This window comes from Tidjanibacter massiliensis (assembly GCF_900104605.1).
Lineage (GTDB): Bacteria > Bacteroidota > Bacteroidia > Bacteroidales > Rikenellaceae > Tidjanibacter > Tidjanibacter inops.
Genome location: NZ_LT629960.1, coordinates 346,029 through 403,699, shown reverse-complemented (window position 1 = coordinate 403,699; position 57,671 = coordinate 346,029). Strand labels below are relative to the sequence as shown.

At 57.7% G+C, this 57,671-nt stretch carries 47 protein-coding genes, 3 tRNA genes and 1 other RNA gene (2 of these 51 cut by a window edge); 20 read left to right on the top strand and 31 right to left on the bottom strand.

Annotated elements, in window-relative coordinates; genetic code table 11:
* Positions 1-81, top strand: the end of a protein-coding gene (locus tag BQ5361_RS02685; RefSeq protein WP_035471781.1) for a TlpA disulfide reductase family protein. Its footprint begins 948 nt before the window's first position; only the last 81 of its 1,029 coding nucleotides appear in the window; its start codon lies off the left edge, out of view; it ends in the stop codon at positions 79-81.
* 205 nt (positions 82-286) lie between these two features.
* A tRNA-Arg gene (locus tag BQ5361_RS02680) sits at positions 287-360 on the top strand.
* Positions 361-658: 298 nt separating this feature from the next.
* On the opposite strand, the gene BQ5361_RS02675 is transcribed toward BQ5361_RS02680, so the two are convergent.
* Positions 659-994 carry a hypothetical protein gene (locus tag BQ5361_RS02675; protein WP_143047479.1) on the bottom strand — a complete coding sequence of 112 codons (336 nt, stop codon included), beginning with the start codon at positions 992-994 and terminating at the stop codon, positions 659-661.
* A 210-nt stretch (positions 995-1,204) separates the two neighbouring features.
* Between BQ5361_RS02675 and BQ5361_RS02670 the strand changes: the two genes are divergently transcribed.
* Positions 1,205-2,482 carry a hypothetical protein gene (locus tag BQ5361_RS02670; protein WP_035471776.1) on the top strand — a complete coding sequence of 426 codons (1,278 nt, stop codon included), beginning with the start codon at positions 1,205-1,207 and terminating at the stop codon, positions 2,480-2,482.
* A 35-nt stretch (positions 2,483-2,517) separates the two neighbouring features.
* On the opposite strand, the gene BQ5361_RS02665 is transcribed toward BQ5361_RS02670, so the two are convergent.
* Positions 2,518-4,506, bottom strand: a complete 1,989-nt coding sequence (locus BQ5361_RS02665; RefSeq protein WP_161940417.1) for a DUF3857 domain-containing protein — start codon at positions 4,504-4,506, stop codon at positions 2,518-2,520.
* A 226-nt stretch (positions 4,507-4,732) separates the two neighbouring features.
* Here BQ5361_RS02665 and BQ5361_RS02660 point away from each other — a divergent pair, with 226 nt between their 5' ends.
* Both BQ5361_RS02660 and BQ5361_RS02655 read left to right on the top strand, forming a co-directional pair.
* The gene (locus BQ5361_RS02660) at positions 4,733-5,101 is read left to right on the top strand and encodes a Bor family protein (RefSeq protein ID WP_022064093.1); all 369 of its coding nucleotides are present in this window, start codon (positions 4,733-4,735) and stop codon (positions 5,099-5,101) included.
* A gap of 269 nt (positions 5,102-5,370) precedes the next feature.
* A complete protein-coding gene (locus BQ5361_RS02655; RefSeq protein ID WP_035471772.1) occupies positions 5,371-6,879 on the top strand; it encodes a glutamine synthetase family protein in 1,509 nt (502 codons plus the stop codon).
* Between the two features lie 78 nt (positions 6,880-6,957).
* Here the strand turns inward: BQ5361_RS02655 and BQ5361_RS02650 are convergent, their stop codons facing one another.
* Positions 6,958-7,836 carry a helix-turn-helix domain-containing protein gene (locus BQ5361_RS02650; RefSeq protein WP_022064095.1) on the bottom strand — a complete coding sequence of 293 codons (879 nt, stop codon included), beginning with the start codon at positions 7,834-7,836 and terminating at the stop codon, positions 6,958-6,960.
* Positions 7,837-8,156: 320 nt separating this feature from the next.
* Here BQ5361_RS02650 and BQ5361_RS02645 point away from each other — a divergent pair, with 320 nt between their 5' ends.
* Entirely contained in the window at positions 8,157-9,152 is a 996-nt protein-coding gene (locus tag BQ5361_RS02645) for a L,D-transpeptidase (RefSeq protein WP_081976770.1), read from the top strand.
* A gap of 23 nt (positions 9,153-9,175) precedes the next feature.
* Here the strand turns inward: BQ5361_RS02645 and BQ5361_RS02640 are convergent, their stop codons facing one another.
* Positions 9,176-9,787 carry a HutD/Ves family protein gene (locus BQ5361_RS02640; protein ID WP_052130962.1) on the bottom strand — a complete coding sequence of 204 codons (612 nt, stop codon included), beginning with the start codon at positions 9,785-9,787 and terminating at the stop codon, positions 9,176-9,178.
* 24 nt (positions 9,788-9,811) lie between these two features.
* Positions 9,812-10,231 (bottom strand): EamA family transporter, encoded by a 420-nt coding sequence (locus tag BQ5361_RS02635; RefSeq protein WP_022064098.1) that lies wholly within the window; start codon positions 10,229-10,231, stop codon positions 9,812-9,814.
* A gap of 355 nt (positions 10,232-10,586) precedes the next feature.
* Between BQ5361_RS02635 and BQ5361_RS02630 the strand changes: the two genes are divergently transcribed.
* The gene (locus BQ5361_RS02630) at positions 10,587-11,123 is read left to right on the top strand and encodes a flavodoxin family protein (protein ID WP_035471769.1); all 537 of its coding nucleotides are present in this window, start codon (positions 10,587-10,589) and stop codon (positions 11,121-11,123) included.
* 146 nt (positions 11,124-11,269) lie between these two features.
* On the opposite strand, the gene BQ5361_RS02625 is transcribed toward BQ5361_RS02630, so the two are convergent.
* From BQ5361_RS02625 to BQ5361_RS02605, 5 genes are all read right to left on the bottom strand, one after another.
* Entirely contained in the window at positions 11,270-12,664 is a 1,395-nt protein-coding gene (locus tag BQ5361_RS02625) for a DUF4932 domain-containing protein (RefSeq protein ID WP_143047478.1), read from the bottom strand.
* A gap of 176 nt (positions 12,665-12,840) precedes the next feature.
* Positions 12,841-13,248, bottom strand: a transfer-messenger RNA (tmRNA) gene (gene ssrA / locus BQ5361_RS02620).
* A gap of 193 nt (positions 13,249-13,441) precedes the next feature.
* On the bottom strand, positions 13,442-14,848 hold the full coding sequence (locus BQ5361_RS02615) for a BACON domain-containing protein (RefSeq protein WP_035471765.1): 1,407 nt from the start codon (positions 14,846-14,848) through the stop codon (positions 13,442-13,444).
* Positions 14,849-14,963: 115 nt separating this feature from the next.
* On the bottom strand, positions 14,964-16,076 hold the full coding sequence (locus tag BQ5361_RS02610) for a dihydrofolate reductase family protein (RefSeq protein ID WP_035471763.1): 1,113 nt from the start codon (positions 16,074-16,076) through the stop codon (positions 14,964-14,966).
* Positions 16,042-17,268 carry a metallophosphoesterase gene (locus BQ5361_RS02605; protein ID WP_052130961.1) on the bottom strand — a complete coding sequence of 409 codons (1,227 nt, stop codon included), beginning with the start codon at positions 17,266-17,268 and terminating at the stop codon, positions 16,042-16,044. The genes BQ5361_RS02610 and BQ5361_RS02605 overlap by 35 nt, the downstream gene beginning before the upstream one ends.
* Before the next feature lie 250 nt (positions 17,269-17,518).
* On the opposite strand from BQ5361_RS02605, the gene BQ5361_RS02600 reads away from it, so the two are divergent.
* Together BQ5361_RS02600 and gyrB are read left to right on the top strand one after the other, a co-directional pair.
* The gene (locus BQ5361_RS02600) at positions 17,519-18,247 is read left to right on the top strand and encodes a cell division ATP-binding protein FtsE (RefSeq protein ID WP_022064104.1); all 729 of its coding nucleotides are present in this window, start codon (positions 17,519-17,521) and stop codon (positions 18,245-18,247) included.
* Positions 18,248-18,281: 34 nt separating this feature from the next.
* On the top strand, positions 18,282-20,240 hold the full coding sequence (gene gyrB, locus BQ5361_RS02595; RefSeq protein WP_022064105.1) for a DNA topoisomerase (ATP-hydrolyzing) subunit B: 1,959 nt from the start codon (positions 18,282-18,284) through the stop codon (positions 20,238-20,240).
* Positions 20,241-20,659: 419 nt separating this feature from the next.
* Here the strand turns inward: gyrB and BQ5361_RS02590 are convergent, their stop codons facing one another.
* On the bottom strand, positions 20,660-21,592 hold the full coding sequence (locus BQ5361_RS02590) for an alpha/beta hydrolase (RefSeq protein ID WP_022064106.1): 933 nt from the start codon (positions 21,590-21,592) through the stop codon (positions 20,660-20,662).
* 12 nt (positions 21,593-21,604) lie between these two features.
* Positions 21,605-22,027 (bottom strand): DoxX family protein, encoded by a 423-nt coding sequence (locus BQ5361_RS02585; protein ID WP_022064107.1) that lies wholly within the window; start codon positions 22,025-22,027, stop codon positions 21,605-21,607.
* A 543-nt stretch (positions 22,028-22,570) separates the two neighbouring features.
* On the opposite strand from BQ5361_RS02585, the gene BQ5361_RS02580 reads away from it, so the two are divergent.
* A complete protein-coding gene (locus BQ5361_RS02580; RefSeq protein ID WP_071424906.1) occupies positions 22,571-23,542 on the top strand; it encodes a helix-turn-helix transcriptional regulator in 972 nt (323 codons plus the stop codon).
* A 37-nt stretch (positions 23,543-23,579) separates the two neighbouring features.
* Here BQ5361_RS02580 and BQ5361_RS02575 read toward each other — a convergent pair whose 3' ends face one another.
* From BQ5361_RS02575 to BQ5361_RS02560, 4 genes are all read right to left on the bottom strand, one after another.
* The gene (locus BQ5361_RS02575; RefSeq protein ID WP_035471758.1) at positions 23,580-24,896 is read right to left on the bottom strand and encodes an acyltransferase; all 1,317 of its coding nucleotides are present in this window, start codon (positions 24,894-24,896) and stop codon (positions 23,580-23,582) included.
* Positions 24,897-25,312: 416 nt separating this feature from the next.
* On the bottom strand, positions 25,313-25,756 hold the full coding sequence (locus BQ5361_RS02570; protein ID WP_035471756.1) for a DUF5606 family protein: 444 nt from the start codon (positions 25,754-25,756) through the stop codon (positions 25,313-25,315).
* Positions 25,757-25,830: 74 nt separating this feature from the next.
* Complete coding sequence (locus BQ5361_RS02565) at positions 25,831-27,294, bottom strand: hypothetical protein (RefSeq protein WP_022064111.1); 1,464 nt, start codon at positions 27,292-27,294, stop codon at positions 25,831-25,833.
* A 114-nt stretch (positions 27,295-27,408) separates the two neighbouring features.
* Complete coding sequence (locus tag BQ5361_RS02560; RefSeq protein ID WP_081976768.1) at positions 27,409-28,365, bottom strand: mechanosensitive ion channel family protein; 957 nt, start codon at positions 28,363-28,365, stop codon at positions 27,409-27,411.
* A gap of 305 nt (positions 28,366-28,670) precedes the next feature.
* On the opposite strand from BQ5361_RS02560, the gene BQ5361_RS02555 reads away from it, so the two are divergent.
* The 3 genes from BQ5361_RS02555 (at position 28,671) to BQ5361_RS10665 (ending at position 30,487) form a co-directional block, all read left to right on the top strand.
* Positions 28,671-28,756, top strand: a tRNA-Leu gene (locus BQ5361_RS02555).
* 277 nt (positions 28,757-29,033) lie between these two features.
* Positions 29,034-29,960, top strand: coding sequence for a phosphatase PAP2 family protein (locus BQ5361_RS02550; RefSeq protein ID WP_052130960.1), 927 nt, complete (start codon positions 29,034-29,036; stop codon positions 29,958-29,960).
* 356 nt (positions 29,961-30,316) lie between these two features.
* Positions 30,317-30,487, top strand: a complete 171-nt coding sequence (locus tag BQ5361_RS10665) for a hypothetical protein (protein ID WP_154818435.1) — start codon at positions 30,317-30,319, stop codon at positions 30,485-30,487.
* A gap of 147 nt (positions 30,488-30,634) precedes the next feature.
* Here the strand turns inward: BQ5361_RS10665 and BQ5361_RS02540 are convergent, their stop codons facing one another.
* From BQ5361_RS02540 to BQ5361_RS02530, 3 genes are all read right to left on the bottom strand, one after another.
* Entirely contained in the window at positions 30,635-31,834 is a 1,200-nt protein-coding gene (locus BQ5361_RS02540) for a C1 family peptidase (protein WP_022064115.1), read from the bottom strand.
* A gap of 78 nt (positions 31,835-31,912) precedes the next feature.
* The gene (gene pepT / locus BQ5361_RS02535) at positions 31,913-33,130 is read right to left on the bottom strand and encodes a peptidase T (protein WP_022064116.1); all 1,218 of its coding nucleotides are present in this window, start codon (positions 33,128-33,130) and stop codon (positions 31,913-31,915) included.
* A 99-nt stretch (positions 33,131-33,229) separates the two neighbouring features.
* The gene (locus BQ5361_RS02530; RefSeq protein ID WP_022064117.1) at positions 33,230-35,209 is read right to left on the bottom strand and encodes an OPT family oligopeptide transporter; all 1,980 of its coding nucleotides are present in this window, start codon (positions 35,207-35,209) and stop codon (positions 33,230-33,232) included.
* Between the two features lie 218 nt (positions 35,210-35,427).
* Between BQ5361_RS02530 and BQ5361_RS02525 the strand changes: the two genes are divergently transcribed.
* Entirely contained in the window at positions 35,428-36,582 is a 1,155-nt protein-coding gene (locus tag BQ5361_RS02525) for a glycerate kinase family protein (protein WP_035471749.1), read from the top strand.
* Between the two features lie 41 nt (positions 36,583-36,623).
* Here BQ5361_RS02525 and BQ5361_RS02520 read toward each other — a convergent pair whose 3' ends face one another.
* Positions 36,624-37,112, bottom strand: a complete 489-nt coding sequence (locus BQ5361_RS02520) for a hypothetical protein (protein ID WP_143047477.1) — start codon at positions 37,110-37,112, stop codon at positions 36,624-36,626.
* A gap of 523 nt (positions 37,113-37,635) precedes the next feature.
* Here BQ5361_RS02520 and ftcD point away from each other — a divergent pair.
* The 5 genes from ftcD to BQ5361_RS02495 all read left to right on the top strand — a co-directional run bounded on the left by ftcD (position 37,636) and on the right by BQ5361_RS02495 (position 45,279).
* Complete coding sequence (gene ftcD, locus BQ5361_RS02515; RefSeq protein ID WP_035471745.1) at positions 37,636-39,336, top strand: glutamate formimidoyltransferase; 1,701 nt, start codon at positions 37,636-37,638, stop codon at positions 39,334-39,336.
* 61 nt (positions 39,337-39,397) lie between these two features.
* A complete protein-coding gene (locus tag BQ5361_RS02510) occupies positions 39,398-41,422 on the top strand; it encodes a urocanate hydratase (protein ID WP_035471743.1) in 2,025 nt (674 codons plus the stop codon).
* 103 nt (positions 41,423-41,525) lie between these two features.
* Entirely contained in the window at positions 41,526-43,010 is a 1,485-nt protein-coding gene (gene hutH / locus BQ5361_RS02505; RefSeq protein ID WP_035471740.1) for a histidine ammonia-lyase, read from the top strand.
* A gap of 98 nt (positions 43,011-43,108) precedes the next feature.
* Positions 43,109-44,347, top strand: coding sequence for an imidazolonepropionase (gene hutI / locus BQ5361_RS02500; RefSeq protein WP_035471737.1), 1,239 nt, complete (start codon positions 43,109-43,111; stop codon positions 44,345-44,347).
* Positions 44,348-44,805: 458 nt separating this feature from the next.
* Positions 44,806-45,279: a hypothetical protein gene (locus BQ5361_RS02495; RefSeq protein WP_035471735.1), complete on the top strand. Its 474-nt coding sequence runs from the start codon at positions 44,806-44,808 to the stop codon at positions 45,277-45,279.
* A 118-nt stretch (positions 45,280-45,397) separates the two neighbouring features.
* Here BQ5361_RS02495 and BQ5361_RS02490 read toward each other — a convergent pair whose 3' ends face one another.
* The 3 genes from BQ5361_RS02490 to purB form a co-directional block, all read right to left on the bottom strand.
* The gene (locus BQ5361_RS02490) at positions 45,398-45,853 is read right to left on the bottom strand and encodes a hypothetical protein (RefSeq protein ID WP_143047476.1); all 456 of its coding nucleotides are present in this window, start codon (positions 45,851-45,853) and stop codon (positions 45,398-45,400) included.
* A gap of 515 nt (positions 45,854-46,368) precedes the next feature.
* Complete coding sequence (locus BQ5361_RS02485; RefSeq protein WP_022063366.1) at positions 46,369-47,652, bottom strand: adenylosuccinate synthase; 1,284 nt, start codon at positions 47,650-47,652, stop codon at positions 46,369-46,371.
* A 2-nt stretch (positions 47,653-47,654) separates the two neighbouring features.
* Entirely contained in the window at positions 47,655-48,971 is a 1,317-nt protein-coding gene (gene purB / locus BQ5361_RS02480) for an adenylosuccinate lyase (protein ID WP_022063367.1), read from the bottom strand.
* 394 nt (positions 48,972-49,365) lie between these two features.
* Between purB and BQ5361_RS02475 the strand changes: the two genes are divergently transcribed.
* Positions 49,366-49,453 (top strand) — tRNA-Ser (locus BQ5361_RS02475).
* Positions 49,454-49,816: 363 nt separating this feature from the next.
* Here the strand turns inward: BQ5361_RS02475 and BQ5361_RS02465 are convergent.
* The 8 genes from BQ5361_RS02465 to nuoH form a co-directional block, all read right to left on the bottom strand.
* Positions 49,817-50,836 (bottom strand): threonine aldolase family protein, encoded by a 1,020-nt coding sequence (locus BQ5361_RS02465; RefSeq protein ID WP_022063368.1) that lies wholly within the window; start codon positions 50,834-50,836, stop codon positions 49,817-49,819.
* 181 nt (positions 50,837-51,017) lie between these two features.
* Positions 51,018-52,442, bottom strand: coding sequence for an NADH-quinone oxidoreductase subunit N (locus BQ5361_RS02460; RefSeq protein ID WP_022063369.1), 1,425 nt, complete (start codon positions 52,440-52,442; stop codon positions 51,018-51,020).
* A 3-nt stretch (positions 52,443-52,445) separates the two neighbouring features.
* The gene (locus BQ5361_RS02455) at positions 52,446-53,918 is read right to left on the bottom strand and encodes a complex I subunit 4 family protein (protein WP_035471728.1); all 1,473 of its coding nucleotides are present in this window, start codon (positions 53,916-53,918) and stop codon (positions 52,446-52,448) included.
* A 7-nt stretch (positions 53,919-53,925) separates the two neighbouring features.
* A complete protein-coding gene (gene nuoL, locus BQ5361_RS02450) occupies positions 53,926-55,833 on the bottom strand; it encodes an NADH-quinone oxidoreductase subunit L (protein WP_071424904.1) in 1,908 nt (635 codons plus the stop codon).
* A gap of 4 nt (positions 55,834-55,837) precedes the next feature.
* Complete coding sequence (gene nuoK, locus BQ5361_RS02445; protein WP_035471914.1) at positions 55,838-56,146, bottom strand: NADH-quinone oxidoreductase subunit NuoK; 309 nt, start codon at positions 56,144-56,146, stop codon at positions 55,838-55,840.
* Positions 56,147-56,171: 25 nt separating this feature from the next.
* The gene (locus BQ5361_RS02440) at positions 56,172-56,693 is read right to left on the bottom strand and encodes an NADH-quinone oxidoreductase subunit J family protein (protein ID WP_035471725.1); all 522 of its coding nucleotides are present in this window, start codon (positions 56,691-56,693) and stop codon (positions 56,172-56,174) included.
* A 3-nt stretch (positions 56,694-56,696) separates the two neighbouring features.
* Positions 56,697-57,248 (bottom strand): NADH-quinone oxidoreductase subunit I, encoded by a 552-nt coding sequence (locus BQ5361_RS02435; RefSeq protein ID WP_052130959.1) that lies wholly within the window; start codon positions 57,246-57,248, stop codon positions 56,697-56,699.
* 4 nt (positions 57,249-57,252) lie between these two features.
* Positions 57,253-57,671 carry the final stretch of an NADH-quinone oxidoreductase subunit NuoH gene (nuoH, locus tag BQ5361_RS02430; RefSeq protein WP_022063375.1) on the bottom strand. It continues 646 nt past the right edge of the window, so 419 of the gene's 1,065 nt are visible here — the last part of the coding sequence; the start codon falls outside the window, past its right edge; its stop codon occupies positions 57,253-57,255.

Sequence of the window (57,671 nt, the reverse complement as noted above, 5' to 3'; positions counted from 1 at the left end):
GGCCCCGACGGAACCATCGTAGCCAAGAACCTGCGCGGCGACGACGTAAAGGCCAAACTCGCCGAGCTCATCAACAAATAGAACACGGAAAAGAGGCCAAACATCGAGCAATCCGGGAACAGACAGTTCCCGGATTGCTTATTCAATATCAATTCCTTCCACTCTTCATCTCTCCCCGCCGACCGACGGAAGACATAAAGTACCGAAAGGAAACCTGTAAAGTACACGAAAAAAATTTGCATTGTTTTCAAAAATCACTATCTTTGCACTCGCAATCAGGAAATATGGCTCCGTAGCTCAACTGAATAGAGTACCTGACTACGGATCAGGCGGTTACAGGTTTGAATCCTGTCGGAGTCACTGAGGGTAAGAGGCTTGCAGCAATGTAAGTCTCTTTTTTGTGTCGTTTGCGATGGATTTTCCGGTTGTGTCGAAGCCGCAAAACGTTCAATACGCTGTCGGTTGAACCAATACCTTTCATAGCGAACTCAAACAGGCGGCAAGACTCCGCCGATACCCCGGCTCCTGCAAGACCGGTTCACTTCTCTCCGCCGGCTTCCCGGATACCACGGCAGCGACCTGTTATCGGAAATACAGGCTTCTGCTACGACCGAATGCAATCCGATCCGTGGATTTCATCCGAAACGGTTCATGCCGTTCATTTACGAACAATCAGCCACTGGACGAAAGCTCCGATAATCATCGGGACGAATCGGTTCAGTATCACAGCCATCCCGATGCCGGGCAGTACGGCGAGCAACACCGTCGCCGCAACGCCGCAGGTGACGGCGAAAACGCTACGCTCCGGATTACCGGTATTCATGCCCAGGCTGACCGCCAGACAAAACCCCACCGGAACGAGCAGTCCGTAGTGTATCCATACCACATAGGGATAGTCGTCCGGCAGCCACCCGCCCCATACATGGTCGAAGACCACGACCGCTCCCATGAGCAGCGTGGCGAAGATATATTTCAAACGCGTAGAAAACTTCATCGTATCCGTCAACTGCCGTTCCTCACTCGGACAGCAGAAAATCCACTGCAAAAATATTCATTCCTGCTCACGGTTCAAAACTTTCCGGTTCCCTTTTCCCCGACCGGCAGTCCCATGCGGTCCGGCCTCGTCCCGTGCACGGAAACGGCAGGCAGGCCGTTGTCTTTCCCGGCGGAAAACCGTATCTTCGCAGAAAAAGAGGGATTTGCCATGAACTGGACGGAAATCGTCGTCGGGGCCATCGTTTCGGGCCTCATCGCAACAGGAATTACATTCGCCGTCAGCCGCATCGCCAAAAAGAGACACGCGTTGCGTGTCCGGTACGAAACCATGATGCGACGGTTCTTTCACAGCGAAAAGACTGTCAGCGAACTCATCTTCTCCTTCGACGATACGAAAATCCGCAACGACGAATTCATCCGTTACCGGGATGTAATTGACGGCAACCTCTATCCCGGCACCGATATCCGCATGACCGTACACCGGAACAGAGAGCAACGGACCTTTACGCTGCCCTACGAAGAGGTGGTCGATTTTACTCTCCGGCCGCATACCGGTATCCGCACCGACGGAGATATCCCGGTACGCTATCCGGACGACGGCATCACGGAATGTACCCGCCCCGGCCTCGACGCCTACCTGAAAAGGAATCCCGCCACCTACAATGACCGTATCCTGTGCATGAGGTATCTGGAGAGGACGGAGGAGGACGGTTACCGCTGCGGGCTCACCCAATCCGACTTTCTGGATGTGGTACGCACGAATCTGACACTCGATTATCCGCTGAAGGGAAGTTTCCGGGAGACGCTGCGCCAGACGGACAGTGCGCAGAGACCGGGAACGCTGCCGTCCCTGGCCGCCTCCCGCATGATGAATTTCATCGGTGTATCGGCCGTCTGGTGCATGGACTGCGGCAGCGGCTCTTTCGAAACCCGCTACCGTTATTACCTGAAATGCCGGCAGACGGGCATGAGCGTCTATTCCGATATGCTCGGCACGACGAGCGGTTACGCCAACCCACCGAAATCCGCCTCCGCCGCAACCGCTCCCACATGCAAAGAAACCGACAGCTCTGCCGGCATCCCGAATGCCGACACGCGTCAGGGACTCGCCTCCGGCGACCTGTTGGCATACCTGTGCGAAGAGATGAAAAGGGAATTTTTCGAAGAGACCGGCTACGACCGATACGCCGCCCACAAGGGCCTCTCCCTCTCCAACGAACGCATTCTGAAGGTTATTCCGCTGGCCTTCACACGGGAACTCGCCCGGGGAGGTACCCCGCAGTTCTTTTTCCTCATTCTCACACCGTACATCACCGACAAGGAGTTCGTCAAATATTTCCGACAGTCCGTGGACGGCCGCAACGAGTTCCGTGACAATACGCTTTCCAACCTCCGGAACCATCCCCTGTCACCGGAGACCCTCGCCAACCTGCTCTACGCTTATAAATACATACGGAAGATGCCATCCGACCGCATCCTTCTCTGACCGCATCCGTACCGACACCGCGGAGCCACCGTCCGTTACGGCAGCAGCTCTTCCGGCTCAAAAACTACCGGACGCGAAAGTGCGTCAAGCATCCCGTCGTACCGTTTCCGCAGCAGAGCGTATGCCGAAGCCGGATAGCGGCTCTCCGAAAGGCTGAATTCGGCCTCGATAACCACCTCATTCTCTCCTGCGACGGCCTCATACGTGAACCGGGAGATTCCGTCTTCGACTTTCATGCCGGACGGCAGGCTTTTCACCCGGTACCCCTGTGGAATTGCGATACGCACCCGATAGACATCCACGGGTCTGAAAACGATATCGACCGGAAAGTGCCGGACGGTCGTCTGTCCGAACGGATTGTCCCCGGGGAAGACCGCCCCGAAGGGGGCAAGGCGCAGTGTCCCGTCCTCTTCCCGCTCCACCTCCTCCGTACAAACATACCGTACCACGAGCGGCTTCCCGGGTTCGTCGCACGCCTCCGTCCGGGCGGCGGATGCCCCCTCCTCCCCTGCCACCATCCGGGCAAGCGCATCGGCAGACCCGCCGCAGCCGCTCCTCAGATTCATCGCGGCCGCCCCGTCGAAAGTGCGCACTACCGAAACATCCGCGATACCGGCGGTATCGACAACGATACCGACCTCACGACCATCGAAGGCGACCTGCTCCTGCGACAGCATTACCCACTCCTCCGTATCGGGTTCAGCGACCAATCCCTCCATGTCAGCACACCGCGCCGGCAGCTCGCCGAAGCCGGCAAAACGTTCCGACGCATCGAGAAAATGTACGCCCTCCTCATCCGTAACACGAATGACAACATCATTGAAGGCATCTTTCGAAGGGGCCTCCCGCTCCACGCTGCCGCTGCCGCGCACCCGCAGCAATACGGGTACGGCATCCGTCCCCGCAGCACGCAGCAGCCCCGCCAGGAACAGGTTGAGGTCGGCACTGCTGCCCTCCCTGCTCCGAACGAGGTCTGCGACACGGCCCGAAGCACACGCCGCCTGCACGCCGTTCCAGGCATAATTGTCCCGCACGTAAGCATACAACTGCCGGGCGACGCTCCCGCCGGCCTCTCCCGAAACGGCTTCCCTCACCTTTCTGTACTCTTTGGCGGCCGCCTGTACGTACCTGCCGAAATCGCGTTCTTTCGACAGTTCCGTATTCACCTGCCGCCAAGTGCGCATATAGGAGGTTCGTGCGCCGGTACGCGGCGACAGCGAAAACTCCGGACGGAATACGAGTCTGACCACGGCATCGACGGCGTTGCCGGCATACTCCTCCTGTGGAAATGCGGGCAGATTCTTCATTCCATACCGGAGAACCAGATAATCCGGTTCATACTCATAAGCAGCCCGCTGCCGTCCCTTCACCACCCTCTTCTCCGTATAATCGTAACGCCGGGCCCCCTTCAGTACGGGCGAATACCCGAGATAGGGACAGGTGGTATAGACGAGTTCGCTGACCAATACGGGAATTCCGCGCTGGAAGCGCCATTCGGGCATCCGCGTATGCCTGGAGCGCTGTACGCACCGCAGTTCCACGACGGAACCGTCACGCACATCGGGAAAAACGATACGCCTCACCCGTTCTCCGGCACCGGCATCCGCATCCGACATATCGGAAAGCTTCAACGGCACGGAGACGATTCGACCGGAGTCGTCCATATTATGCGTAAAACCCTCTATATCGAAGATACCGTCGGGCCAGCTGAACTCCTCGTACGGGAACTCGAACATACCGTAACGCACCCCTTCGGGAGAGAGTATCTTAATACGCGTTTCAAGCCCCGCACTGAAGACCGGAAAAGGCTCCTTCCCCTCCATGAACCAATCATCGTGCAGGAATGCATAATCTCCGAGACTGTACAGCACCACAGCCTCGGCGCCCGTTTCCCGAAGCCGTTCGCTCTCCATGAACTCCCGTACCGTCATGCGGCCGAATTCATGCGTTCGCGGCTCCTGCGCCCAGACACTCCCGCAGACCCACACAAGACATGTTGCGTACAGATACAAAAATCTTCCCATCGTCCCGTAACTTTTATGGACCGGCCAACGTCGGCCGGTGGTGAAAGATAATACCAAAATCGGGAAAACGCACCGTCTCGCAACCGGAAAATGCGCTCCCGGAGGAAAATGCCGTTTACCAGACATTATACTTTTACATTATTGCAGATAAACGTATATTTGTCGAACGTAATACAATGTATTCACCGGGCCGTCCGTCCGGCGGCACCTAACCAAACGAAACGACATGAAAAGAATCCTGCTTGCAGCAATCTGCGCAACGGTCCTGACCTCCTGCTACAATACACGGGTGATAGTGGGCAACGTAGAAAAGAGCGAACCGCTCATCGAGGTCAGCCGGGAGTGGAACCACCAACTGATTTACGGTCTCGTACCGCTCAACAACGCGACCATGAAGGCAACGGAGTATGTGGGTGACCGGGAAAACTACGTGGTCAGAACCTATTCGAGTTTTCTGAACGGTCTGGTAGGCTCGCTGACCTTCGGCATCTATACGCCGACCTCCACGGTCTATTACGTCCCTCTGAAAGACATCGCGCCGACCCACTCCGTCGATGTGCGAAACAACGAGATAATCGACCTGATAGAGGAGTAGGCAGATGCCCTGTCCCTGTTTCCGCCACCGTCCCTCCGTATGATGATACGGAGGGACGGTTCGCATCAGGCAACCGCAAGACAAGGAGAAAACGCACCCGGATGTCGGTCGCCATTGTTACAATTCCGCACTATTCCGGGTTTTATCATGATAATTTTTACGCAAAATCATTGCGAGAGCAAAATATTGATATATCTTTGCCGTTACAGCTCGGCCGCGGATGCGGCCGGGCTGTAATAACGACAGATACAACCATAAAATATCACATCATGGAAATGGACATACGTTCTAACACCATGCAGGCCCTCATCGGAAAACCGGCTGCGGAATTTACGCTCGCCGACATCACCGCGTTCGTCAAGGACAACGGCATCGGCATGGTCAACTTCATGTATCCGGCCGCAGACGGCAGGCTGAAAACGCTGAACTTCGTCATCACGAACGAAGAGTACCTCCACTCCATCCTCACCTCCGGAGAGCGTGTGGACGGCTCCAGTCTCTTCCCCTTCATCGAGGCGGGCAGCAGCGACCTGTACGTCATACCGCGCCTGCGCACGGCCTTCATCGACCCGTTCGCCGAACTGCCCACGCTGTGTTTCCTCTGCTCTTTCTTTGACAAAGACGGCCAGCGCCTCGAAAGTTCGCCGGAATATACGCTGTACAAGGCCAAGAAAGCCTTCACCGAAGCCACCGGCATGACGTACGAGGCGATGGGCGAGCTCGAATACTATGTGTCGGCTCCCGAAAACGAGCAGACGCAAATGTATCCTGCCGTAGACCAGAAAGGCTACCATGAATCGGCACCGTTCGCAAAATTCAACAGTTTCCGCACCCAGTGCATGTACTACATCGCACTCATCGGCGGCAAAATCAAATACGGCCACTCGGAAGTGGGCAATTTCCGCCTCGACGGCCGCATCTACGAGCAGAACGAAATTGAGTTCCTCCCCACCGACGTGGAAGACGCAGCCGACCAGCTGGTGCTGGCCAAATGGGTGATTCGCAACCTCGCCTACGAATACGGCCTCGATACCAGCTTCGCTCCGAAAATCACCGAAGGCAAGGCAGGTTCGGGACTCCATATCCACATGCGCATCATGAAGGACGGCAAGAACATGATGCTCGATGCCGACGGCAAACTGTCGGAAACCGCACGCCGGGCCATCGCCGGCATGATGACGCTCGCACCGTCGATTACCGCGTTCGGCAACGCCAACCCGACCTCTTACTTCCGCCTCGTTCCTCATCAGGAGGCTCCGACGAACATCTGCTGGGGCGACCGCAACCGTTCGGTACTCGTACGCGTACCGCTGGGATGGACTACCAAACGCGACATGTTCTCGCAGGTGAACCCGCAGGACAAGGAGATGCACGTGGATGCCTCCTCGAAACAGACCGTCGAAATACGTTCGGCCGACTGCTCCGCCGACATCTATCAGTTGCTATCGGCCCTCTGTGTCGCCTGCCGCTACGGACTCGAACTTCCCAACGGGCTCGAAATAGCCGACAAGACCTATGTGGATGTCAATATCCACAAGGAGGAGAACAAGGCGCGTGTCGCATCACTCGACCAGCTTCCCGACTCGTGCGCCGCATCCGCCGACAAACTGGCCGAACAGCGTGCCGCATACGAAGCCAAAGGCATCTTCAGCCCGGCAATGATAGACAGCATCATCAAGACGCTGCGGTCGTACAACGACGCCGACATACGTCGTGAAGTAAAACAGCACCCGGAACTGATGTCCGAAATGGTCAGCAAATACTACTACTGCGGTTGATACCGACGGCAACGAAAGAAACGAACGGCGGCCTGTCTTGAGACAGGCCGCCGTTCGTTTCACAGAATAACCGGACATTCACACGGCAACCACCTCGGCACGCTTCTGACTGCGCAGCTTCCCGGGGGTCATTCCGAACCTCTTTTTACAAAAATCATTGAAATGCTGTACGGAACCGAACCGGAATTCTTCGCTTATCTCCCTCAGCGATTCGCTGCCATACACCAGTTTGTGGTATATCTGCTCGCTCTTGCGCGACATCATCCACTGATAAGGCGACGTGCCAAATACCTCCTTGAACTTCACCCCAAAGCGGGAAGTGCTCAATCCCGCTATCGCCGCAAGTTCCGCCTTGCTCCTCACCCGGCTCCAATTGTCCATCACGATACGGGTGAAATCCATGTCCTCGTCCAACAGCGGAGAGAAAAAGGCCGCGAGCTCATCCCGCGCATAATAAAACTGCAACAAATGCATGAACTCGAATGCTTTCATCCGCATGAATCGCGGACTCGAAATACCATCGAAAAGATACTCCGACACCGTCAGGGCATATTCCCAAAGGCGTTCGTTCATCTCCAGCACGGAGAGCCGTCCGACGATTCCCCCTCCGACGGCACCTCCCCCGGAAAGCGGTTCACCTTCCCACATCTCCAACAGCTCTTCGACGGCATATGCCAACAAATGCGCCTCCTCGCGGGCCGTCAATACGTAATAACAGTCGGCCGGCAGCAACACGACCGTCCCTGCCCCGGCCGGTACGCGCTCTGCACCATTGACGGATATATCGACCCGGCCATACAGTACGAGCAATACGACAGGCAGACTATCCGCCCCCATACGTACCTCCCAAGGAGCAAGTCTGACATTCTCTATCACCGTATGTCTGCCGTAACGTTTCTCGGAACCGGAAGTAACTGCGGCAAAAAGAGAACTTCCATCCGTGTAAACACTCTCCATGAACACAATAATTTAAATGACGACATCTATCCGTATCTGCCGGACACGAAACGCACGCCAAACGGATACGGCGCGCATGAAACCACATTTCTACCTACTAATATATACAAAATATATAAAATCAGAAAACGCCGACACATCTTTCAGCACCTGATTCACCGCCCTTCGGCTGGCAGCAGGCACAAATAGCCTATCAAACAATACATTACAAAAACAATCATTTTAAACATTCCGTGTATACACTTTCTTTTCCAAACCGGCCGCGAATTGCACAGAAATTGTTTACGGAAAACAGGTAAAACCATAACAAGACAATCCGGATGAATCACACGATTACCGCCGCATGGACGGCAACCCTTCTCGCCTGCTGCCTCGGCACTCCGCCGGACGCCACGGCACAGCAAACCCCTCCGGTTAGGATAACATGCAATACCGACGGAACGTCGGCACCGAACGGAGTAGAGATAGTCAAGGAACTCTCCTATACGCAACACACCCTCGGCGACACCTACCCCTACAAGGACACCGAAAGGCGCTTCCAATGGGACAAGATAGGTGAATGGCTTTCGGCTCTCGAAGCGGCCCAGCAGGATTCCGTCACATGGGTAACGCTCCAGAACTACAAGGACAGGAACGGCATAGCCCCCGAAGTACAAGACCCGGAGATAAACGAATACCGCAGCGCCACGGACCGTTACGGCGTCAGCCGCTACCAGTCCATCCCCCTGTACGGCAGCCAGACGGGGAAACCGGCCCGTTACAGCCGCGACGGGGCGCTTTTCCTGCTGCTGAAGGACAGCGCCGACTACGTCAAGGTCTGTTCAATGCTTTACGACGGCGCATGGTACGTCCCGAAGGATTATGTACGGACACTCCCCGTACACCGCTTTTCAAAAGTGATTTTCGTCGACCGTACCGACCAGAACATAGCGACGCTGGAGAAGGTGGGCACCGTCTGGTACGTACGGAGCATGAATCCGGCGACCACCGGCCTGCACAATCCGCCCTACCAGCAGGAGACACCGCTAGGCGTCTATGTGATACAGGAACACAAGCCGAAGATGTACTACCTCCGCGACGGGAGCTCCGAAATTGCAGGTTTCGCGCCGTGGGCCAGCCGCTTCACCCGCGGCGGATACATTCACGGCGTTCCGCTCAACAATCCGAAAGCGAATGAAAAGAACTACATCGAATTCAGTCCGACACTGGGAACGACGCCCCGTTCGCACATGTGCGTGCGCAACGCCACCTCCCACGCCAAATACATCTACGACTGGGCGACACCCCTCGAATCACTGGTCATAGTGATTGATTGACAGGGGCGGCCGGCCCGCCGCAGTCAGTCGTGATAGATGATGGCACGTACGACGCGGGCGAGCTGCGGCAGACGGTTCTCCATTACGAGCACAGGAACCTCCCCGTGCTCTTCCCGATGCACCACCAGCACATCGCCCGCCGACACCTTGTGTTCGGTACCGTCGGGCAGAACAAGGAGAATACCGTCCGCCAGCAGATAAAACACCTCGCTGACGCCCCTCCACGCCTCCACTACCGGCATGAGCTCCACCTCCCGACGGGAGGAGGCCCCGAGTTCGAGAAGCTGTACGCGTCCCTCCCCCGCTGTGGTCATCAGATTGAAATCGGTCACCCGTCCGCGGCTCCGCGTCGTCCACGAACCGCTGAAGTTATCCTGTGCGAACTGCACGAGCTCCGTCTCGTAACGGCCTTCGTGTTCGAGATGCAGCGTACCGTCCAGAACCATCAGGCAGCGTGCGACTCCCGGAAGCGACGTGAACTCCGACTCCTGGGTCTCCACCCGGGCGGAACTGACGCGCCACACGAAATTGCGTTCGGCATACACAGCCCCTTCGGGCCAAATGGCAAGCTGCGTGGTCGTCCCCCCGCTCCAGCGGGATACCGGCAGCTCCCCTTTCCGGATTATTCTGTACATATCGTTCTTTATCTTATTCTTTCGTCACTTTCCGGAGAGTATCACAATAGAGCCGGCCGCAATCAGGCAACCGCCGAGCAACACCCTCCAACTGACCGGTTCCCGGAGCACCAGATAGGAGAGCACTATCGTAAATACGACGCTCAACTTGTCTATCGGCGCCACTTTCGAAGCATCGCCCAACTGCAGGGCCTTGAAATAGAAGAGCCACGACAATCCGGTAGCCACTCCCGACAGAATGAGGAATATCCAATTCCGGCCGCCTATGGCACCCATTCCGCCGACCTTACCGCCGAAAAGGACGATGCCCCAGGTAATGCACAGGATGACCACTGTCCGTATGGCGGTAGCCAGGTCGGAATCCATGTCCTTCACCCCTACCTTGGCAAAAATAGCCGTCAACGCCGCGAATACCGCCGACAGGATAGCATAATACTGCCACATTCCACTCTTCGCTTTCACTTTTCCACCTTGTCCTTACCGCGGCCGTTCTGCATCCGGCGGACATCCGTCCGCAACAACCGCACTGCCGCCCAACAGCATCTTCAAAAGTACGAAGAATTGTCGTTCCTTCATCGTAAAACACCCGTATCTTCCCCAAAAGGCAACAATTTTTACACCGGCCCCCGGCAGAGCATTCCGGTGCCGACCACTCCGGTTTTCCGACCGGTCGTCGGAACCATGCACCGTCCCCGACGTACGGCGGCGACACGGAACGGCGGATGAAAAAGAGTTCCGGAAAGTCCGCAAATATCCCGACGAAACACTATCTTTACGCTGCACATCAATACGACGCATCATGAAGATACTCGTCATTACAGGCAGTCCGCACCGCAGGGGTACCTCGATGCTGCTGGCCGATGAATTCTCCGCCGGAGCGGAAGCCGCCGGCCACAAGGTCATCCGTTTCGACGCAGCCTCCAGCAGAATAGAACCGTGCCGTGCCTGCGACTACTGCCGCAGCCATGATACGGAGTGCATTCAGAAGGACGACATGGTCTACCTTCGGGACGACCTCCTCGAAGCGGATGCGATAGCATTCGTCACCCCGCTCTACTATTTCGGTATGTCGGCCCAACTGAAACGGGTTATCGACCGTTTCTATGCGTTGAACGACGCCCTCCGAACACCGAAACGAGCCCTCCTCCTCGCCACCTGCGGCGATACGGAGACATGGGTAGCCGATGCGCTGCAAGCCCATTACGAAGCCCTCTGCCGCTACCTGCGCTGGCAGGACTGCGGCCGTATAATCGCCATAGGCGCCTATACGCGCAGCGACATCGAAACGAGCGACTACCCCGTCCGGGCCCGCCGCCTCGGCGAATCGCTGGCCTGAAAACCGGAGGAATCGCAACGGCTGACATCTGCGGATGCTCTTCCGACGCCATCCGCCCGCTGCCGGGCAGATACGGGTTCCGCCAACCGTCATGCGACGGGAAAAAGGAGACGCATGCATCTTCTTTTCCGCCTGTATTCTGTCTTCTATTGCGATATCGTATGAAAGTTCAGTGTCGTACACTTTTCATTCAAGCCGAATTTACGGATGGAACCGAAAAATGACGGTCTCAAATATACTCCGTACCGTGTATCCTCCTTCAACTCTTCCTGCTGTAAACAAAGGGTGACCCGCATACCGTCCTCTGACCAAGTAACCTTATCGAAGGGCAAACATTCGACAGTCGGGTCATCCGTACCGGTACCGTTGAATCCCCAGGAAGGAAACATCGGCTCGGAAAACGTGATGACGATTTCTTCGAAACCGGAGATGTCCGAACCGACCGCCGGATATACGTTCGTGATATAGGGCCGCCTGTTCTCGTACTCGGCCAATACCAAATCGAAATTATCGGCTATGTAATTGATAAAGGCGACCAATTGCGGCATGAAGTCCCCCACATGCGGATAACGTTCCCTGTCGGCATAGAAGTTCCGCATGAAATCCACGCTGCGCTCCATCCAGAAGAACCCTTTATTCATCTCCAGCGCCGTGTACATAGGGATGTTCTCACTACCTGTCTCCGTCATATACATGATGACGAACAGGTCGTTCATCCATTCGCACAGTGCAGAAGAGGCGTCGCCGTATCCGATTGTTCTCATCATGTCGGCGATGTGGGGATAGATGACGTTCGCTGCCGGTTCTATCCGGGGCCACCACTCCAGAAACAGCGGATTCGTGTAATGGTGACTCAGCTCGTGGATGACAAGGAAAGGAGCGTTAAAACCATCGATATACGGTTGCCCGTTGCCAACACCCGTACCTGAACCTATCAGGATTCCTCCCGGTATCGCATAGTTGCTCGGCCCGTTGGTCAGGCTGACATACACCTCGATATCGCCGGCCAGAGGCTTCCCGAAAAATGACCGGAACCAATCGGGTACCGTACCGTCCAACAATGCATCCATTTGCGCCGTCACTTCGTCGTACAGGGGTCGGTGGGCGGTAAAGAACGCATGGAAGTCGCTCTCCCGATAAAAACGGTTCACCATCTCCAGATAGGTCGTGAAAAGCTCCTCGGTCCAGCGGTTGTCGTATTTCACGACGTCGGCCACATCGTACTGCGGTTGGAGTCGGACTTCGCCATCCACAATCTCCATCATGGCAGCCGTGCCGGATACGGCATTGTATCCGATGAGGTAACGCTGATTGAGTACACGGACATAGTTTATCGGCTCACTCTCCTGATAGGGAGTCAGCTCGTCGATAATGTCCTGCAGGTAGGAGGGAATGCCGATGCTGCAGTACTCCGGAGCTCCGGCAAGGGCAAACATGATACTCGTCAGTTCAAAACGCTCGTCCACCCGGCTGCGCAACTGCGCATGGCCGTTCTCTACCGCGAACAGCAGGCAGATGCAGACAACAAACAGTTTCTTCATATCCTTCCACAGAATGGTTTCGTCATGAAAGGTAAACAGAAAAAAACGAATACGCAATAATATATTGCCGAAACTCTTCCGATGCCCTCCCGACCCGGTCGCACTCCCGTCTCCGGGAACGAACCGCGGCAAAAGAGGTGACGGGGGAAACGGCAATGCCGTTTCCCCCGTCACCTCTGTGGAGCTGGAGGGAGTCGAACCCTCGTCCAAACAGGGAACCCGAAGGCTTTCTACATGCTTATCCGTCATTTCATCCTTCTCTCCGTACCCGGCATACGGCAGCCCAATACGAAGCCCAGTCCGTAAAATCTCGCCGCGAACGCCCGGACATGCGCCGCAGCCAGCTTCTCATTGTCGATACCCCGATGCCAGCAGAACAAGAAGCGGGTCCTGCCGGCGGGGTACTCGTCCCCGCACCTCCTTGGGCACAGGGATTAAGGTAATGTTACTCAGTAAGATTACGCAGCGAGTGCATAGCTATTATTGCCATTTATACGTTTGAGCGTTGAGATTAACGAGCCAGCCACACAATGCTCGGCATGCTTACTTTCCGACTCTGCCTGCTGTCAAAACCGGTCAGCCCCGAAAAGACGTTCCTTCCGTCGCGTATCTCCGACAGCCGGAGCGGACTGCAAACTTACGAAAAATATTCCGATTGTCGAAATAAGAACGCGCAGCCCTTCCCCGATATTATCCGGCCAAGGGCAAATGTCATGCCGGGAAACGTTACGGCCGGGCATGTCCCGGCCGTAACATTCCAGCTATCCACAGTCCGGGCTACCGGTCCGCAGGCATGCAGTACCCGGCCATCCGGCCGTATGCGGAAGCACGTACCGCCTCTGCGGCAGAAGCCCTGCCGCGCAAGACAGCCGATTCGAGGAACCCGGTGTCGCGCTCATCGGAGACCTCCACCGCCCCGCGAAAGGCAGCCGTAATCCGGTTACCGGCCATATCGGCACCGTCCAGCGCAACGGCATACGTTTCGCCGTCCCGCTCGACCGTCACCGTTCCCGACACAACCGCCGCGACATTCCCAATGGCTCCGTTCTCTATCCCCATGTAGAAGCAACCCATGAAAAGATTCCGGTAGACAAATCCCGCCATGGCTACCGATTCCCTGTCCTCGAACGAAACGGGATAGGTGCCCGACGGTATCCCCTCCGTCACCGAAAGAGGCGTCAGAAACTCCAGCATCAGGATATCCCCCGAACCGGTGAAGCCCGCATCGCCAACATCGAGTCCGTCAGCCAACAGCACCATGCTCCAATAGTTCAGCCCCGCCATATACTCCTCTCCCACGAAGGAGAGGCCGCCTACGGCGAGGCCGGCCGCTTCTATATCCTCTGCAAGCGTAGTATTCGTCACGAGGTGATACACGGCAAAATCCCCCTCACACCGTGCGGTGAACACCGTACCGTCGCTGAGCTCGAAATCGAAGACAAACGTACAGCCCATCCCCGCATAGGATACCTTCATGCTGCCTCCGACCACATACTTGATGTCGGTCAGCACTCCTGCGCTGTAATACTGCACCATCGACCCCTGAGCATTGGCTCCGGGGAACAGCGTATTCTCGGCCGTATAATCCATGTAGTCGTTCACCGGATATTCGCCGGGAGCTATGCGTACGTCCGAACCCGTCTTCGCATAGGAGGCGGCCATTCCCACTATCATCTGTATCCCCTCTTCCACAGCGTAACCGTTGGCTGCGTCGATGAATTCGGCATCGCCCATTTTGAACACCAGGGAGTGCAATCCCGTACCGACAGCGGCGAGGTCGCCGAAATAACAGGAATACCCCTCATCGAACTGCATATCGTACTCGGCCTCGGAGGCACCCTGTTCCACGGTTACGGTCTGCGTACTGCCGTCCCCGGCCGTAACGGTTATCAGCGCCTTGCGCACCATGCTCCCGAAATTCTCGCACGGCGTCATATAGATATTAGCCTCGTCGGCGGTCACCGTCAGCCACCCTTCGGACTCCTGGTCAGCCACGGCACTCCATTCGGCCGCACCGGAAACGGATACCGATTCAGTATGCGTTTCGCCGGGATTGAACCAGACATAATTTTCGGAAACCCGCAGGCCCCCTTCTTTGCTGTCGGGGTCGCACCCCCCGAACAGCGCAGCCGACAGCAGCGCCGCCACCAGTCCGACCGTCTTCACGACATGACGTCTCTTCATTGGATTCGATTTTCAGGTTAAATGACAATAGTGAATTAAAGATAGTTATTTCTTTTGATAAAACAATACGTCCGGCAAATATAACTTGCCGGACGTCCGTATGCAACAATATATATCAATCGTGCACGATATGCGCGTTCGTCCTCCGGACGAGCGGCGCATACGCCGGAACGGGCAGCACATCGATGCCCGCCTCGCGCAGCAGGCGCGTCCCCTCACACCGCACGAAACAGGCCGGTTCGGCATAGGCATATACCACCCTGGAGGCCCCCGACCGAATAATCCGTTCGGTGCAGCTCACCGGCTTCGACGCCCGTACCGAACAGGGCTCCATCGAAGTATAGACACAGGCGCCGAGCAAATCGGCACCGTCGGCCGCCGCCTTCGCCAGGGCCTCCTCTTCGGCATGGTTCCGACAATCCGTCTCATGAGTATAGCCCTCGTACTCCCGGCCGTCGCGCACGGCCACCACGCACCCTACCCGATAGGCCGTACCGCACGGTTCGCTGCGTTCGCCCAACTCCACCGCACGCAGCAACCGGCGCCGGTCGGTCAGCGTCAACCCGTCCGAGGCCGGACGGAAAGCGTATTCGTACACCTCCATATCGCCCACCCTCCGCACGACCTTCGCCGCACGACCTTCGAACGGCAGACGGCCGAATTCCGGAAAACGCGGGGCACGCGTATCGCCCACCGTCGCAGGCGACACGGCGAGCCTCAGAGAATCCACGACTCCCGCATCGAGAAACATGCCGATGGTACGGGCTCCGCCCTCCACCATCAGCGAACGCACGCCGAACCCCTCCAGTGCATCCAAGATGCCGCCGGCAGTTATCTCCTCCAGCGCGACGACACGCACGCCGGAGGGCAAACGCTCCTCCAGCCCTCTTCGCACGGCAGGTACCGTAACGACTATCTTTTCGGCACCGGGGCCCTCGGTAAAGAAACGCGCCCCGGCATCGAGGCTGCCGCCGGCCGTCACCGTCACCTTCGTCAGGTCGGGCTTCATGCCCAGCCATTCGCGCCAGGTCCGCAACCCGGCATCGCGTATCACCAGCGACGGATTGTCGCGTCGCACGGTCTCCGCTCCTACAAGAATGGCATCGCACCAGGCTCTGAGCCGGTGTACCTCGGCCCAATCCTCCGCGCAAGACAGTACGAGCCGGCGGGGCGTACAATCGTCCAAATAGCCGTCACTCGATACCGCCGCCGATACAATCACCTCCATCGCTTCTCCTCAATTCAAACAAAGTTATCTCCGGACGGGCGCCTATGCGCATGGGCACCATGGCATACCCTATTCCGTCATTCACATACAGCATCCGCTCTCCGTCGGCATAGGGGCCGCTCCATTCATCGTAAAACCATGCGGCGGGCGACCACTGCCATTTCTGGCCCAGCCGCAGCTTCATCTGCAGGCTGTGTACATGACCCGAGAGCGTCAGGTCGCCCCGGCCCGCAGCCATAATCCGGTGCCATGCCTGCGGAGCATGGGAAAGGGTGATGCCGAACAGCTTCTCCGGCAACCCGGCATAGGCTTCCGAAAGGTCAAGCTCCCTCTCGATTCGCTCATGACTCCGATGTACGAGCTCTTCCGGAAACGACAGCCCCGTCAGGGCGATGGAATCGCCGCCCCGTACAAGTATCGCGGAGCTGTCCCTCAGCACCGTCCAGCCCAACGAACGCTGCGCCTCCACGATGTGCCGGACGTTCTCCTGCGGCGGATACGCCACCGTATCGCGAATGTATATACCCAGGTCGTGATTGCCGAGCACCGCATACACCCCGTCGCGGCTCCGGATTCCGGAGAGAATTTCCAGCACGCGGCCGTCAAGCTCGCGATAGTCGTAATTGACGATATCGCCGCAATTGACCACCACATCGGCATCGAGCGCATTGATGATATCCACCATCCTGCGAAGCACCCGGTCGCGGCCGAGCAGCAGTCCCGTATGTACGTCGGAAAACATCGCCACGCGGAACCCGTCGAATCCGACCGGAAGGCGGGACGAAGCCACCTCCACCCGTTCCACGCGGATACGGCTCCGCCCGACCGTCAATCCGTAGAGCAGTACGGCTCCGAGCAACGTACAGCAGACTGCCGCCGTTATCCCCATCGCCCTGCCACGCCCCGTACGGCGCCCTATATAACCGAACAGGACGAACAACAGCTTCGCCAGCCCGTTGAACAGAAAGAGGACGAGCACGATGCCGAAGGCGCGCATGAACCATCCGGCGGTATCGCCCCCGGCGAACGCATATGCCACACCACCGGCCACGGCAAGCCACAGCAGGACGGTGAGCACGATATACGCCACACCGGCCGGGCTCCGGCGGCCCGTACGCCCCAGATGTCTCAGAAGCGAATATTCGCAGTAGAGCGTCAGCGCCACGAACAGGACAAAACAAGCGAGTATCATAACGAATCACATTTTTCTTCCGCCGCCCGCCCGAAACCGTTCCCGACCGCACCGTACAGCAACCGGACGGACGGCGGGGAGATGCGGCCGGACGACCGCTGCAAAGATACCCTTTTTCGCGGATACGCGACGGTACCGGCCCGCAGAAACGATACCGGAAAGAGAGGCCAAAACGGTTTTTAGCAGGGGACGGATTAGGATTTCTGAGGAAGATTCGCTATCTTTGTTTGATTTTTTCAGTACAGCCAGCATGGAGAAGAATCCTGTGATAGAACTGCGGAACGTGGCCGTATTCCATTCGGCGAAACCTGGTTCGTCCAACCCGAAAAAGCGGGGAGAGATGGTCGTTTCGGGCGTGAATCTCACGGTATGCGAAGGCGAAATGGTCTATTTCATCGGCAAGGTGGGCAGCGGCAAAAGCTCGCTCATCAAGACGCTTTACGCCGAGGTACCGCTCGTCGAGGGCGAGGGGCGCATCGTAGGGTTCGACCTGCGTCGCATGAAGCGGCGCGACATCTCCCGCCTGCGGCGCAGCATCGGCATCGTCTTTCAGGACTACCAGCTCCTCTCGGACAGGGACGTGTTCGGCAACCTGCACTACGTCATGAAGGCCACCGGGTGGAAGAACGAAACCGACATGCGCAAACGCATCGAGGAGGTGCTCTCCGTCGTGGGTCTGGAGAACAAGGCGTTCAAGATGCCTTTCGAACTCTCCGGCGGCCAGCAGCAGCGTCTGGCCGTGGCACGCGCACTGGTCAACAATCCGCGCGTGATACTGGCCGACGAACCGACGGGCAATCTCGACCCGTGGGCGGCGGAAGACATCATGGAGGTGTTCCGGCGTATCGTCGCAGGGGGGTGCTCCATCGTCATGTCCACGCACAACATCGCCAACATCGAGCAATTCCCGGCACGTACGATACGTTTTAACAAAGGGAAGGTCGAAGAGATAGACATCAGCTCCGTATTGGGCGCTTAACCGAAAGGAACGACTTAATTCAGGGAAACGAAATATGAGCGAATTGGAAAACGGCAAACCGGTAAACCACGAAGAGTATTCCGCATCGAGCATACAGGTGCTCGAAGGACTGGAGGCAGTGCGCAAACGTCCGGCCATGTACATCGGCGACATCGGCGTGCGGGGTCTGCACCATCTGGTATACGAAATAGTGGACAACTCGATAGACGAGGCACTGGCCGGTTACTGTACCGACATAGAGGTCACGATAAACGAAAACAACTCCATCACCGTGGAGGACAACGGGAGGGGTATCCCGGTCGATTTTCACGAGAAAGAGGGCAAATCGGCTCTGGAGGTGGTGCTCACCGTGCTGCACGCGGGCGGTAAATTCTCGAAGGACAGCTACAAGGTGTCGGGCGGACTGCACGGCGTGGGCATGTCGTGCGTGAACGCCCTCTCCACACAGTTCGAGGTGGAAGTGCGCCGCGACGGCAAGATACACCGCCAGACCTACAGCATCGGCGCCCCGACCTCCGAAATCGAAATCATCGGCACCTGCGGGAACACGGGGACGAAAATCACCTTCCTGCCCGACGCCTCCATCTTCACTACCACCGAATACAGTTACGACGTCCTGTCGGCCAGGCTCCGTGAGCTGGCCTACCTCAACAAGGGCATCCGGCTCAGCATCACCGACCGGCGCGAACGGGACGAAAACGGGAACTTCCGCGGCGAAGTGTTCTACTCGGTCGAAGGGCTCAAGGAGTTCGTCAAGTACCTCGACGAGAACCGGGGCACGCCGCTGACCGAAGACATCATCTACATCGACACCGAAAAGGACGGCATTCCCGTGGAGGTGGCCATGCAGTACAACGACAGCTTTTCGGAAAACGTCCACTCCTACGTGAACAACATCAACACCATCGAGGGCGGCACGCACCTGACCGGTTTCCGCCGGGCGCTGACGCGCACGCTCAAGAAATACGCCGACGACTCCGGACTGCTCTCCAAGCTGAAGTTCGACATCAACGGCGACGACTTCCGCGAGGGACTCACCGCGGTGGTCTCCGTAAAGGTTTCCGAACCGCAGTTCGAGGGTCAGACGAAAACCAAACTGGGCAACAGCGAAGTGGCCGGAGCGGTGGACCAAGCCATCTCCCAGGCGCTCAACAATTACCTCGAAGAGAATCCGAAAGATGCCCGTGCCATCGTGAACAAGGTGATACTGGCCGCCACGGCCCGTAACGCCGCACGCCATGCCCGCGAACTGGTGCAGCGCAAGACAGTGCTTTCCGGCTCCGGTCTGCCGGGCAAGCTGGCCGACTGCTCCTCGCGCGACCGCGAAAAGACGGAGATTTTCTTCGTCGAGGGAGATTCCGCAGGCGGCACGGCCAAACAGGGTCGCGACCGGCTTTTCCAGGCCATCATGCCGCTCCGCGGTAAAATCCTGAACATCGAAAAGGCACAGGAGCACAAGATGTGGGAGAACGAGGAGATCAAGAACATGTTCACTGCCCTCGGCGTGTCGATAGGCACCGAAGAGGACAGTAAGGCGCTGAACCTCGAGAAACTGCGTTACGGCAAAATCATCATCATGACCGATGCCGATGTGGACGGAAGTCACATCGCCACGCTGATGCTCACCTTCTTCTTCCGCAAAATGAAAGACCTCATCGAACTGGGTCATATCTATATCGCCACTCCTCCGCTTTACCAGGTACGCAAGGGGACGCAGAAACGTTATTGCTGGACGGAAGAGGAACGCGAACAGGCCATCGCCGATTTCGGCACCAAGGGCGTACACACCCAGCGCTACAAAGGTCTGGGTGAAATGAACGAAGAACAGCTTTGGGAGACCACCATGAATCCCGAAACGCGCATCCTGCGTCAGGTAACCATCGAGAACGCCGCCGAAGCAGACCGCATCTTCTCGATGCTGATGGGCGACGACGTGCCGCCGCGCCGCGAATTCATCGAAAAGAACGCACGCTACGCCAAGATAGACGCCTGAGGCCGACACGGCCCAATATCTAAAGCGACTGTCCGGATATTCCGGACAGTCGCTTTTATCTTCTGAAAACGTTCCTCGGCCAAAGCTCCTACTCGGCCTCATATCCGCGCTCAACCGCCACCAGCAAACAGGCCGTCAGCATACACGACCGTGACTCCGGAACAGGGGTACATGGCGGACACATTTCCGGCACTCCGTGCTCCTCTCACATCGCCTTTCGCAGCGGCACTCCCGCTTCCCGCCGTGCGACGTATCCCGCACAAACAACGCCTCCGCTCCGCACGCTTCCTTGAAGCAAACCAACCGCAGGCCCGTTCCCGCGAACGGTCCCCCGGCAACTCACCGGCTCCGTCCGGAAAATGCCCGCACGACCGACCTCGGAACCGCTCCCTCCACGATACGCCGCGGGCGGCCGTTCCTCAGGCCTTCTGCGTCTTGCCGATGAAATACTCCATGGCAGTAAGCACCTTCTCCCTGACATCCGGCTGCGACAGCACAAGGTCGTGAAGTCCGCCGGGTATCTCCTCCAGCGTCACATTGTCGCCGAGCTTCGCACCGTACCGCGCAATATGCCCGACATTCAGGATGGTATCGGAAACGAGCGCCTCCTCGTGCCACCGCTTATGATAGGTCGATCTATCGGAAAACATTACCAATACGGGAATGGGTAGCCCCAATCCCCTGTGTACGCTACGCTGGGCCAGACGCACGGCCCGAAGCCATGCCAGATAGAGGGGCGGCGCCTGTTCCGGCTTCCACCGCGTATCAAATTCCCACTCCCCGTAACGGGAAGCATGTACCGACTTGAAATAATTAGGAGAGAGCACATTCCTCACTTTCGCGTAGGGAAACAGGAGACTCAGGGCCCCTGCTACAGGAATGACCGCCCTGCGCACGAACCATCCCGTATTGAATTCGAGAAAAGGCGAATTAAGAATCAACCGGTTGATGAATCCCCGCCGTGCACCTTCCGCACAGTAAAGCGCCGACAGCAGTCCGCCGGTCGAATGGCCTATCAAGGTGATGTCGGTATTGCCGTCGGCCAATATAACGTCTATCGCCGCATCCATCTCCGGGAAATACTCCTCCATGCGGCGGCAGTAGTTGAAGTGTTGGTGCGGCATCCACGAACGCCCGTATTTCCGCAGGTCAAGGGCATAGAAATTCCTACCATGCCCTGCGAAATGCCTTCCCATATGGTACTGGAAGTAATAATCCAGATAACCGTGTACATAGAGCACCGCCGAAGCGGAGGGAGGCTCCGCCCTCAGCGAAACGACCGTCGCCGTAACGGGCCCCTCGTAATCGTCGGGCAGCTTCACCACCCTCGTTTCATGTCCGTAATTCTCCATGACCGCCCCTTTCTACTGTACCCTGAAAAAGACCCTGTCGAGCGAATAACGCATACCGCCGCTGATGACCAGCATCACGTATATTCCCATATAGACGAACGAAAGCTCGTGTGCCGCGAACGGTTCGCCCGGCACGGCCAGGAACGAAGCCACGAACATACCCACGGCGAGTATCAACGCCGCAGGACGTACGAACAGCCCTACGATGAGCAACAGCGAACATATGGTCTCCGCACCGATTATCAATACGAGGGAGGCTTCGCTCCCTATCCCCAGCGGGTCGGGAAAGGTCGTGAAGAGCATCTCGTAATTGTTGATTTTCCCTATGCCGTGAATCAGCATGAGCACCCCTGCGAAGATACGCATGAAGAATATCGCCGAATCGTTCCACCGCTCGGTCGAGAGAAATTTGTAAATCCTTTTTCTGGTATCCATATTCCGTATGACTTTTGGTTTTCTGACAAAACAGCAGTCCGCCGATTTGTTCGTTACCATCACCAATAACTGTACCAATTCTTTACCCGTCGGCAAACACACAATTGTTTCCGCCATTCGTTCTTCCGGCGGAAACCGCTCGAACCCTTGCCACGCACCCTTATCCGATACGGCGAACCGTCCATTACCACCCTATCCCGGCCGGAAGAATACCTCCCGTACGCCGGCACCCCAACCGGGACTGAGACCGGACGGTACCTCTTTTCAGAGAAAAAAACGGACCGTATCGATTACGGTCCGTCCCCACAACATTTGTATAACCCCCATTATACAAATTCTCTTTTTGCCATTTATTCGGGTCGCAGTGGTATGTCTTGTCTTGAAAGAAATCTGTTTCCGTTGCAAAGGAAAGAAAAAATCGAACCGTTTCAAAAAGAAACACACGATTAATAATACTTACAGATACTGAAATACACCGGATAGCATAAAATTTGCATACTTACAAATACCGACTGCTGCACAAACCGATACCTATAACCGGCCATGAACAGGGAAAAGAAAAAAAACGGGGACGACAAAACAAGCATCAATCAACTGCTTACGGCGATATTCATCTATTCATCGATATTCTTCGCAGCCGGACTGACATACGATATCGTACTCTACACGCTCGATGCGAAATGGTTCCTGTTAGCGGCCAATACCGCAGCCCTGCTGATGATGGGGGCGGTTTTCGCAGTCTATGCCGCCGGAAAGACAGATTCAGACATCGCCCTCTTCGCCAATATGCTTATCGTAACGCTCAACCTGGCCGTTTCCATCGTCTACGAGGGAATCGTCAACGGGCCGGACGCCTCGTTCACCGTACTGTTGGGAATGTGTATCTGCGCCCTGCCGATAATCATGGCCTCGCTGACCGGAATAAGGGCGGCACCGGTGATAATCACCCTCATCATCATCTGCTCCTATTCGGTCAGCGCCATCCTCATCGGCGACGAAAAACTCTTTCTCTGCATGCCTATCCTGATGCTCATCTACACAGGAGCTCCGATAGCACTGAAGAGTATCGTCATCCTCTCCCGCAGGCTCGAGCGCGAAAAGATAGAAATCACCCGCGAAAAGAGCGAATTCCTGCGGATAATGAATATCGAAGCGGAGCGCTTCAAGCTGATAGGCGCCCACGGCACCAGAGAGGCCGCCAAACTGATGGACGAACTCGACGCCAAGGTGCGCGATACGCTCGTGTCGCAGGTCAAACATGTCATCCACTCGGAAGAGATGGTCAGGGAAGCGATAAGGAAACGGCATCCGGAGCTTACCGATGCGGAAGCGGAAGTCGCACTGCTGATAGTAAAGGATAAGACCGTGTCGGAAATCTGCGAAATCCGACACGTATCACCTTCGACCGTAACCTCGATACGCAGCAGACTCAGGAAGAAAGCGGGCCTCCGGCCGGAAGAAAGCCTGAAAAGTCACCTGAAATCGGTGGTAAACGCCTATATCACTGCCGGATGACCGAAACGCCCTACCGCAGGAAACAGCCGCTCCCGTTTCACACGGTCAGAGTCACTCCATACTCCCGCAGCATGTCAGCCAGCAAACCGGCCGTGTCGGACGAATCGACCAACCGGGCCAAATGCCCCGTAAAATAGAGGTCGGCACCGGGACGGTCGGGAGGAGAGGGCCATATCTTCACCTGGTCGGGAAGGTCATGCGGCAGGACGGCATACGGAGCCCCCGTCCCGAACTCCGCCCCATACAGGGGCAGCTTCAGAAAATCATTCACGTAAAATACCGTGGGCCGGCGGCTGTTCATGCCGGAAAGGTTTATGGGAAGATAAGGCACCCTGCCGGCAATCGCCGCAAAGTACAGCGCCGTAAACTCCCCGAGTCCGGCACCGTCGTCACCGAACATCTTCCTCAGCATGGCATCGACGGAGGCAGCGACCTCGAAAAGGGTGCTGCCGGCCGGGAAAGGCCCCGCCGTCAGATTACAAACGGCATTGCCGGCGAAACCCGCCGGCAAGCCGGGTATGCGTCCACGCAGGTCGGTCACTGTTATGTGGGAACAGGCCGTTTCCGGAGCGAGTCCTTCTAGGCGGATACACATCTTTGCGACAAGGGCGGACAGAATAACGTGTATCCCGTACCGCACGCCATGCCTGTCGTTGAAAGCCTGCCTCAACTGTTCCAAATCACCGGCACCGATGTGCAGGGGCAGCGACCTGCGCCGGCCGATACCCGTCGCGGCAGCCCAGACGGTCTGGAAGAGCTGCCGCCACCCGACAGGATACCATCCGGCCGCCTTCACACTGCGAAGAAGCTCCTCCGCAGACAGGGTTGCGGGCTGCGGCAACAAGGATTGGTCCGCAACGGGCTGCACCACCGGTTCGCCGCGGTGCAGCCTGCCCCAATTCTCCACCAACGTATAGAACGCATTGCCGTCCATGCAGCCATGCGCACCATGGAGGCTCAGCACGGTACCGTCGGCCAGCCGTGTAAGCCTCACGCTCAACGGCGCCTGCCTTCCCCGTTTGAAACCCGACAGGTCGAAATGTGCCCCGAAACGTTTCGGAGCATCCGGCATGAGCACCGCCTGCTCCAGCCTGCAACGCGGTGCTTCATCCACCGCAAAAGGTACGCCCGAATTGTCGCACGCCACAGCCTCCCCTCTCATTACCCTGCCGCACAGGTGCGGATAATATCCGAGCAGCCGGGCGAACGACTCTTTCATGGCTGCGGCATCGAGCCTTCCGTGAAAAAGCCACATTCCCTTTATCACCATATTCAGGCATGCCCTGTCCAGCACCGAAAACCGCCATTCGCCACCCGGCTGTGCCCCGGCAGCCCTTATCATCTCCGTCTCCATACATCCAATCCTATTTCGCCGCAAGATAAGCAATTACCTGCAACGATGTTATCCGTCCGCATCCTATTCCGTCACCGTCCGGACAGGGCGGGAGCCACCGCATACGGCCAAAATCGCATCAACGCCCCGGCATACCGACCGGTGGTTACGACCAGACGGCCTACGACACCGCCCGCATCCGGAACAGAAAAGAGCGCCCCTACTCCCGCCCGGCACAGCCGACAGAACATGGCATGAAGAACACGGTGCAGGACGCAAAAAACGAAGTGCCGAAAAAGCGGTCACAGACATCCCGCAACCGCATGTCCGGGCGTCCTGCCCGGAGCGTCCCATAAAAAGAATGCGCAGGCTCCGGCCCGCGCACTGCAAATCCGTTACGGAAAGGCTTTTGCCCAGCCCTTTCCACCCCGCTTGTCCTATTCGGCAGCAGCTTCGTCTTTCTCTCCGTCGGTCTCCGTACCGTCTTCCTTTTCGAGGCGGAAATCGGTCATGCCCGCCCCTACGAGCAGATTGAACCACGACACGACCTTCTTCATGTCGGACACATGCACCCGGTCGCGGTCGTAATCGGGCACAACCTCGCCGAAAGTCTTTTTCAACAGCACCGCATCCGATTTGGCATCTATCGTCGGCTTTCCGTCCGTATAGGCGTAGAATTTCTCAAACACCTGCCAAAGGGGCAGCTCTTCGGTTTCGGTGTAGATGGCTATCTCGGCCAATGCGCTTATCTTGGCCGTTCCCGAAGAGTTCATTCGCCTGCCGTCGGCCAGCGATTCCACGATGACACCATTGCTGCTGCGGGCCACGTAACGAAAAAGTCCCGGCTGGCCGGAAATCGCAAGGATATCTTTCAGTTCCATATCGGTCATTGTTTTAATTAAAAATTTTTAGCCTCACAAATATAGAACAATCACATTCACGAACAAAATAAACGTCAGTTCATCTCTTCGATGGAAAGAATGCCGTTGCGCGTCACCACCAGGCGGAAACGCTTGTACTCGGAGCCGGCACCGTAACGAAACTGCATGACGAAATTGATGTAGTATATCCTGTCGGTGTAGATGACCTCCACGCTGCCGTCGTCGCGCAGGCGGCGCAGCGGAGTCTGCGGGTCGTCCATTTTCAGCGTGAAACGGCCGAAATGGAGCCGTAGGATGTCGTTGATGCCCGAAAGCCTGTATTCGTCATACTTGGCGAGCTCCTGCCCGTCGATATAGACCAGCTTGCGGTAGAGGATTATCTTCTCGTCAAATATCCGGTTCTCCGCCTCGAGCAGCGGCGTCCGGCCGCGCATCTCCATCACTTCCGGGGGCACCTTCCCGTCGCTGATGAAATCCATCCCCTCCTTGAGCCACCCTATCGGCTGTTCCTTGATGTTGATGTCGGCCTTGTGGTCGAAATATTTGCGTCCGAGCCGGTGCGCGAAATAGTAGCGGGCGAGCTCCTTGATTCTGTCCTTGAGCATATAGCTCACGACGAGTGCCACGAAAAGGGGACCGGAAAAGTTACCGAACCGGCGCTGGAATGCGAAGGCCACGACCGTAGCGAACACCATGGCGATACCGGCGGCGATGCTGTAATAAATCTGACGGACGGTCTTCCCGTCCTGTTTCTTGTCGAGTTTGATATAGAGGTCGCTGCTGATGTACTTCTTCAGCACGTTGTGGCGATACACGAGCCGACGGTTCCCCTGCGGGTCGTCCGGAGCGACCGCCGCATATCCCCGTGCCCTCTTGTAATCCGCCTCCTCGCGGATAAGCTCCTCCACGGCTGCCGAAGCGGTACCCGCCCCCTCGTCGCCGCGGAACCGTCCGAGAGACTGCAAAAGCCGAAACGAAAAGCTCTCTGTCAGGCGACTCATGTATTCGTCGCCGAAATCGTACAGGTGCTTCAGGTCGACACCGACCTGAGGTACATCGATGATACGCGCGGCCTCCCGGTAAGCGTCCACCGTCCTCCTCGCGTCGGCTACGAATTTCCGGCACAACTCCTCCGCGACGGAGGCCGTCCCGCACTCCTCTACGGCATACACCGCCTCGCGCATGGCACTCTTGACGATGGCGGAGAACATCTTGATATGGTACTCGTAATCCGCCACATGTTCGCGCGAAGGGTCGGCAGCCAGACCGGAAAGCGCCCGGCGGATATGTTCCAGCGGCACCGCGGCCCCCCCGGCTATCTCTCCCAGTGGAAAAATGGGCGTGATGAAGCGCACATTGGATTTCACGTCGCGGTAGAAATCCTCCTTCCCGTACGTGGCCGGATTGATGTCGAGGCTGTTCGGGAGGAATATCCACGTATTGATGGCAAAATCGTTACCGCGCTCCCCATCCGCCACGAAGCCCACCTTGAACTCCACCGAAAACTTATCGTGTATCTTGGCTTTGATATCTATCATAACATCAGCAATCGCAAAACCGCCCGAGCGAACGTACAGGCACGCCGCCCGGATACCGGACACCAGCAGACCGGAGCGGGGCGGACGGCCGGCCCAACAGGCCGTCCCGGATATCTACTGCTCCCGAGCCCCGTCCCGTTCGGTCTCCTGTCGGAGTACGGCTCCGGACGTCGCCGCCGAAGTCAGGTTCACATCCAACTGGTTGAAAGGTATGGTCAGTCCGTGTTCGGAGAAGGTCTTGTAAACCTTCTCATTCATGTCGTAATAGACGTTCCAGTACTCGGAAGTGTCCGTCCATGCCCTCACGACTATCTGTACGGAACTGTCGGCCAGATTGCTCAGTGCAATGAGATACTCGGGCGAACGCTGTATTCTGGAATCGGCCTCTATCAAGCCGGCCAACACCTTGCGCGCTTCGTCGTAACTGTCGCCGTACGAAATGCCGAACGTCCATTCGATGCGGCGCGTACCGGATTCGGTCACGTTGTTCACGATGCTGGAAGACATGCCGCCGTTGGGAATGATGATGGTCTTGTTGTCCGGAGTTATCAGCACCGTATTGAAGAGATTGATGGCCTTCACGGTACCCTCGACACCCTGCGACACGATATAGTCGCCCGTGCGGAAAGGTTTGAGCAGCAGGATAAGCACCCCGCCCGCAAAGTTCTGGAGCGTTCCGCTCAATGCCATGCCGACGGCAAAACCGGCCGAAGCGAGTATCGCCAGGAACGACGTCGTCCTTATGCCGAGCACTCCCACGATTATCATGACGAGGAATACCCAGACCACTATCCGCAGGATACTCCGGATAAAGGAATTGAGCGAGGGGTCCAGCCCGCGTTTCTCGAATATGCGGTTCAGGAGTCCGTCGGCCTTTCGGATGAGCCAGCGCCCCACGATATAGATAAGTACCGCAGCGACCAGCTTTCCTCCGAGCTTGACGGCCTCGTGCAGCAGGTCGTCCCAGCTCATCTGGAGAATGCGGTGAAGCCAGTTCTCGAATTTGCCGAGCACTTCGCTGTCCTCGGGAATATCCACATTCGGTTTGGAGAGTTGTAGAAAAAGATTCATGCGCAAAACGATTTACATACAGTTCGACATTGGGTAAGGGATGCGGAACGGCATGAAACCGTGCATCCAAACTGCGGTAAAGATACGCTTTATCCGCCGGAACACGAAATGCGGAGCATCGGAAAATCACTGCTTTTGCTCTCCCCGAAGGGCTGCTCCGGACCGAAGGGAGCCGTCCCCGGCCGGTCTTTTCTCCGGAATCGCTTCGTTCCGGCCGAACCGCCACACAGGAAGCCCATCGACTTCGACCGCCTCCTTCGGTTTTCATCGAATATTTGCTATATTTGCACGGTTTTACCGGAAAGGCCCGGATGGTGGAATAGGTAGACACGCGGGACTTAAAATCCCGTGGGCAGCGATGTCCGTGCGGGTTCGATTCCCGCTCCGGGTACACGGCCATGATTTGCTTTGATTGTCAATGCGAATCATGGCCGTTTTCTTTCTTGGGAGGCCATTCCACGGCCCTCTCGCCGTAAGCTCCTACCACCCGACAAACAGCCGGATACGCCGTTTCCACCGATACCCGCCCGGCAGCCGGACAAGACAGCTCCCGCCGTCGGGAAGAGCCGCGGGTTCGCACACCGTATGCAGAACCGCGAATTTCCGTGCCTGTCTATATATTCTTCCAAAATATCTATATTTGGAACTCCAAACGATTTCGTACCGCAATGACACGGATAATTCCCCTTTTGTTTGCCCTCCTGACCGTCACCGGCGGAAAGGCGGGTGCCGTCCTGCCCGGCAGCCGGACATTCGCACAGCGCTCCGGCACCGCATGTTCCGTTCCGAACGACAGCCTCTGCATCACGACCGCCGCCCCGTTGCTGCCCGCTGCCGCTGCACAGCCTCTATACGGCCTCGAAGCTCCCGACTATACACCTGCCCTCCGCAACCCGCTGCGGATGCCGGAGAGCGTCCGGCCCCGCCGCGACTTCTGGCACTCCACCGGCGCCCGGTTCATCATTCCGGCCGGTTTCATCACCTACGGCGTCGTAGCGCAATGCAACCCACTCCTGCAAAAAGCCAATGCCGAAGTCAAATCCGCCGCATTCCGGGCCTTTCCAGGCCGGACGCATGTGGACGACTACCTGCAATACGCCCCCGTAGCCGCCTACTTCGGCCTCTCATGGATAAAGACCGAGCACAACTTTTTGGAAAAAACCATCGTGGCTGCCACTTCGTACCTCGTCATGGCCGCCATCGTCAATACCATGAAATTCGCCATCCCCGTCCAGCGCCCCGACGGTTCGGCATGGAACTCCTTCCCCTCAGGACACACTGCAACCGCCTTCACGGGCGCACATCTGCTGTTCCGCGAATACAAAAGCGTATCGCCGTGGATAGGCATCGCAGGCTACGCGGCCGCCACGGCGACAGGTGTCATGCGCATACTCAACAGGCGCCACTGGCTGAGCGACGTCGTCACGGGTGCGGGCATCGGCATCGCCAGCGTCGAAATCGCCTACCTCCTGCTGCCCGTATTCGACCGGTGGATTTACGGTAAAAAGGAGGAAACGACGAGACGGACGAGCATGATGTTCGCCCCGGCCGTCGGATACGGCTACTACGGAGCCGGATTCGCCTGCGTGTTCTAAGAGACGCGCCGGACAGGGCAATTTACCTTTCCCTGTCCGCTTCCGGGACACAGCGCGGAATATTCTCTCTTTTCGGTCTGCCCCGCCCATCACCTCGGACTTCGACCGCTTTTTCCAGTACGCGGAAAAGCCCTGGCTCCGACCGGCGACAGCAACGACGAGAACGTCCTCACCGATACCGCCTGGCAATTGATAACGGAGCAGGGTTACGAACGAAGCGGAGATTATTTGGAGGAATGGAGCGACAAGGCAGACGATTTCGACGCCACCTATCTGTTCCGCGACGACCATACCGGTACTACACCGCCCGGCGAATATTCCAACGGTGAGGAAACTACCTCCGTTTCGGCAGTTCGATGGAAATACCGTCCGAAGAGACGACGCTGACAATCCACTACACCGAGGCCGGAGACGAGCGCACCTATCGGGTGGAAGAGATGTCGGCCGATACGATGATACTCGTCCGGCACACCGCCGAACCATACGGATACGAATACTACCATGTCGCAACCTACGTGAGCTTTTGACGGGCGAACGCACTCTTGATTCCGCCCGCCCACGCTCCCGATACGGGTCACATGCGCCCGTCGGTTCTCCCGGTACAAAAAACAGCCATCCCCGGAACCATTGTTCCGGGGATGGCGCATTCATGCGGCACGAAGTCCGCAGCAAACCTACTTGATACCGAGCTTCTTCCGGATATCCTTCGGTACGGCATCCTTATGTACCACGATGTTGAGCGTCTTGTACGCCACGAAAGGTGCGGAAGCGAAGAAATAACCGTCGTAAATGTTGTCCGTATTCCACGAATTCTTCACCTTGTAGAAAGTGTTGCCGTTCTGGTCCTTGTAAAGACCGGTAATGAGCATGCCGTGGTCGTCGGTCGTCTCGTAGTTATCGTATCCCTGCTGGCGGAGCTCCTGTGTGATTTCCATCTCCTTGATGGGCTCCGTCGCATTGGCAATCATGTTCCTGCGGCTATTGGCCGACATGGTCTCCCACTTCGACCACTCGGTGTTCTGGGCATCTTCGCCTACACCGGCGGGAATCACTGCAAAGCCTTTGGAATACTGGAAACCGGGTTCGCTGACATCCGCAGCCCAATCGACCGTATAGCCGTTCTCCAGCGAATTGTCGATAATCGCCATGAACTCATCGAGAGGCACATTCCACGACAAGCCCCAGGCCCAGTTGTCGGGCACCTCCATCGCGAACTGCGTATAGAAAGGATGGTGGGTGAACGAAGTGAACGAAACGTAATCGTCCATATTCAGGCCCAGCTCCTCAGCAAAACTCTGAGGCGTGTACTCCTTGCCGTTGTAAACGAACGTTTCGGGCAGCTCCCCGAAATAGGCATCGAGAATACCGTCGAGCCCGTCGGCCCATACGGGGGTAAGTTTTCCGTTCGGATTGGCCACTACGCCCTTCATATATCCTTTGAGGACAGCCTCCACCTCGCTGTGCTGGTGGTTGTCGGTACCGTACTGCAAGCCCGTATAGACTTCGTCGGGCACAATGCCGTATTCGCGTATCACGTTGAATACGTCGTGCGTCGCACCGCCCTGCGAAAATTCGGCCTTGCCGTGCATGCGGGTGTACTTCTTGGCCTTGTCGAGATAGGCATGGCGCGCTATCCACATCTCCGAAAGGTCGTAATCACCTTTGCCGGTACGGAGCAGTTCGCTCTCCAGAAAAGCGATGCCGGCAAAACTCCAGCAGGTACCGCTGCTGTACTGGTCCTTGACGGAGGTAGCGGGGATATCCTTCACTGCCGTAAACTCATAGGGAGTCTTCACCTCCTCCTTGTCGGGCGTCTGGGCACCGAGGCTGAAAGCCGCCAACAGGGCGGCCGCCGTCACAAAAAATCTCTTCATTCCAATAGTCTGTTGTTTTTTATTGATTGGTAAATAAATCGTACATGCCTGCCGTTCCGCAACCACCGCACGGCCATCCTATTCGGCCCAGAGGCCGGCCAGGTTGATGATGGTCTGCATGGCTTTCTTCATCGTGTCGAGCGATGCATACTCGTATTTGCCGTGGAAGTTCATACCGCCCGTGAACAGGTTCGGACAAGGAAGCCCCATGTAGGAGAGACGCGAACCGTCCGTACCGCCGCGGATGGGCTTCACCAACGGTTCCACACCGGCCATACGCATGGCCTGCTCGGCCTTGGCGATTACCTGCGGATGCGGCTCCACCATCTCGCGCATGTTGTAATACTGGTCCTTCAGCGTCAGCTTCACCGTTCCCTCGCCGTACTTGCGATTCAGGAAATCGGCCACCTCCTGCGCGAAAGCCTTTTTGCGTTCGAATTTCGCCCGGTCGTGGTCGCGAATGATGTAGCTCGATTCGGCCGCCTCCACACTGCCGCCGATGCCCACCAGATGGTAAAAACCCTCGTACCCTTCGGTATGTTCGGGACGCTGTACGGGCGGAAGCATGGCGTTTATCTCGCACACCACCTGCAGGGCGTTCAGCATCTTGTCTTTCGCCGAACCGGGATGGATGTTCTTCCCCTGCACCTCGAAACGGGCCGAAGCGGCGTTGAAGTTTTCGTACTCCAGCTCGCCTTCGTAACCGCCGTCCACGGTGTAGGCATACTGCGCACCGAACCGCGTCACGTCGAAATAGTCCACCCCGCGTCCTATCTCCTCGTCGGGCGTGAAACCGATGCGTATCTTCCCGTGCTTCACCTCCGGATGCGACATAAGGTATTCGGCAGCGGTCATGATTTCGGCCACTCCCGCCTTGTCGTCGGCACCGAGCAGCGTCGTCCCGTCCGTGGCGATGAGCGTCTGCCCCTTGAAGAGCGGAAGCTCCGGAAATTCGGCCACGGTCATCGTCACGGCATCGTTCAGCCGGATATCCCCGCCGTCGTAATGTTCGATAATCTGCGGCTTCACATCCTTGCCGCTCATGTCGGGACTCGTATCCACATGGGATATGAACCCTATCACCGGCCGGTCCTCATAACCCGGCGTCGCAGGAATCGTCCCCATGACATAGCCGTAACGGTCCATCTCCACCTCCTGCAGGCCGAGCGCCTTCATCTCCTCGGCCAGACAGGCGAGCAGCACCTTCTGCTTCTCGGTCGAAGGGAAAGTCGTACTGTTCTCGTCGCTCTGCGTATCGAAGCCGACGTATTTCAGGAATCTTTCAAGCAATTCCATATGCATCTTTTTTGGTTATACTGTTTTCCTTGACGCAGCGTATTCGTGCGGCAACCCTACCGCACGAATACGCCGACGTCCGTATGCAAATTTACGTATTTATTCCGAAACTTCCGGCTTGGCCCGCTTGGAATCCCATACGACATAGGCAATCAGCGCGACATAGACGAGGATGGCTACCACTTCGGAACCGGTCGTACCGTACCACGAGGTAAGCATCAAGTCTACGTTCAGGTATTTGAGAATGGCGCTGACGACACCCATGAGCGCTCCGCCGGCAATCAGACCCGATGCGATAAGCGTTCCACGGTCCTTGCGGGCTTTGTTGAGCGCAGCATCCTTGCTGCGTGTCGAAACGAACCAACTGATAAGCCCGCCTATCAGGAGCGGCGTATTGAGGTCGAGCGGGATGAACATGCCGAGCGCAAACGCCAGTGCCGGAACGCCTATCATAGTAAGTATCAGCGCGAATACCGCACCTGCGAAATAGAGCATCCACGGCGTGGCACCGCCTTCCATCAGCGGTTTGATGACCGCCGCCATGGCATTCGCCTGCGGTGCGACGAGCTGGCTGTCTGGGCCGAAACCATAAGTCTTGTTAAGCAGCATCATGACACCGGCCACCGTAGCCGCCGATACGGCCGCACCGAGGAATTTCCACTTCTCCTGCCGGGCGGGCGTCACCCCTATCCAATAGCCTATCTTGAGGTCGGTAATGAAGCCGCCGGCCATGGAGAGCGCCGTGCACACCACGCCGCCGATTATCATGGCCGCCGTCATGCCGCTCGTTCCGCTCAACCCCGCGCTCACGAGCACGAGCGAGGTGAGGATGAGCGTCATCAGCGTCATGCCCGACACCGGGTTGGACCCCACGATGGCGATGGCATTGGCCGCCACCGTCGTAAAGAGGAACGAGATGATAAAGACCAGCAGCAGCGAAATGACCGTGAAGAGCCAGTTGTGCAATACACCGAACTGGAAGAAGAAGAGCACCGCCACAAGTACGGCAATCAGCACCGACAGGATGGTCTTCATGGGCAGGTCGCGTTCGGTCCGCTCGCGCGTTTCCACATTCTTTTTACCTTTGAGCTCTTTAACGGCAAGCCCCAGCGCCTGACGGATGATTTTCGAGGATTTGATGATGCCGATGATACCGGCCATGGCGATACCGCCGATACCGAGCGGACGGCCGTAGTTGAAGAAGAGCTCCTCGGGCGTCATGTTCCCCACCGTCTGCAGAATACCCTCGCCTACGGGCAACGTCATGCCGGGTGCGAAGTAGCTGATGAGCGGGATGAGCACGAACCAGACGGTGAACGAACCGGCGCAGATGAACGCGGCATATTTCAGCCCCACGATATAACCGAGGCCGAGCACCGCCGCGCCCGTATTCACCTTGAACACCACCTTGAACTTATCGGCTATCATTTCGCCCCAGGTGAGTACCCGCGTCGAGATGGTCTCCGTCCAGAGCCCTACGCTGCTCGCGATGAAGTCATACAGACCGCCCACGAGCCCGCTGACAGCCAACACCTTGGCCTGATTGCCCTTCTTCTCGCCCGACACAAGCACCTCGGTAGTCGCGGTGGCTTCCGGGAAAGGCAACTTTCCGTGCATGTCCTTGACGAAATATTTCCTGAACGGTATAATGAGCAGGATACCGAGCAGGCCGCCGAAAAGCGACGAAAGGAAAATCTGATAGAACTGCGCCTCCAGCCCCAGAATATAGAGTGCCGGAAGCGTAAAAATAGCTCCGGCGACGATAACCCCGGAGCTTGCGCCGATGGACTGGATAATGGTGTTCTGTCCGAGCGTGTTCTTCTTTCCGAAGATGTTGCCCACGCCGACGGCGATAATCGCTATCGGTATGGCCGCCTCGAACACCTGCCCCACTTTCAGACCAAGATAAGCCGCAGCCGCCGAGAAGAGGATGGCCATGATGAGCCCCATCGTAACCGAATAGGGGGTAACCTCCTTCGGCTTCGAGCCGGCGGGCAGGATGGGTTTGTACGATTCGCCCGGCTTCAGCTCGGTGTAGGCATTGTCGGGCAAAGAGTAGTTCTGTTGATTTTCCTCCATATGATTTAAATTTAGTTCAGTGCGCACGCCTCACCTTACGGCACCTTTCCGTAAGGTGAGCAAATATACGAATATATTCCATGAAAACCGCAAGCGGCTGCCTCCGGCGACCCGGCAATTGGCCGCAACGCGGTGCGGACGAACCGGCCATGCGTTTTTTTTCGTTACTTTTGAGCTGCAAGTCCTGTAAACGGTTCCAAAGGACCGACGCACGAGAAATGGAGATAGTCATAGCACCCGACAAATTCAAAGGCACGCTGACGGCAGCCGAAGCAGCCGGAGCCATTGCCGACGGAATAGACCGTGCGGCCCGCCGCGCAGGCCGCACCGACGTGCGCCTCGTACTGAAACCCATGGCCGACGGAGGCGAAGGGAGCCTCGGCATTCTGGCCGGGGACGAAGGAGAATACCATCCGGTGGAGACTTTCGATGCGCTGATGCGCCCCGTGCAGTCGGCCTATGCCGTACTCCCGGGCAACAGCGGAAAGTACGCTGCCGTGGAGGCCGCCTCCGCCGTCGGGCTTTACCGGCTGGACAGAGGGGAACGCAACCCTCTCCGGACGACTTCCTACGGAGTGGGAAAAGTCATGCGCGAAGCTATCGAGGCAGGCTGTACGGAGCTAATTGCCGCGGTGGGCGGTACGGCGACGAGCGACTGCGGCGCGGGCATGCTCGCCGCGCTGGGATGCCGTTTTCTCGACGGACAGAACCGCCTTATCGATTACCCCGCCGGCGGCGACCTGATACGGTTCGATGCCATCGACACGGCCCCCCTCTACCACCTTACGCAAGGGTGCCGGTTCAAGGTATTGTGCGACGTGGACAATCCGCTGACGGGTCCGAAGGGAGCTGCGGCTGTTTTCGCGCCGCAGAAAGGGGCCGACGCGGCTGCGGTCGCCCTACTCGAAGCGGGAGCGGAACACTTCGCCGCGAAAGCCGCAGCGGCGACCGGGCACGACTGCCGCGCGGTAGCCGGAAGCGGTGCTGCGGGCGGCATCGCCTGGGCGCTGAAAACTTTCTGCGGAGCCGACTTCATCCCCGGTGCGGCCTCCATTGCCGCGCTGACCGGTACCGACGCGGCCATACGCAAGGCTGCGCTCGCAGTCACCGGCGAGGGGCGGTTCGACAGCCAGAGTCTCCACGGCAAGGTAGCCGGCCATATAGCCTCGTTCGCACATGCCCACGGCATACCGACCATCGTCCTGTGCGGTTCGCGCGGAGAGGATATGACCGCCGACATCCTCGCCCCGGCAGGCATATCGGCTCTCTTCGCCCTGACCGACCGCGTTCCGCGGCACGAAGCCTTCACCCGCCCCGCCGAAAGCCTCGCACACCTCAGCGCGGAAGTATTCGGTTATCTGCTGACCAAATAACTTCCGCACCGCCGGCGCTTCTCCAATCGGACGCTTACTTGTCAATCGATGATTTCCGCCCCTGCAAAATCATCGTCCGTGAAACGATACTCGTACACGCGGGTAAGGCGGTCTCCTTCGAGCCGTTCATATGCGGTCGAATCGAGCAGAAAAGCCGACTCATCCCCCGCCCGCTGCACGAACTCCCGCTCCCCCTGCGACACCTTCACCCACGTATCATCACCGAGGCAGAAGGGCCCGGGAAAGAGGCCGAATCCGGCAAAACTAACTTCATGACGTCCGCCAACGGCAACCGTAAAGGCCTCCTCTACAGGCGGGGGCGTCAGGTCGTACTGCGCGGAATGAAATTCCACGGTTACAGGCTCGGATGTCCCGTTCACATAACGATAACAGGATGTGCAAACATAATCGACATGTTCTCCCTTTCCGCCCTCTTCCTCCTGCGGTGCCGGCCGCTTGTCGCAACCCGCAACGAGCGCCGCCGCACACAGCACCGCCCACAACAAACACCGATTTCGTCTCGTTCCCATAACGCACTGTTTTTAATTCATTGTTTCTCTATAATTTGAAAAAAGAGCCGGCGTCATGTGTTCCACACCATACCGCCGATAAGACAACCACGCTACATAATCTATCGGGAAACCATCCGGAAATCGGAAAGAGAACGATTGCTCTTCCGGATGATGCTCCATCGGTATTTCGATATAGGGCAACAATTCATTTTACACAACTGCGCCCCACAATACAAAAAGACAACATACAAGTTCATGTGATTTTTCTACAATCCCCGGTTCCTTCAGACTAAACAATGATAAGCAAAATAACATTACCGACAAAAGAAAGATGCCGCTAAAGCACAAACCACAGTTAAGACCCGCACATCAATAAATTACCCGTCTGTACTTTTCATAATACGGCCATCTGCTGTTACTGTGCCTCCTCCCTGAAAAATGTGATTTTATAACACCTTTTATATTTAGGGTTTAAAATAAAACCGTTAAATTTGGAGGCGGATTGAAACCAATATTTAAAAACAAATAACGAACTGACATCATGAACAAACGGCTTGTGGAATGTGTCCCCAACTTCAGCGAGGGGCGCGACATGGGTATCATCAAGGAGATAACCGACGCCATCACCTCCGTGGAGGGCATCAAATTGCTGGACGTAGACCCCGGCCAGGCGACCAACCGGACGGTGGTGACTTTCGTGGGCGAACCCGAAGCGGTGGCCGAGGCGGCTTTCCGCGGCGTGAAGAAGGCTTCGGAGGTCATCGACATGCGTCATCACAAGGGAACGCACCCGCGCATCGGGGCGACGGACGTGCTGCCGATTATTCCGGTGGCGGGCATCACCCTCGAAGAGTGCGCCGAAATAGCCCGCACGCTGGCCAAACGGATATACGACGAACTCGGCATCCCGACCTATAATTACGAAGCGGCGGCACAGCGCCCCGAAAGGCGCAACCTCGCCGTATGCCGCAAGGGCGAATACGAAGGGTTGGAGAAACGGATTTCCGACCCGAACGAAGCGCCCGACTTCGGCCCCGGCAAATACACCGAGCAGGCGGCCCGCAGCGGTGCGACGGTCGTGGGCGCACGCGACTTCCTCATCGCCGTGAACTTCAACCTCAACACCACCTCCACCCGCCGCGCCAACGCCATCGCATACGACGTGCGCGAGAAGGGCCGGCCGATGCGCGAAGGCGGTTCGCCCGTAGGGAAGCCGCTGAAGGATGCCGAAGGCAACACGATTATGATACCCGGCACACTCAAGGGCACGAAGGCCATCGGCTGGTTCATTCCCGAATACGGCGTGGCCCAGGTTTCGATGAACATCACCGACATCAAACAGACCCCGCTCCATGTGGCGTTCGATGAAGTGTGCCGCGCTGCGGCAGCCCGCGGCGTCCGGGTGACGGGAACGGAAATCGTCGGCCTCGTACCGAGAAACTCCCTCATCGAGGCGGGCAAATATTTCCTGCGCAAACAGCAGCGCTCGACGGGCGTATCGGAAAGCGAGCTGCTCAAAATCGCCATCCACAGCATGGGACTGAGCGACCTGGCACCCTTCAAACCCGAAGAGAAAGTCATCGAATACCTGCTCGAAGCGGAGAACAAGAAAAACCGGCTGATAGACCTGACCTGTAAGGGCTTCGCCGAAGAGACCGCAAGCGAATCGCCCGCACCGGGCGGCGGCTCCATCTCGGCATACGCCGGTGCGCTGGGCGCCGCGCTGGGCACCATGGTCGCCAACCTCTCCTCGCACAAGGCCGGGTGGGACGCCCGCTGGGAGGAGTTCTCCGACTGGGCCGACAAGGGGCAGGCGCTCATGAGCGAACTGCTCATGCTCGTGGATGAAGACACCGAAGCGTTCAACCGCATCATGGACGTCTTCGCCATGCCCAAAGGAACCGATGCAGAGAAGGCCGCCCGCTCCAAAGCCCTTCAGGAGGCCACGCTCTACGCGACGCAGGTGCCCCTGCGGACGATGAAGGCATCGGTGAAGGTCTTCGACATCGTGAAGGCGATGGCCGCCCAGGGCAATCCCAATTCGGTATCCGACGCCGGCGTCGGTGCCCTGATGGCCCGCTCGGCCGTACTCGGCGCCATGCTCAACGTGAAAATCAACGCCGCCGGGCTCAAAGACCGCAGCGTTGCGGAAGAACTCATCGGAGAAGCGGAACGCATCGCACGCGAGGCCGAAAAGCTCGAAAAAGAGGTGCTGGAGATAGTACACGAAAAAATAGATTGACAAACCGCCTGCGGCGGGGTGCACCGTTATCCCGCCGCAGGTTCCAAAAACAGAAACACCCATGACGTTAAAAGAATTCCAGGACGACATCAGGGCCGGTATTCCGGATGTCCTGCCTGCACCGAAACCTTACGACGCGGCCATCAACCATGCGCCCAAACGGAAGGACATACTCACTCCGGAAGAGAAGAAACTCGCCATAAAGAACGCACTGCGCTACTTCCCGGCCAAACACCACAGGGAACTGGCCGCCGAATTCGCCGACGAACTGAAACGCTACGGCCGGATTTACATGTACCGCCTGCGGCCCGACTACGAAATGTACGCGCGGCCGATAGACGAGTACCCCGCCCGCAGCCGGCAGGCAGCCGCCATCATGCTGATGATTAACAACAACCTCGACAAGGCGGTGGCGCAGCATCCGCACGAACTGATAACCTACGGAGGAAACGGCGCCGTATTCCAGAATTGGGCGCAGTACCGCCTCGCCATGAAATACCTCTCGGAAATGACCGATGAGCAGACGCTCGTCATGTACTCCGGCCACCCGATGGGACTGTTCCCCTCGCACAAGGATGCGCCGCGGGTCATCGTCACCAACGGCATGATGATTCCCAACTACTCCAAGCAGGACGACTGGGAACGCTATAACGCGATGGGCGTCACGCAGTACGGCCAGATGACGGCCGGTTCGTACATGTACATCGGCCCGCAGGGCATCGTGCACGGTACGACCATCACCGTGCTCAACGCCGCACGCAAGCAGCTCCAGAAGCGCGGCGGCGGCGAGATTCCCGGGATGCTCTTCGTATCGTCGGGTCTGGGCGGCATGTCGGGCGCCCAGCCCAAAGCGGGCGTCATCTCCGGCGTGGTGAGCGTCATCGCCGAAATCAACCCGAAGGCCGTGCATACGCGCCATTCGCAAGGCTGGGTAGACGAGGTGCACACTTCGCTGGACGAGCTCATCCCCCGCATCCGCAAGGCACGGGAGCAGAAAGAGGCCGTATCGCTCGCCTACCAGGGCAACATCGTCGACCTGTGGGAACGTCTCGCCGCGGAAGGCATCGACGTAGACCTGGGCTCCGACCAGACTTCGCTCCACAACCCGTGGGCGGGCGGCTACTACCCCGCAGGGCTCACCTACGAAGAGTCGAACCGGATGATGGCCGAACAGCCCGAAGAGTTCCATAGACGCGTACAGGAGTCGCTGCGCAGGCAGGTAGCCGCCATCAACAAGCTGACGGCCAAAGGCATGTACTTCTTCGACTACGGCAACGCCTTCCTGCTCGAAGCCTCCCGCGCCGGTGCCGACTGCATGGCACCGGACGGCAAGCGTTTCCGCTATCCCTCCTACGTACAGGACATCATGGGCCCGATGTTCTTCGACTACGGCTTCGGCCCGTTCCGCTGGGTATGTACGTCGGGCAGGCCGGAAGACCTCGCGACGACCGACCGCATCGCGCTGGAAGTCATGCGGGAAATACGCAAGACCGCTCCAAAGGAGATTCAGGGCCAGCTGGACGACAACATCCTCTGGATAAGCAAGGCGGGCGAAAACAAGCTCGTAGTGGGTTCGCAGGCACGCATCCTCTATGCCGACGCCGAAGGCCGCACGAAAATCGCGCTGGCCATGAACGAGGCCATCGCCCGCGGCGAAATCAGCGCCCCGGTCGTACTCGGCCGCGACCACCACGACGTGTCGGGCACCGACTCGCCCTACCGCGAAACCTCCAACATCTACGACGGCTCCTCCTACACGGCGGACATGGCCGTACAGAACGTCATCGGCGACTCGTTCCGCGGAGCGACCTGGGTATCGCTCCACAACGGCGGCGGCGTCGGCTGGGGCGAGGTCGTCAACGGCGGCTTCGGCATGGTCATCGACGGCTCGGACGACTCGCGCCGCCACATCGAGGAGATGCTTCTGTGGGACGTGAACAACGGTATCGCACGCCGCAGCTGGGCCCGCAACGAGGGCGCCATGTTCGCCATCAAACGCGAAATGGAACGCACCCCCGGCCTGAAGGTCACGCTGCCGAACATCGCCGACGACACGGTAGTGGAAGAGGCACTGAAAAACCTGTAAGGTTTCCGGCTCCGCCGGTCATCACCGGCGCACGGCACATACACAATCAATAACGCAGCCCTTCCGCGACCCACGCGGAAGGAAGCAGTAACAAGACAACCAAATGAAAACGCATAAGATTTCATCCGCACACATCACTCCGCAGCAGGCCTACGAAATTGCCCGCGGAGGATACAGGCTCGAACTGTCGGACGATGCGCGCACGCGCATCCAGCGCTGCCGCGACTATCTCGACAGCAAGACCGAAGAGAAGGACGCAGCACCGATTTACGGTGTAACGACCGGCTTCGGTTCGCTCTGCAACATATCGGTAGACAAGAAGCGTCTGGGCGAACTCCAGAAAAACCTCGTCATGTCGCACGCCTGCGGAACGGGCGAACGGGTTCCGTCGGAAATCGTCCGCCTGATTCTGCTGCTGAAAATCCAGTCGCTCTCCTACGGTCATTCGGGCGTACAGGTAGCGACCGTGGAACGGCTCATCGACTTCTTCAACAACGGCGTCCTGCCCGTCATCTACCAGCAGGGGTCGCTGGGTGCATCGGGCGACCTCGCTCCGCTCGCCCACATGTCGCTCCCGCTGCTCGGCCTGGGCGAAGTGGAATTCGAAGGGAAAGATGTACCGGCATCCGAAGTGCTGAAAAAGTTCGGTTGGGAGCCCATCGAACTCCAGTCCAAAGAGGGGCTGGCACTGCTGAACGGCACGCAGTTCATGAGCGCGTTCGGCGTATGGTGCGTGGTGAACGCACGCCGCCTGTCCGAGTGCGCCGACAAAATCGGCGCCATGTCGCTCGACGCCTTCGACGGCCGCATCGAACCCTTCTACGAACCGGTTCACAAGGTGCGCGCCCACCGCGGCCAGCTCGAAACGGCACGCAACTTCCGCGAGCTGCTCAAGGGCAGCGAGCTGATAGCACGCCACAAGGAGCACGTACAGGACCCCTACTCCTTCCGCTGCATCCCGCAGGTACACGGCGCATCGAAAGATACCATCGACTACGTGGAGAGCGTCATCACCACGGAAATCAACAGCGTGACGGACAACCCCACGGTATTCCCCGACGAGGACATCGTCATCTCGGCCGGCAACTTCCACGGCCAGCCGATAGCCGTGGCGATGGATTTCCTCGCCATCGCGGTATCCGAGCTGGGCAACATCTCCGAACGCCGCACCTACAAGCTCATCTCCGGTTCGCGCGGGCTGCCCTCGTTCCTCGTGGCCAATCCGGGCCTCAACAGCGGTTTCATGATTCCACAGTATACGGCCGCCTCGATTGTCAGCCAGAGCAAGGGACTGTGCATGCCGGCGTCGGCCGACTCGATTCCCTCCTCGCAGGGGCAGGAAGACCATGTGAGCATGGGCTCCAATGCGGCAACCAAGCTCTACCGTGTGGTGAACAACACCGAACGGGTACTCGCCATCGAACTTTTCAACGCTGCACAGGCGCTGGAGTTCCGCCGTCCCCTCAAGTCGTCACCCGCAATCGAAGCGATATTCACCGAATACCGCAAACGTGTTCCGTTCATTTCCAACGACGAAATCATGTACCCGCACATCGAAAGTTCGGTACAGTTCGTCAGGGGCATGTAACGCCGCAGCATAGTCTTTACAAGTCGCCGCTTTCCGCCGAAACGACGGGAAGCGGTGATTTATAAACAACCGGGCTCCGGCCCGCAAAACAACATCCAATGAAACTGACGATTAAAAACATAGGGATACTCGCCGGCATCGACGAGAGCGGCCGCGACCGCATCGCGGGTGCCGATATGGCCCGGCTGGAGGTCGTGGAGAACGCCTACCTGACCGCCGAAGAGGGCCTCATCGCATCCTACGGACGGATGGAAGAGCTGCCCGAAGGGAGGGCCGATGAAGAGATAGACGCCCGCGGAGGCGTCGTGCTGCCCGCCTTCTGCGACTCGCATACGCACATCGTCTATGCAGGAAGCCGCGAAGGAGAATTCGTGGACAAAATCAACGGCCTCTCCTACGAGGAAATCGCCCGCCGCGGCGGAGGCATCCTCAACTCGGCAGACCGGCTGCACACGGCCACCGAACAGGAACTCTACGACGAGGCGATGCCGCGCCTGCACCAAATGATGGAATCCGGAACCGGTGCGGCGGAAATCAAGAGCGGCTACGGACTCTCCACGCAGGACGAGCTGAAGATGCTGCGCGTCATCCGCCGCATGGCCGAAGCATCGCCCATGACCATCCGCGCCACGTTCCTCGGCGCCCATGCCGTAGCACGCGACTACATTGGTCGACAGGCCGAATACGTGGACCTTATTTGCCGGGAGATGATACCGGCCGTGGCAGCCGAAGGACTCGCCGATTTCGTGGACGTCTTCTGCGACCGCGGCTTCTTCACTCCGGAGGAGACCGCACACATGCTCGAATGCGGCGCGAAGTACGGTATGCGTCCGAAAATCCACGCCAACGAGCTCGCCGCATCGGGAGGCATCCAGGTAGGCGTGGCGCACGGTGCGCTCTCGGTAGACCACCTCGAATTCACAGGCGAAGAAGAAATCGCCGCGCTGCTCGGTTCGCAGACCATGCCGACCATCCTGCCCGGAGCCGCCTTCTTCCTCGGCATGAACTATCCGCCGGCCCGCAGGATGATTGATGCCGGACTGGGCGTGGCCATCGCCTCCGATTTCAATCCCGGTTCGTCGCCCTCCGGCAACATGAAGTTCATCGTGTCGCTCGCCTGCATCAAGCTGCGCATGAATCCGCAGGAGGCTTTCAATGCGGCCACCCTGAACGGCGCCTACGCCATGGGATTGCAAGCGTCGCACGGCAGCATTACCAAAGGGAAGCGGGCGAACCTCTGGATTACGCAGCCCGTGTCGTCGCTCGAATTCATCCCCTACGCTTACGGCACCTCCCTCACCGCAGGGCTCATACTCGGAGGCAAAAGGGTATTGTAAGTCATAAGTCGTCATCATGACAACGGGGAAGCCCTTCGGGCTTCCCCGTTTGTGTTTCCGGAATTGTCGGTACTGTTTATCCTGTCGGTAAAAGATGGCCACCCCATACCATGGACTGTAGACTGTTACCGACAATCCGGAACACGACACATCCTTATCAGCCCGGCCGAACTCAGAAAAGAAGAGAGAGATAAAAAACACATTCATTGCCGACCCCAACCGACATGACCGCTTCATATTCCGAGCGAAGACAGCGAACGGCGCATAACCCGTCATTGCGATAAACGATTGCCTCCACAAAATACGCGTACCACAGCAACCAAGCCAACCGAAAGCGTCCAATAACAGAGACAAATTACACTTTTCTACAATCCAAAGAACCGATAAGCAGCATCATATATCCGTTTTTTATCATTATATTTGAGAAACGACTCACGAACCTTAAAACCATTGCCATCATGAAAGCCGTTTACCTTTTCTGCGCCGTACTCGTTCTGGCGCTTTCATCCAGCACACCGGCACATGCCGACACATCCACATCTGCCACCCCCACTACCGATACCGGTTACGGAGAGTCCCCCGCAACGGACACCCCTGTCGGCACGGAGTGCAGGGAATACATTCCGGCCGATACCGCCGCTGCACCGGCTCTGTCGGCAGCACACGACGCCCCCAGGCTCCGCGGCTTCTGGTTCTACTTCAAGACAACGCTCTTTTGCCTGCGCGACCTCATCATTGGCTTCGGTTTCGGTGCCATCACCGGCGGAGTGGCCGCAGGGCTTTTCAGCCGCACCAAGTTCACTGTCAAGCGAGTGCTCATCAAAGGGGCGATAATAGGCTGCCTGCTGGGAGGTGCGGCAAGTATCGTAGTCGCATACGACACTTATTTCGCACACGCCGGTCAAACGACCGTCTGCCGGCTTTCCGAATAACCGGAAAATACTGCGGCCGTCTACCGAACGGACGCGGACAGGGATGCCGGGCAATTGCCCGGCATCCCTGTCCGCTTATCCCGCGACGGGTCACCCCGGAAGTCTCCGGACAGGCCCGTCACCTCCTGACATAGCTATCGTAAATTTCCCGCTCCTGCAGCGTAAAATCGCACAGCTTCTTCCTCATCAGATAGCATGCCGAGGAATCGCCGTCATCTACCTCCGGATAGACCTCCGCCAGTTCCCATCCCCGTGCCGAAAGGTAGTTGAGCGCTTCGAGCAGGCTGTCGAACACCAAGCGGTTCCCCTGGTCATCCATCAGATAGGGCCGGAGTTTGTCCACTCCGAAATCCAGATAAACCGCGATGCCGCCCCATACCAACCGAAACCCGAGCTCGGAGTAGACATAAAATCCGTCCTTCTCTCCGGCCGCATCCGTTCTGTCGGATACGGGAAATACCGGCGTCAGTCCGAGTACGATGCTGTCGGTCTCCGGTACAGGCTCTCCGCCCAACAGACTCCCTCCTCCCGCAAGGAGCAGGACAAGCCATACCGTTATTCTCTTTCTCCACATACACAGGCTTTTTAAAACACTATCTAAAGATAGGAATTATTTCGTAAAAATCCCATTCCGCAACCCCGGTCTCTCCCGTACAGACCGCGGCACGAATCATACCGCACGTACGGCCCACGCCAGGGAACAGAAATACCGTACCGCTATCTTTCCGCGCGGAACAGCAGCCTGCTCCACGAACCGATACCAAGTACCTACCTTTTGCCGTGCTTTCTTTTCCGCAAGAGGAGCTGCGTTTCGCCAGACTTCCGAATGCTCCCTGGACATCACGCCACCAAGAACGAAATGTTTTCCGAACACGACGGAGGAACCCGTAAAACAAACGGACAATCGCCGGATACAACGTTCCGAAAACGGACTCGTCACTGCGGGTTCCGCCGGAAAGATGCCGGACGTCCAGCATCCGCCGCACCCGCTATCCCGCCGAAAGCAGAAAGATATGGGCGAAAACGACGTTTCCCGGCCGCCGTGGCGGCCGGGAAACGATTCCAAAGACACGGCGTGTCCGCGAAGATTTAAAATATATCGCAAAGCCGCACGGTCTGCAACCGGTCGGGCCCTACGGACAGTACGGCCACCTTGATTTTCGTCAGCTCCTCGATTTTACGCACATAATCCTGCGCCGCCTGCGGCAGCTCCCCGAAACTCTTGATACCGGAAATATCCTCTTTCCAGCCCGGCAGCTCGATATAGACCGGCTTGCAGCGCTGGAACTGCGGAATGGTAGGCGGCATGGTCTCGATACGTTTTCCGTCGAGCTCGTAAGCGACGCATATCTTCACCGTGTCGAGCCCGGAAAGGACGTCAAACAGCATGAGCGCCAGATAATCGATGCCGCTCACCCGGCGGGTATGGTTGAGCACTACCGCGTCGAGCCAGCCCACCCTGCGCGGACGCCCCGTCACGGTACCGTATTCGTGTCCGCGTTCGCGGATATAATCCGCCGTGGCGCCTTCGAGCTCCGTCGGGAAAGGACCCTCGCCCACCCGCGTGGTGTAGGCCTTGCAGACCCCCAATACGTTATCGACATACCGCGGAGCGATGCCCGTATTCTGCGGAACGCTCGACGCCGTAGGACTGGAGGAGGTCACATAGGGGTAGGTTCCGTGGTCGATGCAGAGCATGACGCCCTGAGCCCCTTCGAAAAGGATTTTCGACCCTTTCTCTATCTCCTCGTTTATCAGCACGGACGTATCGCATATGTATTTGCCAAGCCTGCCGGCAAGCTCCATGTACTGCGCATAAATCGTGTCGAACGACATGGGTTCGCATCCGAACATGCGCAGCTCCATGTTTTTCTCCTCCAGCGCGTCGCGCAGCCTCGCAGCGAAATAGTCCGCATCGAGCAGGTCGCCCATGCGGATGCCCGTCCGTTCGTACTTGTCGGCATACGCCGGGCCTATTCCCTTCTTGGTCGTCCCGATAAGCTTGCCTCCTTTCATGGATTCCATCGCCCCGTCGAGCACCGAATGGTAAGGCATCACGACCGCTGCCCGGTCGGAAATGTAGAGATTATACTCCCTGATACCGCGCGCCTCCAGCGCCTCCAGCTCGCTGACGACGCTCACCGGGTTCACCACCATGCCGTTGGCCATCACATTCTTGATGTGCGGATTGAATATACCCGACGGTATGCTTTGCAAGGCGAACCGCTGCCCGTCGAACGTAATGGTGTGACCGGCATTGTTTCCGCCCTGATAACGCACCACCACATCGGCGTTCCCGGCATAATAATCGGTTATCTTTCCTTTTCCCTCGTCCCCCCACTGGGTTCCGACGACAACCAGCCTCTTTTTCATCGCTATCGTTCTTCTTCTGAATCTTCTTTAATCCCCGCCCTGCGGTAGATGTAATCTACATTCTTCATATAGTAATCCAGTGTGAAACATGCATCCAGCTCCTCGCCGGTCAGATACTTCATCACCTCCGGGCTCTCGTGCAGCAGCTCCTGATAATCGCGCCGCTCGCCCATGGCCCGCATGGCGATGGGCTGCACCATGTCGTAGGCTCCCTCGCGCGAAAGCCCCTTCCCGATAAGGGCGTTCATGACGCGCTGGGCGAAGATGACGCCGCGCGTGCGGTAGATGTTCTCCAGCATCACCTCCGGAAAGACCGTCAGGTTTTCGAGCACGCCACGGAAACGCGTCAGCATATAGTCGAGCAGCATGGTGGCGTCGGGCAGGATGATGCGCTCGGTAGCCGAATGGGAGATATCCCGCTCGTGCCACAGCGCCACGTTCTCATAGAACGTAAGCATGTATCCGCGCATCACGCGTGCACACCCCGTAATGTTTTCGCTGCTGATGGGATTACGCTTGTGCGGCATGGCACTCGACCCCTTCTGACCCTTACCGAAGGCCTCCTCCACTTCGTGCACCTCGGTGCGCTGCAGGTTCCGCACCTCGAACGCCATCTGTTCGAGCGAAGCGGCAATGACAGCGAGCGTCGCCATGTAGTAGGCATGCCGGTCGCGCTGGATGACCTGCGTGGAGATATTGGCACTCTGGATACCGAGCTTTTCGCATACATAATCCTGTATGAAAGGCGGAATGTTGGCGAAATTACCGACCGCCCCGCTGAGTTTGCCCACCTCGATATTGCGGGCCGCCGCACGGAAACGCTCCAAATTCCGCATCATCTCCTCGTGCCACAGCACCCACTTGAGGCCGAAACAGGTAATATCGGCATGGATACCGTGCGTGCGTCCGATGCAGGGCGTATCCTTGAAACGAAGTGCCTGCCGGCGCAGCATCTCGATGAAATCCTCGATATCTTTCAGCAATATCTCGTTGGCCTGCTTGATGAGATACCCGTTGGCCGTATCCACCACATCGGTACTCGTCAGACCATAATGCACCCACTTGCGCTCCTCGCCAAGCGTCTCGCTGACGGCACGCGTGAAAGCCACGATATCGTGATGCGTCTGCTCCTCTATTTCCTTTATACGGTCTATGCTGAACGACGCCTTCTCCCACAGCTTGGCGACATCCTCCTTCGGAATGACGCCGAGCTCGCTCCACGCCTCCGCAGCAAGTATCTCCACCCTCAGGTATGCCTCGAATTTCCGTTGTTCCGTCCAAATGGCCCGCATGGCAGGCCGGCTGTATCTCTCTATCATATCTGCATTGGTTTTGCTAAGGAACAAAGATACAAAATCACCGGCATTACAGTGTCATGCCCGACCATTATATCATCTTTTTTCCGGCCCATACGCCATGCCCCCTGCGGAATCCTCCTCCGCACAATACGCACAATCAAGCCGATATCTCCTGTCGTAAAGAGTAGCGCCCGCCGCCTCTCTCCCCGAAACCGCTCTTCGCCGTACCTCACGGCTCCCCATACCGCCTGCCGACCCTACATAAACATTTCCCCGACTGCTCCGTCGTCTTGACCGGTCCCAAAAAATACCCCGGACCGAATGCCACAAACGGTCTCCGGCATTTTCTCCGCCACCAGGCTTTGGATAATCGTTTTTTTGGCTTATATTTGCATCCGCTTAAGACAAGAAGCCCGGAGAGATGGGTGAGTGGCTTAAACCACCAGTTTGCTAAACTGACGTACGGGATTACTGTACCGGGGGTTCGAATCCCTCTCTCTCCGCAGATAACCTTAATTATTAAGGCCTTACAAATAAGACGCCCAAAAAGGAACCCGTTTTTCGGGACTTTTCGGGTGTTTTACTTTTGTCTGCCTCTAAAATCGCTGCGGCATGGAGATTTTCCTCGAAGAGTTCCATTCGTACCGCATACGGCGGTCGGCACGAAATGAGCGGAACGAGACAGCGCTTTTGTTCCGCCAAAGAAACGACATCATCCGTGCGGGAAACATATGCCAATCTTCCTTGCCGAAATCCATACATCCGCTCCGCACCAAACAACCGGCAGGAACCTTCATCGAAAGATGTATCCTGCCCGCTGACGGTGTTTTTCCGCTGCTATCGGACACGCGCCAGAGCCAAACGCATCACTCCATGATTTCGGCCAGCGCATCCACCAGCGCGTCGATATCCTCGTCGGTAGTATCCCATGAGGTCACGAACCGCACTTCATCGGCGGCCTCGTTCCACACGTAAAAGAAGTAGCGTTCGGAAAGCCGTGCGATAACCGTACGGGGCATGGCGATAAAGAGCTGGTTCGTCTCCACCGGCTGGGTGAGGCGCAGTTGCGGGAAGCGGGCCAATGCCGCAGCCAGGCGGCGGGCCTGCCGGTTGGCATGCTGTGCATTACGGAGCCACAAACCGTCGAGATAAGGGATGAACTGGGCCGACAGGTAACGCATCTTGGAGGCCAGTTGTGCCGACTGTTTGCGGTAATACTTGATGTCGGCAGCGACCTCCTCCCTGAAAGCCACGACAGCCTCCCCCATCATCATTCCGTTTTTCGTCCCGCCGAGGCTGAGAATGTCCACCCCGGCATCTACGGTGACCTCGCGCATGGTACACCCCAGCGCCGCACAGGCGTTGGCCAGACGTGCCCCGTCCATGTGAAGCTTCATACCGTGGGCGTGGACGAGCGAGGCGATAGCCCGCACTTCCTCCACCGTATAGAGCGTACCGAGCTCCGTAGCCTGCGAAATATAGACGGCGCCGGGCTGCGCATGGTGGCAGTCACCGAAGTGCTGCAAATGGGGACGGAGCAGGTCGGGCGTCAGTTTGCCGTCGGGCGTGGCGACCGCGATGAGCTGACACCCCGTCATTCGCGCCGGAGCGTTACACTCATCCACGTAGATATGTGCCGTAGCGGCACACAGGATGCTGTGAAACGACCGCGTCACCGCCTGCAGCGCCACACTGTTGGCCCCCGTTCCGTTGAACAGGAAAAAGGGACGGGCCTCCTCCCCGAAGACCTGCCGTACACACTCCGCGGCCCGTTCGGTCCAGCGGTCGTCGCCGTACCCGGCTGCATGGTCACGGTTCGCCTCGATAATGGCGGCCATCACCTCCGGATGGACGCCCGAATTGTTATCGCTCGCAAAACTCCTCATAGTCCGTATCGTTTTTAACGGTGCAAATATACGCCGATATGCCTGCGGATATTCGGCCCCGCCTCTTTTTCGGAACAAGGCGCAGAACAAGACACGCCGACCGGAAAACACACGCCCGCAGCCGAAGCCGCAGGCGTACGCAATCATCCGGGAAGGCAGTCGCTCCGGTTGCCTGTATCCGTTAAAACCCGATTCCGCTGATGTAGCCGTAGAGGTTGCTCACAACACCCGAAGCAAGTATCCCGACCGTACAGAATACGAGGCTCGCCCTGTTATAACCGTCCGTACGAAGACGTTCCGAAATGCCGCCTTCCGGAGCGTTGATGAACATGGCCTTGATTATCCTCAGGTAGTAGTAGAGCGATACTACCGTGTTGACCAGCGCAATGAAGACCAGCAGGTAATCCCCCTTCGCCGCAGCTGCCGCGAAAATGAAAAATTTACTGAAGAAACCGCCGACCGGAGGGATACCCGCGAGCGAAAAGACCGCGAGCATCATCACCAAGGCGAGTTTCGGATTGGACTTATACAGTCCGTCGTAAGCGCCGATGTCCGTACGGCCGCTGTGGTTTTCGACGGAAGCGATGACACCGAACGCCGCCATGTTGGCGAAGAGGTAGACCAGCACGTAGTACACTACAGCGGAGAGTCCCTCCGGCGTACCGTGCAGCACGCCGAGCATGATGTACCCCGCCTGCGAAATGGACGAGTAGGCAAAGAAACGTTTGATGTCCCGCTGACGGATGGCGAACAGGTTGCCCACCACAATGGTCGCCACCGTAACCGCCCACAGGATATAGTACCAGATACGACCGATGTTGCCGAATACATGATGCAGCGTCAGCAGCAGCACGAAGCAACCCGCCGCTTTGGAAACTACCGAAAGGTAGGCTGTGGTAGCCGTAGGTGCCCCTTCATAGACATCGGGAGCCCACATATGGAAAGGCACGAGCGAAATCTTGAAAGCCAGTCCGGCGAAGAAGAAGACGAATCCCAACACCGTCATGAAATCGGCGCTCACCAGCGGCTGCATGTCGGCGAAATACATCGTCCCCATCGCACCGTAGAGATATGAGAGGCCGAACATCATGATACCCGACGAGAGCGTGGACATCAGGATGTATTTCGCTCCTGCCTCGGCCGACTTCTCCCGGTACTTGTTGTACGCCGCGAGGCATGCCGTCGGCAGCGATGCCATCTCGATACCGATGTAGAGCAGCATGAAGTTCCCGGCGGAGACCATCAGATACATGCCCAGAAGCGTGGCGAGCGTGATGACGTAATACTCCCCCTCGCGGATGGCCGTCTCCCGGCCCCGCAGCCATTCGCCGGCCTGCATGAAGACCACGAGCGTACCGAGATTCAGGATATTTTTCATCAGCACCGTAAGCCGGCTCGTGATATACATTCCCCCGAAGGCGCTCCCTTCGGGCAGACAACAGAAGAATCCGGCCACGGTATGCAGTGCGAAAAGGACAATCGCCAGCGGCCGGAACCACCGCATCGCACGCGTTTCGCCGGCGAATATATCGAACAGGAGCAGTACCACGAACACGGCAAGCAGACCGAGCTCCTGGCGCATTACCAAGAAATTACCCAAATCCATACGCTAAAAGAGGTTTAAATGTTCCATTATCGGTCCGAGGCTCTCATAAATCAATCCCTGCGCACCGGAGGGCCACACGCCTACCGCCACGATGCAGGCGATGAGCGCCACGGCCGAGAAACGCTCGTACCAGTGCGCATCGTCCAGCTTCAAGTGGTCGGGATTCTGCACCGGACCGTAGAGTATCTTGCCGACCGTACGCAGGATATAGACGGCCGTCACCACGATGGAGGTCGCCGCCAGTATCGTCAGTACGCGGCGCAGCAGGTCGGCATGTTCGAACGAACCGATGAAAACGGTCATTTCGGCCACGAACCCGCTGAATCCCGGCAGGCCGAGCGAAGCGAAACCGGCTATCACGTAACAAACCGATGCGAAGGGCATGATACGCATCAGGCCGCCCATCTCGCGGATGTCGCGCGTGTGGGTGCGGCCGTAAATGACGCCTATCAACGAAAAGAACAGGGCCGTCATCAAGCCGTGAGAAAGCATCTGAAGCACCGCGCCGGTCATGGCCGTCCGGTTAAGCATCAGAATGGCGAAGAGCACGAGGCTGCAGTGGCTCACCGACGAATAGGCGTTCATGTACTTCAGGTCGGTCTGCACCACCGCGCCGTAGGCGCCGTATACCACCCCGATACCGGTAAGGATAAGGAATATCCACGACAGCTCCTGCGCCGCCTGCGGCATCAGGAATATCGCCACACGGAAACAGCCGTAGCCGCCCAGCTTCATCAATACGCCGGCATGCAGCATCGAGACCGAAGTCGGCGCCGCGGCATGGCCGTCGGGCGACCACGTATGGAACGGAAAGAGCGCCCCGAGCACTCCGAAACCGATAAATGTCAGGCAGAATATCCAATACTGATGATTCATGGGAATACTGAGCTGCGAAATCTCCATGATATTCATCGTGGTCGCCCCGGCGGTGAAGTAGATGCCGAGAATCCCCGTCAGCAGGAAGGCCGAACCGCCCATGAGCATCAGCGTCAGCTTCGTGGCGGCATAGACCTTCTTTCCGGTACCCCATACCCCTATCAGCAGAAACATCGGGATGAGGGCTATCTCGTAGAACATGAACATCGTGAAGAGGTCGAGCGAGATGAAATAGCCGAAAACGCCCACCGCCAGCAGGCTGTACCACACGAAGAAATCGCGCTCCATGTTCCACGCCGAGAAGACGCCCGCGAAGGCCACGACGGCCGAAAGCAACAGCATCACCACCGAGATACCGTCCACACCCACCGTATAATGGATATTGAACGGCGCATACCATACGGTGTCGCTGCAAAGCAGCATCGCCTCGTCCGACACCGCCCGCTGCTGCAGGAACACGACCGCTACCACCACCGCGCACACCAGTTGCAGTCCGAACCCCGCCGTGACCACCGTGCGCACGAACCGCTGCCCCTTTCCCGTGAAAAGCGCGAGCAGGGTGAGCAACGGTATGATAACCAATAAAGACAATATATTCATAACCCCGTCAGAATATAAATACACAAACCACGATAACGAGTACCGACCATACGAATACCGCCGCGTAGGTCTGTACACGGCCCGACTGCATTCCCTTCACGGCACGCGACAGGCTCTCCGTCCCCGTTCCGAGGGCATTGATACCGCCGTCTATCGCATGGCGGTCGAACCATGCCACGGGAGCACTCACGCAACGGAACAGAATCTTTTTGGTGACGAACTGCCATGCCTCATCGATATAGAAGCGATGGTAGGCCGCCCGCCAAAAACCGGCCCACTTCGCGGCGACCCGCGCGGCCAGTCCCCGCTCCCGCATATAGAAGCGTGTCGCCACGGCGATACCCGCCAGGCTCACCAGAATGCCGCCGGCGGCAATCGCCCAGTCGATGTCCAGCCTGTAAGGGATGCCGTCGCTGCTGACCAGCCGCGAAAAGGGAAGCCACCCCGTCACGCACGAGAGCAGTGCGAGGAATACCAGTGGCACGAGCATCGAAGCCGGCGCCTCGTGCGGACGCACTTCGTACTTCCGTTCCGTTCCCCAGAAGATGCGGAAATAGAGCCGGAACATATAGAAGGCCGTCAGCCCCGCCACGAGCAGCAGCACGGCGAAGATGAACTTGTCGTGCCCGAAGGCGGCCGACAGAATCTCGTCCTTGCTGAAAAAACCCGAAAAAGGCGGGATACCCGCTATGGAGAAACAGGCGACAAGGAAGGTAATATGGGTGACGGGCAGGTATTTCCGCAGGCCGCCCATGGCCTCCATCTCGTTGCTGTGCACGGCATGAATCACCGCACCGGCACCGAGGAAGAGCAGCGCCTTGAAGAAAGCGTGCGTAAAGAGGTGGAACATGGAGGCCGTATAGCCCTCGCCCGCATGACCGCCCATACCCGACACGCCGAGCGCGACCATCATATAGGCTATCTGCGAAATGGTGGAAAAGGCCAGTACCCGTTTGATGTCGGTCTGCGTGATAGCGATGACCGCGGCAAAAAGCGCCGTGAAAGCACCCACGTAGGTTATCAGCGTGAGTACATCGGGCGCGGCGAAATAGTAGAGCGGGAACATCCGCGCGATAAGGTAGACGCCCGCCACCACCATCGTGGCGGCATGGATGAGCGCCGACACCGGCGTCGGACCCTCCATGGCGTCCGGAAGCCAGATGTGCAGCGGAAACATTGCCGACTTGCCGGCCGCCCCCATGAAGAGGAGCGCCATCGCCCACGTCGCGGCCGAAAGGCCGAGGAACGAACCGCCCGCCAGGGAGGTCACCGCCAGGGAAGCATCGTCGGCCGTCAGCAGTCCGAAGTCGAACGTACCCGTATAGAACGAAAGGATAAGAATGCCGATTAGAAAGCCCAGGTCGGCGAACCGCGTCACGATGAACGCCTTTTTGGAGGCGGCTATCGCAGCGGGCTTCGTATAATAGAAACCGATAAGCAGATACGAGGAAGCCCCCACGAGTTCCCAGAAAATATACATCTGGAAAATGTTGGTAGCCACGACCAGTCCGAGCATCGAGAAGCTGAAGAGCGACAGGAAGGCATAGTAGCGCTGAAACCCCCGCTCGCCCTTCATGTAGCCGAAACTGTAGATATGGACCATCAGCGAAACGGTCGTTATCACCACCAGCATCATCACCGAAATGGGGTCCAGCAGCACGCCCATGTCGATGTGCAGCGTGTCGCTGAACCGGAGCCACTGCGCCGACCATGCCGTCAGGGCGCGGTAGGCGTCTCCCTCCAGCCCTTCGACGAAGAAATAGCGGTATGCCGTCAGGTACGACAGCAGCGCAGAGACGGCCATTCCGAGCGTACCGCAAAGGCCGGCGGCCCGGGGCCGCAGCCATTTGCTGCCGAGCCCGATGAAGAGAAACATCACCATCGGGACGAGAATGATATATACGGTATATCCCATACTCCTAATATTTCATTTTGTCGATATGCCGGACGTCGATGTTGTTCGCCAGGCGGTACACGTTGATGATGATGGCGATGGCCACCGCCGTTTCGGCCGCCGATATGGCGATGCCGAAAAGACTGAAGAACAGTCCCTCCATGTGTTCCGGATAGAGGTATCGGTTGAACACGCTGAAATTTATCTCGACCGAGTTGAGGATGAGCTCGATGGATATGAGCACCGCGAGCAGGTTCTTGCGGGCGATGAACCCGTAGATTCCTACGAAGAACATGATTGAACTGACAATCAGGTAATGCTCCATGGATATCATCATAGTCTTGCCGTTTTTTTGTCGTTTACCGTTTGCGCGCTATCAGGATGCCGCCGATGGCGCACACGAGCAACAGGATGCTGAGCGCCTCGAACGACAGCAGGTATTCGTACTTGTCCGTCCCCATGAGGGTCTGCCCGACCGCCTTCATATCGGTCTCGTGGTCGCCCAGCACCGTGGGATTGCTCCCGTAGAGGAAACGGTGCTTCAGCGTCACCCAGGTGGTGATGAGCAGTCCGGCGAAGGCCGTGACGGCACCGGAAAGCACCCTGCGCCGGTCGTGCGGTTCGGTCCGGTCGCCTTTGGAACTCGTCAACAGGATGGCGAAAATGAAGAGGATGAGAATGCCGCCCGCATAGACCGAAAGCTGCACGACCGCCAGAAAGTGGTAATTCAGCATAAGGTAAAGCCCCGCGGTGCCTATCAGCACGAGAAGCAGATAGGTCGCCGCACGGAATATCTTGCGCGAGGTGACCGCCAGCACCGACGATACGATTATCGCCGCGGCCAGCAGATAGAAAATGATTACGTTAGCTATCCCTTCCATGACTTATTCCGTTTTTGATTCCGTTCGGGCCTCCGGCGATGCCGCCCCTCCTTCCGGTGCCGGAGCGGCCGGTTTCGGAGCGGGTGCCGGTTTCGGAGCTTGCGAAGAGCCCGGCCGATTGAGCTGAAGCAGCAGCCGCTCCTTCGTGAAGACGGCATGCTCGAACTCGTTCGTGAACCGGATGGCTCCCGTCGGGCAGACCGAAACGCACAGACCGCAGAAAATGCAGCTTCCGAGGTTGTAGAGGTGTTTGTCGAGTACCCGCTTCGGCTTGCCGGTCGCGGGGTCGGTCTCCGTCCGTGCGACGACCTGTATCGTACCGTTCGGACAGTTGTTCATGCACATGCCGCAGGCGATGCATTTGTGGTGGTTCTCCGCGTCGTGCGGCATGGTGAGCAGCGCACGGAACCGCTCGCCGTATTCCCGCCTGCCGCGGTTCTCCGGATATTGCTGCGTCACCTTCGGACGGCAGAAGTTGAGCATGGTGACATACATCCCCTGCCCCAAATGCCATATCCCGACGAATATGTTCTTTATGTAATTCACGACTTTCATAAGGCTACAAGATAACGACCACCGACATGAGTATCAGGTTGAGCAGGCAGACGGGCATCAGGATTTTCCATTCCAGGTTGAGCAGCTGGTCGATGCGCAGACGCGGGAACGACCACCGCACCCACATGGCCAGGAACATGCAGACGCACGTCTTGCCGAAGAACCACAGCAGCGACGGGATGCAGTCCATCGCGTGGTTGAACCCCTCCCAGCCGGGAACGTGCAGCGGCTGCCACCCCCCCAGAAACATGGTCGACGCGATGGCCGCCACGATGAACAGGTTGAGGTACTCGGCCAGGTAGAAGAACCCGAACTGGATGCCGGAATACTCGGTATGGTAACCGGCCGTCAGCTCCGATTCGGCCTCCGGCATGTCGAACGGTCCGCGGTTGGTCTCGGCATGGCCCGCGATGAGGTAGGTCA

Bases quoted from the DNA above. Each gene is read 5' to 3' on its own strand.
- BQ5361_RS02675 (WP_143047479.1), bottom strand. From the start codon at position 994: ATGAAGTTTTCTACGCGTTTGAAATATATCTTCGCCACGCTGCTCATG.
- BQ5361_RS02670 (WP_035471776.1), top strand. From the start codon at position 1,205: ATGAACTGGACGGAAATCGTCGTCGGGGCCATCGTTTCGGGCCTCATC.
- BQ5361_RS02665 (WP_161940417.1), bottom strand. From the start codon at position 4,506: ATGGGAAGATTTTTGTATCTGTACGCAACATGTCTTGTGTGGGTCTGC.
- BQ5361_RS02660 (WP_022064093.1), top strand. From the start codon at position 4,733: ATGAAAAGAATCCTGCTTGCAGCAATCTGCGCAACGGTCCTGACCTCC.
- BQ5361_RS02655 (WP_035471772.1), top strand. From the start codon at position 5,371: ATGGAAATGGACATACGTTCTAACACCATGCAGGCCCTCATCGGAAAA.
- BQ5361_RS02650 (WP_022064095.1), bottom strand. From the start codon at position 7,836: ATGGAGAGTGTTTACACGGATGGAAGTTCTCTTTTTGCCGCAGTTACT.
- BQ5361_RS02645 (WP_081976770.1), top strand. From the start codon at position 8,157: ATGAATCACACGATTACCGCCGCATGGACGGCAACCCTTCTCGCCTGC.
- BQ5361_RS02640 (WP_052130962.1), bottom strand. From the start codon at position 9,787: ATGTACAGAATAATCCGGAAAGGGGAGCTGCCGGTATCCCGCTGGAGC.
- BQ5361_RS02635 (WP_022064098.1), bottom strand. From the start codon at position 10,231: ATGTGGCAGTATTATGCTATCCTGTCGGCGGTATTCGCGGCGTTGACG.
- BQ5361_RS02630 (WP_035471769.1), top strand. From the start codon at position 10,587: ATGAAGATACTCGTCATTACAGGCAGTCCGCACCGCAGGGGTACCTCG.
- BQ5361_RS02625 (WP_143047478.1), bottom strand. From the start codon at position 12,664: ATGAAGAAACTGTTTGTTGTCTGCATCTGCCTGCTGTTCGCGGTAGAG.
- BQ5361_RS02615 (WP_035471765.1), bottom strand. From the start codon at position 14,848: ATGAAGAGACGTCATGTCGTGAAGACGGTCGGACTGGTGGCGGCGCTG.
- BQ5361_RS02610 (WP_035471763.1), bottom strand. From the start codon at position 16,076: ATGGAGGTGATTGTATCGGCGGCGGTATCGAGTGACGGCTATTTGGAC.
- BQ5361_RS02605 (WP_052130961.1), bottom strand. From the start codon at position 17,268: ATGATACTCGCTTGTTTTGTCCTGTTCGTGGCGCTGACGCTCTACTGC.
- BQ5361_RS02600 (WP_022064104.1), top strand. From the start codon at position 17,519: ATGGAGAAGAATCCTGTGATAGAACTGCGGAACGTGGCCGTATTCCAT.
- gyrB (WP_022064105.1), top strand. From the start codon at position 18,282: ATGAGCGAATTGGAAAACGGCAAACCGGTAAACCACGAAGAGTATTCC.
- BQ5361_RS02590 (WP_022064106.1), bottom strand. From the start codon at position 21,592: ATGGAGAATTACGGACATGAAACGAGGGTGGTGAAGCTGCCCGACGAT.
- BQ5361_RS02585 (WP_022064107.1), bottom strand. From the start codon at position 22,027: ATGGATACCAGAAAAAGGATTTACAAATTTCTCTCGACCGAGCGGTGG.
- BQ5361_RS02580 (WP_071424906.1), top strand. From the start codon at position 22,571: ATGAACAGGGAAAAGAAAAAAAACGGGGACGACAAAACAAGCATCAAT.
- BQ5361_RS02575 (WP_035471758.1), bottom strand. From the start codon at position 24,896: ATGGAGACGGAGATGATAAGGGCTGCCGGGGCACAGCCGGGTGGCGAA.
- BQ5361_RS02570 (WP_035471756.1), bottom strand. From the start codon at position 25,756: ATGGAACTGAAAGATATCCTTGCGATTTCCGGCCAGCCGGGACTTTTT.
- BQ5361_RS02565 (WP_022064111.1), bottom strand. From the start codon at position 27,294: ATGATAGATATCAAAGCCAAGATACACGATAAGTTTTCGGTGGAGTTC.
- BQ5361_RS02560 (WP_081976768.1), bottom strand. From the start codon at position 28,365: ATGAATCTTTTTCTACAACTCTCCAAACCGAATGTGGATATTCCCGAG.
- BQ5361_RS02550 (WP_052130960.1), top strand. From the start codon at position 29,034: ATGACACGGATAATTCCCCTTTTGTTTGCCCTCCTGACCGTCACCGGC.
- BQ5361_RS10665 (WP_154818435.1), top strand. From the start codon at position 30,317: ATGGAAATACCGTCCGAAGAGACGACGCTGACAATCCACTACACCGAG.
- BQ5361_RS02540 (WP_022064115.1), bottom strand. From the start codon at position 31,834: ATGAAGAGATTTTTTGTGACGGCGGCCGCCCTGTTGGCGGCTTTCAGC.
- pepT (WP_022064116.1), bottom strand. From the start codon at position 33,130: ATGGAATTGCTTGAAAGATTCCTGAAATACGTCGGCTTCGATACGCAG.
- BQ5361_RS02530 (WP_022064117.1), bottom strand. From the start codon at position 35,209: ATGGAGGAAAATCAACAGAACTACTCTTTGCCCGACAATGCCTACACC.
- BQ5361_RS02525 (WP_035471749.1), top strand. From the start codon at position 35,428: ATGGAGATAGTCATAGCACCCGACAAATTCAAAGGCACGCTGACGGCA.
- BQ5361_RS02520 (WP_143047477.1), bottom strand. From the start codon at position 37,112: ATGGGAACGAGACGAAATCGGTGTTTGTTGTGGGCGGTGCTGTGTGCG.
- ftcD (WP_035471745.1), top strand. From the start codon at position 37,636: ATGAACAAACGGCTTGTGGAATGTGTCCCCAACTTCAGCGAGGGGCGC.
- BQ5361_RS02510 (WP_035471743.1), top strand. From the start codon at position 39,398: ATGACGTTAAAAGAATTCCAGGACGACATCAGGGCCGGTATTCCGGAT.
- hutH (WP_035471740.1), top strand. From the start codon at position 41,526: ATGAAAACGCATAAGATTTCATCCGCACACATCACTCCGCAGCAGGCC.
- hutI (WP_035471737.1), top strand. From the start codon at position 43,109: ATGAAACTGACGATTAAAAACATAGGGATACTCGCCGGCATCGACGAG.
- BQ5361_RS02495 (WP_035471735.1), top strand. From the start codon at position 44,806: ATGAAAGCCGTTTACCTTTTCTGCGCCGTACTCGTTCTGGCGCTTTCA.
- BQ5361_RS02490 (WP_143047476.1), bottom strand. From the start codon at position 45,853: ATGTGGAGAAAGAGAATAACGGTATGGCTTGTCCTGCTCCTTGCGGGA.
- BQ5361_RS02485 (WP_022063366.1), bottom strand. From the start codon at position 47,652: ATGAAAAAGAGGCTGGTTGTCGTCGGAACCCAGTGGGGGGACGAGGGA.
- purB (WP_022063367.1), bottom strand. From the start codon at position 48,971: ATGATAGAGAGATACAGCCGGCCTGCCATGCGGGCCATTTGGACGGAA.
- BQ5361_RS02465 (WP_022063368.1), bottom strand. From the start codon at position 50,836: ATGAGGAGTTTTGCGAGCGATAACAATTCGGGCGTCCATCCGGAGGTG.
- BQ5361_RS02460 (WP_022063369.1), bottom strand. From the start codon at position 52,442: ATGGATTTGGGTAATTTCTTGGTAATGCGCCAGGAGCTCGGTCTGCTT.
- BQ5361_RS02455 (WP_035471728.1), bottom strand. From the start codon at position 53,918: ATGAATATATTGTCTTTATTGGTTATCATACCGTTGCTCACCCTGCTC.
- nuoL (WP_071424904.1), bottom strand. From the start codon at position 55,833: ATGGGATATACCGTATATATCATTCTCGTCCCGATGGTGATGTTTCTC.
- nuoK (WP_035471914.1), bottom strand. From the start codon at position 56,146: ATGATATCCATGGAGCATTACCTGATTGTCAGTTCAATCATGTTCTTC.
- BQ5361_RS02440 (WP_035471725.1), bottom strand. From the start codon at position 56,693: ATGGAAGGGATAGCTAACGTAATCATTTTCTATCTGCTGGCCGCGGCG.
- BQ5361_RS02435 (WP_052130959.1), bottom strand. From the start codon at position 57,248: ATGAAAGTCGTGAATTACATAAAGAACATATTCGTCGGGATATGGCAT.